General features: G+C 69.9%; 57 protein-coding genes, 1 tRNA gene and 1 pseudogene (2 of these 59 cut by a window edge). 31 read left to right on the forward strand and 28 right to left on the reverse strand.

Features of this window, described 5'->3' with window-relative positions; translation table 11 throughout:
- Together ACWD5F_RS28100 and ACWD5F_RS28105 are read right to left on the reverse strand one after the other, a co-directional pair.
- Positions 1 to 45, reverse strand: the start of a protein-coding gene (locus tag ACWD5F_RS28100) for an ABC transporter permease (protein WP_401727050.1). It extends 603 nt beyond the left edge of the window; only the first 45 of its 648 coding nucleotides appear in the window; it begins with the start codon at positions 43 to 45; its stop codon lies beyond the left edge, outside the window.
- Between the two features lie 21 nt (positions 46 to 66).
- A complete protein-coding gene (locus ACWD5F_RS28105) occupies positions 67 to 546 on the reverse strand; it encodes an Lrp/AsnC family transcriptional regulator (protein ID WP_451258424.1) in 480 nt (159 codons plus the stop codon).
- 126 nt (positions 547 to 672) lie between these two features.
- Here ACWD5F_RS28105 and hppD point away from each other — a divergent pair, with 126 nt between their 5' ends.
- Complete coding sequence (hppD, locus tag ACWD5F_RS28110) at positions 673 to 1818, forward strand: 4-hydroxyphenylpyruvate dioxygenase (RefSeq protein WP_450352968.1); 1146 nt, start codon at positions 673 to 675, stop codon at positions 1816 to 1818.
- Positions 1819 to 1867: 49 nt separating this feature from the next.
- Here hppD and ACWD5F_RS28115 read toward each other — a convergent pair whose 3' ends face one another.
- Positions 1868 to 3325, reverse strand: a complete 1458-nt coding sequence (locus ACWD5F_RS28115) for a tetratricopeptide repeat protein (RefSeq protein ID WP_451258426.1) — start codon at positions 3323 to 3325, stop codon at positions 1868 to 1870.
- A gap of 92 nt (positions 3326 to 3417) precedes the next feature.
- Between ACWD5F_RS28115 and ACWD5F_RS28120 the strand changes: the two genes are divergently transcribed.
- Positions 3418 to 4833: an FAD-binding oxidoreductase gene (locus ACWD5F_RS28120; protein WP_451258428.1), complete on the forward strand. Its 1416-nt coding sequence runs from the start codon at positions 3418 to 3420 to the stop codon at positions 4831 to 4833.
- 14 nt (positions 4834 to 4847) lie between these two features.
- Here the strand turns inward: ACWD5F_RS28120 and ACWD5F_RS28125 are convergent, their stop codons facing one another.
- Positions 4848 to 5261, reverse strand: a complete 414-nt coding sequence (locus ACWD5F_RS28125; RefSeq protein ID WP_401727042.1) for an SsgA family sporulation/cell division regulator — start codon at positions 5259 to 5261, stop codon at positions 4848 to 4850.
- A gap of 242 nt (positions 5262 to 5503) precedes the next feature.
- Here ACWD5F_RS28125 and ACWD5F_RS28130 point away from each other — a divergent pair, with 242 nt between their 5' ends.
- Positions 5504 to 7036 (forward strand): RDD family protein, encoded by a 1533-nt coding sequence (locus ACWD5F_RS28130; protein WP_451258430.1) that lies wholly within the window; start codon positions 5504 to 5506, stop codon positions 7034 to 7036.
- Positions 7037 to 7125: 89 nt separating this feature from the next.
- A complete protein-coding gene (locus ACWD5F_RS28135) occupies positions 7126 to 7812 on the forward strand; it encodes an RDD family protein (RefSeq protein WP_401727039.1) in 687 nt (228 codons plus the stop codon).
- Between the two features lie 106 nt (positions 7813 to 7918).
- Here the strand turns inward: ACWD5F_RS28135 and ACWD5F_RS28140 are convergent, their stop codons facing one another.
- Positions 7919 to 8221: a hypothetical protein gene (locus ACWD5F_RS28140; RefSeq protein WP_451258432.1), complete on the reverse strand. Its 303-nt coding sequence runs from the start codon at positions 8219 to 8221 to the stop codon at positions 7919 to 7921.
- 356 nt (positions 8222 to 8577) lie between these two features.
- Between ACWD5F_RS28140 and ACWD5F_RS28145 the strand changes: the two genes are divergently transcribed.
- Entirely contained in the window at positions 8578 to 10905 is a 2328-nt protein-coding gene (locus tag ACWD5F_RS28145) for an immune inhibitor A domain-containing protein (RefSeq protein ID WP_401727035.1), read from the forward strand.
- A 133-nt stretch (positions 10906 to 11038) separates the two neighbouring features.
- The gene (locus ACWD5F_RS28150) at positions 11039 to 11380 is read left to right on the forward strand and encodes a hypothetical protein (RefSeq protein ID WP_451258435.1); all 342 of its coding nucleotides are present in this window, start codon (positions 11039 to 11041) and stop codon (positions 11378 to 11380) included.
- Positions 11381 to 11815: 435 nt separating this feature from the next.
- Here the strand turns inward: ACWD5F_RS28150 and ACWD5F_RS28155 are convergent, their stop codons facing one another.
- Both ACWD5F_RS28155 and ACWD5F_RS28160 read right to left on the reverse strand, forming a co-directional pair.
- Positions 11816 to 12406, reverse strand: coding sequence for a nicotinamidase (locus tag ACWD5F_RS28155; RefSeq protein ID WP_451258437.1), 591 nt, complete (start codon positions 12404 to 12406; stop codon positions 11816 to 11818).
- Positions 12407 to 12498: 92 nt separating this feature from the next.
- Positions 12499 to 13845: a nicotinate phosphoribosyltransferase gene (locus tag ACWD5F_RS28160; RefSeq protein WP_451258439.1), complete on the reverse strand. Its 1347-nt coding sequence runs from the start codon at positions 13843 to 13845 to the stop codon at positions 12499 to 12501.
- Between the two features lie 57 nt (positions 13846 to 13902).
- On the opposite strand from ACWD5F_RS28160, the gene clpS reads away from it, so the two are divergent.
- The 7 genes from clpS (at position 13903) to ACWD5F_RS28195 (ending at position 18502) form a co-directional block, all read left to right on the forward strand.
- On the forward strand, positions 13903 to 14220 hold the full coding sequence (clpS, locus tag ACWD5F_RS28165) for an ATP-dependent Clp protease adapter ClpS (protein WP_124000467.1): 318 nt from the start codon (positions 13903 to 13905) through the stop codon (positions 14218 to 14220).
- A 31-nt stretch (positions 14221 to 14251) separates the two neighbouring features.
- A complete protein-coding gene (locus ACWD5F_RS28170) occupies positions 14252 to 14857 on the forward strand; it encodes a DUF2017 domain-containing protein (protein WP_401727028.1) in 606 nt (201 codons plus the stop codon).
- 206 nt (positions 14858 to 15063) lie between these two features.
- Positions 15064 to 16506 carry an amino acid permease gene (locus ACWD5F_RS28175; protein ID WP_451258441.1) on the forward strand — a complete coding sequence of 481 codons (1443 nt, stop codon included), beginning with the start codon at positions 15064 to 15066 and terminating at the stop codon, positions 16504 to 16506.
- A 74-nt stretch (positions 16507 to 16580) separates the two neighbouring features.
- Positions 16581 to 17003 (forward strand): Mov34/MPN/PAD-1 family protein, encoded by a 423-nt coding sequence (locus ACWD5F_RS28180; protein WP_401727026.1) that lies wholly within the window; start codon positions 16581 to 16583, stop codon positions 17001 to 17003.
- A 79-nt stretch (positions 17004 to 17082) separates the two neighbouring features.
- Positions 17083 to 17178: a putative leader peptide gene (locus tag ACWD5F_RS28185; RefSeq protein WP_019065921.1), complete on the forward strand. Its 96-nt coding sequence runs from the start codon at positions 17083 to 17085 to the stop codon at positions 17176 to 17178.
- Between the two features lie 88 nt (positions 17179 to 17266).
- The gene (locus ACWD5F_RS28190; RefSeq protein ID WP_124000284.1) at positions 17267 to 17545 is read left to right on the forward strand and encodes a MoaD/ThiS family protein; all 279 of its coding nucleotides are present in this window, start codon (positions 17267 to 17269) and stop codon (positions 17543 to 17545) included.
- Between the two features lie 6 nt (positions 17546 to 17551).
- Positions 17552 to 18502 (forward strand): PLP-dependent cysteine synthase family protein, encoded by a 951-nt coding sequence (locus ACWD5F_RS28195; protein WP_451258444.1) that lies wholly within the window; start codon positions 17552 to 17554, stop codon positions 18500 to 18502.
- Between the two features lie 16 nt (positions 18503 to 18518).
- On the opposite strand, the gene ACWD5F_RS28200 is transcribed toward ACWD5F_RS28195, so the two are convergent.
- Together ACWD5F_RS28200 and ACWD5F_RS28205 are read right to left on the reverse strand one after the other, a co-directional pair.
- Entirely contained in the window at positions 18519 to 19427 is a 909-nt protein-coding gene (locus ACWD5F_RS28200; protein WP_451258446.1) for a hypothetical protein, read from the reverse strand.
- An 89-nt stretch (positions 19428 to 19516) separates the two neighbouring features.
- Positions 19517 to 19942, reverse strand: a complete 426-nt coding sequence (locus ACWD5F_RS28205; RefSeq protein ID WP_451258448.1) for a type II toxin-antitoxin system PemK/MazF family toxin — start codon at positions 19940 to 19942, stop codon at positions 19517 to 19519.
- 214 nt (positions 19943 to 20156) lie between these two features.
- On the opposite strand from ACWD5F_RS28205, the gene ACWD5F_RS28210 reads away from it, so the two are divergent.
- Positions 20157 to 20909, forward strand: a complete 753-nt coding sequence (locus tag ACWD5F_RS28210; RefSeq protein ID WP_451258450.1) for an MBL fold metallo-hydrolase — start codon at positions 20157 to 20159, stop codon at positions 20907 to 20909.
- Between the two features lie 63 nt (positions 20910 to 20972).
- Here ACWD5F_RS28210 and ACWD5F_RS28215 read toward each other — a convergent pair whose 3' ends face one another.
- The 5 genes from ACWD5F_RS28215 to ACWD5F_RS28235 all read right to left on the reverse strand — a co-directional run bounded on the left by ACWD5F_RS28215 (position 20973) and on the right by ACWD5F_RS28235 (position 27732).
- Positions 20973 to 22277 carry a glycosyltransferase gene (locus ACWD5F_RS28215; protein WP_451258451.1) on the reverse strand — a complete coding sequence of 435 codons (1305 nt, stop codon included), beginning with the start codon at positions 22275 to 22277 and terminating at the stop codon, positions 20973 to 20975.
- Positions 22274 to 24397 carry a peptidase domain-containing ABC transporter gene (locus tag ACWD5F_RS28220; RefSeq protein WP_451258452.1) on the reverse strand — a complete coding sequence of 708 codons (2124 nt, stop codon included), beginning with the start codon at positions 24395 to 24397 and terminating at the stop codon, positions 22274 to 22276. Before ACWD5F_RS28220 ends, ACWD5F_RS28215 begins: the two co-directional genes overlap by 4 nt.
- A 62-nt stretch (positions 24398 to 24459) precedes the next feature.
- Positions 24460 to 24654: a hypothetical protein gene (locus tag ACWD5F_RS28225; RefSeq protein ID WP_124000278.1), complete on the reverse strand. Its 195-nt coding sequence runs from the start codon at positions 24652 to 24654 to the stop codon at positions 24460 to 24462.
- Positions 24655 to 24891: 237 nt separating this feature from the next.
- Positions 24892 to 26157: a PTS transporter subunit EIIC gene (locus ACWD5F_RS28230; RefSeq protein WP_124000277.1), complete on the reverse strand. Its 1266-nt coding sequence runs from the start codon at positions 26155 to 26157 to the stop codon at positions 24892 to 24894.
- A gap of 273 nt (positions 26158 to 26430) precedes the next feature.
- On the reverse strand, positions 26431 to 27732 hold the full coding sequence (locus ACWD5F_RS28235; RefSeq protein ID WP_451258454.1) for a PTS transporter subunit EIIC: 1302 nt from the start codon (positions 27730 to 27732) through the stop codon (positions 26431 to 26433).
- Positions 27733 to 27859: 127 nt separating this feature from the next.
- On the opposite strand from ACWD5F_RS28235, the gene ACWD5F_RS28240 reads away from it, so the two are divergent.
- The 4 genes from ACWD5F_RS28240 to rdgB all read left to right on the forward strand — a co-directional run bounded on the left by ACWD5F_RS28240 (position 27860) and on the right by rdgB (position 30156).
- Complete coding sequence (locus ACWD5F_RS28240) at positions 27860 to 28093, forward strand: glucose PTS transporter subunit EIIB (RefSeq protein ID WP_124000275.1); 234 nt, start codon at positions 27860 to 27862, stop codon at positions 28091 to 28093.
- Between the two features lie 76 nt (positions 28094 to 28169).
- On the forward strand, positions 28170 to 28907 hold the full coding sequence (gene rph / locus ACWD5F_RS28245) for a ribonuclease PH (RefSeq protein ID WP_402350015.1): 738 nt from the start codon (positions 28170 to 28172) through the stop codon (positions 28905 to 28907).
- Between the two features lie 216 nt (positions 28908 to 29123).
- Complete coding sequence (locus ACWD5F_RS28250; RefSeq protein ID WP_450351506.1) at positions 29124 to 29522, forward strand: hypothetical protein; 399 nt, start codon at positions 29124 to 29126, stop codon at positions 29520 to 29522.
- Positions 29523 to 29553: 31 nt separating this feature from the next.
- On the forward strand, positions 29554 to 30156 hold the full coding sequence (gene rdgB / locus ACWD5F_RS28255; protein ID WP_451258457.1) for an RdgB/HAM1 family non-canonical purine NTP pyrophosphatase: 603 nt from the start codon (positions 29554 to 29556) through the stop codon (positions 30154 to 30156).
- Between the two features lie 53 nt (positions 30157 to 30209).
- Here rdgB and ACWD5F_RS28260 read toward each other — a convergent pair.
- From ACWD5F_RS28260 to bcp, 4 genes and pseudogenes are all read right to left on the reverse strand, one after another.
- Positions 30210 to 30293, reverse strand: a tRNA-Leu gene (locus ACWD5F_RS28260).
- A pseudogene (locus ACWD5F_RS28265) lies at positions 30293 to 30854 on the reverse strand (HNH endonuclease signature motif containing protein). Before ACWD5F_RS28265 ends, ACWD5F_RS28260 begins: the two are co-directional and overlap by 1 nt.
- Positions 30851 to 31465 (reverse strand): HNH endonuclease signature motif containing protein, encoded by a 615-nt coding sequence (locus ACWD5F_RS28270; protein WP_451258459.1) that lies wholly within the window; start codon positions 31463 to 31465, stop codon positions 30851 to 30853. The pseudogene ACWD5F_RS28265 and the gene ACWD5F_RS28270 overlap by 4 nt, the downstream one beginning before the upstream one ends.
- Before the next feature lie 125 nt (positions 31466 to 31590).
- The gene (gene bcp, locus ACWD5F_RS28275) at positions 31591 to 32058 is read right to left on the reverse strand and encodes a thioredoxin-dependent thiol peroxidase (RefSeq protein ID WP_451258461.1); all 468 of its coding nucleotides are present in this window, start codon (positions 32056 to 32058) and stop codon (positions 31591 to 31593) included.
- Between the two features lie 106 nt (positions 32059 to 32164).
- On the opposite strand from bcp, the gene ACWD5F_RS28280 reads away from it, so the two are divergent.
- The 3 genes from ACWD5F_RS28280 (at position 32165) to ACWD5F_RS28290 (ending at position 33406) form a co-directional block, all read left to right on the forward strand.
- Positions 32165 to 32494, forward strand: a complete 330-nt coding sequence (locus tag ACWD5F_RS28280; RefSeq protein ID WP_401726997.1) for a DUF3618 domain-containing protein — start codon at positions 32165 to 32167, stop codon at positions 32492 to 32494.
- A 43-nt stretch (positions 32495 to 32537) separates the two neighbouring features.
- Positions 32538 to 32909, forward strand: a complete 372-nt coding sequence (locus ACWD5F_RS28285; RefSeq protein ID WP_451258463.1) for a GroES family chaperonin — start codon at positions 32538 to 32540, stop codon at positions 32907 to 32909.
- 176 nt (positions 32910 to 33085) lie between these two features.
- Positions 33086 to 33406 carry a DMT family transporter gene (locus tag ACWD5F_RS28290; protein ID WP_401726993.1) on the forward strand — a complete coding sequence of 107 codons (321 nt, stop codon included), beginning with the start codon at positions 33086 to 33088 and terminating at the stop codon, positions 33404 to 33406.
- 10 nt (positions 33407 to 33416) lie between these two features.
- Here the strand turns inward: ACWD5F_RS28290 and ACWD5F_RS28295 are convergent, their stop codons facing one another.
- Positions 33417 to 35828, reverse strand: a complete 2412-nt coding sequence (locus tag ACWD5F_RS28295) for a transglycosylase domain-containing protein (RefSeq protein ID WP_451258465.1) — start codon at positions 35826 to 35828, stop codon at positions 33417 to 33419.
- 383 nt (positions 35829 to 36211) lie between these two features.
- Here ACWD5F_RS28295 and ACWD5F_RS28300 point away from each other — a divergent pair, with 383 nt between their 5' ends.
- The 4 genes from ACWD5F_RS28300 to ACWD5F_RS28315 are packed head-to-tail and all read left to right on the forward strand — an operon-like array spanning position 36212 to position 39870.
- Positions 36212 to 37018 carry an ABC transporter permease gene (locus tag ACWD5F_RS28300; protein ID WP_451258467.1) on the forward strand — a complete coding sequence of 269 codons (807 nt, stop codon included), beginning with the start codon at positions 36212 to 36214 and terminating at the stop codon, positions 37016 to 37018.
- Between the two features lie 37 nt (positions 37019 to 37055).
- Positions 37056 to 37832 (forward strand): ABC transporter permease, encoded by a 777-nt coding sequence (locus tag ACWD5F_RS28305; RefSeq protein WP_451258914.1) that lies wholly within the window; start codon positions 37056 to 37058, stop codon positions 37830 to 37832.
- A 10-nt stretch (positions 37833 to 37842) separates the two neighbouring features.
- On the forward strand, positions 37843 to 38940 hold the full coding sequence (locus tag ACWD5F_RS28310) for an ABC transporter ATP-binding protein (RefSeq protein WP_451258469.1): 1098 nt from the start codon (positions 37843 to 37845) through the stop codon (positions 38938 to 38940).
- A 33-nt stretch (positions 38941 to 38973) separates the two neighbouring features.
- Entirely contained in the window at positions 38974 to 39870 is an 897-nt protein-coding gene (locus tag ACWD5F_RS28315) for a DUF1707 SHOCT-like domain-containing protein (RefSeq protein ID WP_451258471.1), read from the forward strand.
- A 19-nt stretch (positions 39871 to 39889) separates the two neighbouring features.
- On the opposite strand, the gene ACWD5F_RS28320 is transcribed toward ACWD5F_RS28315, so the two are convergent.
- Positions 39890 to 41254, reverse strand: coding sequence for an SGNH/GDSL hydrolase family protein (locus tag ACWD5F_RS28320; protein ID WP_451258473.1), 1365 nt, complete (start codon positions 41252 to 41254; stop codon positions 39890 to 39892).
- Positions 41255 to 41393: 139 nt separating this feature from the next.
- Here ACWD5F_RS28320 and ACWD5F_RS28325 point away from each other — a divergent pair, with 139 nt between their 5' ends.
- Both ACWD5F_RS28325 and ACWD5F_RS28330 read left to right on the forward strand, forming a co-directional pair.
- Positions 41394 to 42806 carry a DUF445 domain-containing protein gene (locus tag ACWD5F_RS28325; protein WP_451258475.1) on the forward strand — a complete coding sequence of 471 codons (1413 nt, stop codon included), beginning with the start codon at positions 41394 to 41396 and terminating at the stop codon, positions 42804 to 42806.
- 77 nt (positions 42807 to 42883) lie between these two features.
- Positions 42884 to 44440 (forward strand): MFS transporter, encoded by a 1557-nt coding sequence (locus ACWD5F_RS28330; protein ID WP_451258477.1) that lies wholly within the window; start codon positions 42884 to 42886, stop codon positions 44438 to 44440.
- Here ACWD5F_RS28330 and ACWD5F_RS28335 read toward each other — a convergent pair.
- The 3 genes from ACWD5F_RS28335 to ACWD5F_RS28345 form a co-directional block, all read right to left on the reverse strand.
- Positions 44418 to 45959, reverse strand: coding sequence for an alginate lyase family protein (locus ACWD5F_RS28335; RefSeq protein WP_451258479.1), 1542 nt, complete (start codon positions 45957 to 45959; stop codon positions 44418 to 44420). The genes ACWD5F_RS28330 and ACWD5F_RS28335 overlap by 23 nt on opposite strands.
- A 98-nt stretch (positions 45960 to 46057) precedes the next feature.
- Positions 46058 to 46360, reverse strand: a complete 303-nt coding sequence (locus ACWD5F_RS28340) for a hypothetical protein (protein ID WP_450351492.1) — start codon at positions 46358 to 46360, stop codon at positions 46058 to 46060.
- Between the two features lie 181 nt (positions 46361 to 46541).
- Entirely contained in the window at positions 46542 to 47342 is an 801-nt protein-coding gene (locus ACWD5F_RS28345; RefSeq protein WP_451258481.1) for an alpha/beta fold hydrolase, read from the reverse strand.
- A gap of 61 nt (positions 47343 to 47403) precedes the next feature.
- Here ACWD5F_RS28345 and ACWD5F_RS28350 point away from each other — a divergent pair, with 61 nt between their 5' ends.
- On the forward strand, positions 47404 to 47865 hold the full coding sequence (locus ACWD5F_RS28350) for a MarR family winged helix-turn-helix transcriptional regulator (RefSeq protein ID WP_451258483.1): 462 nt from the start codon (positions 47404 to 47406) through the stop codon (positions 47863 to 47865).
- Positions 47866 to 47891: 26 nt separating this feature from the next.
- Positions 47892 to 48284, forward strand: a complete 393-nt coding sequence (locus ACWD5F_RS28355) for a hypothetical protein (RefSeq protein ID WP_451258485.1) — start codon at positions 47892 to 47894, stop codon at positions 48282 to 48284.
- Here ACWD5F_RS28355 and ACWD5F_RS28360 read toward each other — a convergent pair.
- From ACWD5F_RS28360 to ACWD5F_RS28370, 3 genes are all read right to left on the reverse strand, one after another.
- Positions 48266 to 48673, reverse strand: a complete 408-nt coding sequence (locus ACWD5F_RS28360; RefSeq protein WP_451258487.1) for a Scr1 family TA system antitoxin-like transcriptional regulator — start codon at positions 48671 to 48673, stop codon at positions 48266 to 48268. The genes ACWD5F_RS28355 and ACWD5F_RS28360 overlap by 19 nt on opposite strands.
- Positions 48674 to 48699: 26 nt before the next feature.
- Complete coding sequence (locus ACWD5F_RS28365) at positions 48700 to 49083, reverse strand: very short patch repair endonuclease (RefSeq protein WP_451258916.1); 384 nt, start codon at positions 49081 to 49083, stop codon at positions 48700 to 48702.
- A 115-nt stretch (positions 49084 to 49198) separates the two neighbouring features.
- Positions 49199 to 50218: an SEC-C domain-containing protein gene (locus ACWD5F_RS28370; RefSeq protein ID WP_451258489.1), complete on the reverse strand. Its 1020-nt coding sequence runs from the start codon at positions 50216 to 50218 to the stop codon at positions 49199 to 49201.
- A gap of 83 nt (positions 50219 to 50301) precedes the next feature.
- Between ACWD5F_RS28370 and ACWD5F_RS28375 the strand changes: the two genes are divergently transcribed.
- Positions 50302 to 50610: a DUF1905 domain-containing protein gene (locus tag ACWD5F_RS28375; RefSeq protein ID WP_451258491.1), complete on the forward strand. Its 309-nt coding sequence runs from the start codon at positions 50302 to 50304 to the stop codon at positions 50608 to 50610.
- A 41-nt stretch (positions 50611 to 50651) separates the two neighbouring features.
- Here ACWD5F_RS28375 and ACWD5F_RS28380 read toward each other — a convergent pair whose 3' ends face one another.
- The gene (locus ACWD5F_RS28380; RefSeq protein WP_451258493.1) at positions 50652 to 52124 is read right to left on the reverse strand and encodes a beta-1,6-galactanase; all 1473 of its coding nucleotides are present in this window, start codon (positions 52122 to 52124) and stop codon (positions 50652 to 50654) included.
- 289 nt (positions 52125 to 52413) lie between these two features.
- Between ACWD5F_RS28380 and ACWD5F_RS28385 the strand changes: the two genes are divergently transcribed.
- On the forward strand, positions 52414 to 53211 hold the full coding sequence (locus tag ACWD5F_RS28385; protein WP_451258495.1) for a class E sortase: 798 nt from the start codon (positions 52414 to 52416) through the stop codon (positions 53209 to 53211).
- A 21-nt stretch (positions 53212 to 53232) separates the two neighbouring features.
- Here ACWD5F_RS28385 and ACWD5F_RS28390 read toward each other — a convergent pair whose 3' ends face one another.
- Positions 53233 to 54098, reverse strand: partial view of an MFS transporter gene (locus tag ACWD5F_RS28390; RefSeq protein WP_451258497.1) — the 3' portion only. Its footprint extends 583 nt past the window's final position; the window shows 866 of its 1449 coding nt (coding positions 584-1449); its start codon lies beyond the right edge, outside the window — the gene reads right to left on this strand; it ends in the stop codon at positions 53233 to 53235.

A 54098-nucleotide genomic window follows, 5' to 3' on the forward strand; every position in this document is an offset into this window, starting at 1 on the left:
GAGCAACTGCTGATGGCGGTTGCCCAGGTACTCCCAGAAGTTCACGCGCTCATCCCATGGTCGCCGTCAGATCCCTTCCTGGTCCTCCGCCGCCTGCTCCACCAGCGGGATGATCCGCAGCGGAACAGGGTTCTCCATGACGATCGCGGTGGAGGCCCGGACGATCCCATCGAAACCCACGACCAGGTCGATCACCCGCTGGAGATCGGCGTTGGAGCGGGCCACCAGGCGGCACAGCATGTCCCCGCCGCCGGTGGTGGTGTGCAGTTCGAGGACCTCCGGCACGGTCGTCAAGTGCGCCCGGACGTCGGCCCCTTGGCCCTGCCGGATCTGTAGCGTCGCGAAGGCGGTCACCGGGTAGCCGAGCGCCGCCGGATCGACCTGGGGCCCGAACCCGCGGATGACGCCATTCGACTGAAGCCGGTCGAGCCGCGCCTGCGCGGTCCCACGGGCCACCCCGAGGCGCCGGGACATCTCCAGCACCCCGATCCGCGGCTCCCGCGCCAGCAGCACGATGATCCGCCCGTCCAGCTCGTCGATGGCCACGGCAACCTCCCGAAGTGGTGGTCATCCTGTACAGAAATCAGAGATCCACCGGTCTGCCACTGCACAGAATGCCCAGTGAATACGAGAACTATTGCGCACCTTGCAGGGCGGGGTCACGCTTCCCCCATGACGCAGACCACACACCACACTCCCGACACCGCCCGGCAGGCCGACCCCTTCCCGGTCAAGGGAATGGACGCGGTCGTCTTCGCGGTGGGCAACGCCAAGCAGGCGGCGCACTACTACTCCACGGCCTTCGGCATGCGCCTGGTCGCCTACTCCGGGCCGGAGAACGGCAGCCGCGAGACCGCGAGCTACGTCCTGGAGAACGGCTCCGCCCGCTTCGTGTTCACCTCCGTCATCAAGCCCGCCACCACCTGGGGCCACTTCCTGGCCGAGCACGTGGCCGAGCACGGCGACGGCGTCGTCGACCTCGCCATCGAGGTCCCGGACGTGCGCGCCGCGCACGCCTACGCCGTCGAGCACGGCGCCCGCTCGCTGGCCGAGCCGTACGAGGTCAAGGACGAGCACGGCACCGTCGTACTCGCCGCGATCGCCACCTACGGCACCACCCGCCACACGCTCGTCGAGCGCACCGGCTACGACGGCCCCTACCTGCCCGGCTTCACCCCCGCGAGCCCGATCGTCGAGCCGCCCGCCCAGCGCACCTTCCAGGCGATCGACCACTGCGTCGGCAACGTCGAGCTCGGCCGCATGAACGAGTGGGTCGGCTTCTACAACAAGGTCATGGGCTTCACGAACATGAAGGAGTTCGTGGGCGACGACATCGCCACCGAGTACAGCGCGCTGATGTCCAAGGTGGTCGCCGACGGCACGCTCAAGGTCAAGTTCCCGATCAACGAGCCCGCCATCGCCAAGAAGAAGTCCCAGATCGACGAGTACCTGGAGTTCTACGGCGGCGCGGGCGTCCAGCACATCGCGCTCAACACGAACGACATCGTGCGCACGGTACGGACCATGCGCGCGGCCGGCGTCCAGTTCCTCGACACCCCGGACTCGTACTACGACACCCTCGGCGAGTGGGCCGGCGAGACCCGCGTCCCGGTCGAGACCCTGCGCGAGCTGAAGATCCTCGTGGACCGTGACGAGGACGGCTATCTGCTGCAGATCTTCACCAAGCCGGTCCAGGACCGGCCGACCGTCTTCTTCGAGATGATCGAGCGGCACGGCTCGATGGGCTTCGGCAAGGGCAACTTCAAGGCCCTGTTCGAGGCGATCGAGCGCGAGCAGGAGCGCCGCGGCAACCTCTGAGGCCACCCTCCAGGTGCGGTCCGGCGCCCTTCCCCTCCCGGCGCCGGACTCACCGCCTCGGCCGCTTGGCGTCCATCACCGGCACGTCCTCGTCCGGCGGCTCCCCGAGCGCCGCCAGCGCGGCCTGCGCGAGCGGCACGCCCAGCGGCGAGAAGTACGGGTTGATCCGCAGCGCGTCCTGAAGATGCCGCCGCGCGGGCGCGAACTGCTCCAACTCCCGCTCGATCATGCCCCGGTGATAGGCGTACAGCGCACTGCGTACGCCACCGCCGTGCACCTTGTCCGTCGCCGTGCCCGCGTACCGCAGCGCCTCCTTGTCCTTGCCGTCCCGGTGCAGCGCCCACCCCAGCGCGTCCGCGACGGCGATCCCCGGCTGCCGTCGCCACTCGGCCCGCAACCGCCGTACCGCCGCCGCCGGATCCCCGTGGTCCGCCTCGAAGACGCCGAGCACCAACTCGTCGTCCACGCCCCCCGCTTGTTCCTCCCGCACCCGGGCCCGCAGCAGGTCGTACTGCACGCGCGCGGCCTGCCCGAGCCCCAGCGACTCGTACAACTCGCCCAGTTCCAGGGCGTACTGCGGGCTCGGCTGGCGGGCCAGCGCCACCCGGTACGCGTTCAGCGCCTCCGTGGTGCGGCCCAGCGCCGCCAGCGTCCGGCCCTGTCCGGCCTGCGCGGCCCGCTGGTCGGGGTCGACCCGGACCGCCTCCTGGAAGTGCCGCAGCGCGTCCGTCAAGTCCCCGCGCTCCCAGGCCAGTTGCCCGGCCCGCTCCAGCCACGCGGCCCGCTCGGCCGGTGCCGTCGACCGCGCCGCCGCGTCGGAGAGGGCGGCCGCCGCGTCCTCGCGCCAGCCCTGGTCCCGGTAGACCCCGGCGGCCCGCGCCATCACGGCCGGCCCCGTCCGCAGCTCCAGCAGCGCGTCGAGCGTCCGCCGGGTCGCCTTGTGGTCACCGAGCCCGGTGTACGCGTCGAGCAGCAGCGGATACGTCGTCCAGCGCCCGGCATCCACCTTCAGCGCGGCCTCGCCCCAGCTCCGCGCCGCCCGGAAGTCCCGGCGCGCGTTGGCCAGCGCAGCCATCCCGTCCAGCGCCGCGGCCTTTACGTCGTTTCCCTTCGTCCGCACCCTCAGCGAGGTGCGCAGCGCCTGCTCGGCCCGCGGATAGTTCGTCGCGTCGGCCGTCCGCCGCCCCTGCTCCACGTACGCGGCCCCGAGCACCGCCCACGACCGCGCGTCCCGGGGATGCGCCCGCAGAAAGGTCTCGCGTTCGCCGATCAGCGCCGCCAGATCGGGCAGCGCGGCCGGCACCCCGGCGGTGACCGCGGTCAGCGCCTGCGCGCCCGGCGCCGGAGCCGGCGGCCGGACGACCGTCGCCCGCTCGAACGGCCACAGCATCAGCACCCCGCCCAGCGCGGCACACCCCGCGACGGCGCCCGCCACCAGCCACCCGGTGACCCGCGAACGCCGGGCCCGCTTCCGTTCCGTGGCGGCCCTGTCCCTCGCGTTCGTCATGGCGCTCACTGTGCGCCAGTACGACGACCACACCTCGGCATCCCGCGACTGCCGCAGGTGGGGTTCACACCGATGGCCGCCGGTGCGAGGCTGTGATCATGAGTCGTATCGAAGCGCGTCGCGACGAGGACACGGTGGCGACCGGTGGCCTCCTGGACCGGCTGCTGAGCGGGCTGCCCGCCGAGGCCGTCCTGACCGACCCCGACATCACGGCCTCCTACGCCAACGACATGGCGAGCTTCTGCCCGGCCGGCGTCCCGGCGGTCGTCGTCCTGCCCCGCACGGTCGAACAGGTCCAGCACGTCATGCGCGTGGCCACCGAACTGCGCGTCCCGGTCGTCCCGCAGGGCGCCCGCACCGGCCTGTCCGGCGCGGCCAACGCCTCCGAGGGCTGCGTCGTCCTGTCGCTCCTCAAGATGGACCGCATCCTGGAGATCAACCCGATCGACCGCACCGCCGTCGTCGAGCCGGGCGTCATCAACGCCACCCTCTCCCGCGCGGTCGGCGAACACGGCCTCTACTACCCGCCGGACCCCTCCAGCTGGGAGATGTGCACGATCGGCGGCAACATCGGCACCGCGTCGGGCGGGCTGTGCTGCGTGAAGTACGGGGTCACCGCCGAGTACGTCCTCGGCCTCGACGTCGTCCTCGCCGACGGCCGCCTCATGTCCACCGGGCGCCGCACCGCCAAGGGCGTCGCCGGGTACGACCTCACCCGCCTCTTCGTCGGCTCCGAGGGCTCGCTCGGCATCGTCGTACGGGCGATCCTGGCGCTGCGCCCGCAGCCGCCCCAGCAGCTGGTGCTCGCCGCCGAGTTCGCGTCCGCGGCCGAGGCCTGCGACGCGGTGTGCCGGATCATGGCCGGCGGTCACGTGCCCTCGCTGCTGGAACTCATGGACCGTACGACGGTGAAGGCCGTCAACGACCTCGCGCACATGGGACTTCCGGAGACCACCGAGGCGCTGCTCCTCGCGGCCTTCGACACCCCGGACCCGGCCGCCGACCTCGCCGCCGTCGGCGCGCTGTGCGAGGCGGCCGGTGCCACCCAGGTGGTGCCCGCCGACGACGCCGCCGAGTCCGAACTGCTGCTCCAGGCCCGGCGGCTCTCGCTGACCGCGCTCGAAGCGGTCAAGGGCACGACGATGATCGACGACGTGTGCGTGCCCCGCTCCCGGCTCGGCGACATGCTCGAAGGGATCGAGCGGGTCGCCGAGAAGTACCGGCTGACCATCGGGGTCTGCGCGCACGCCGGCGACGGCAACACCCACCCCACCGTCTGCTTCGACGCCCAGGACCCCGACGAGTCCCGGCGCGCCCGCGAGTCCTTCGACGAGATCATGGCGCTCGGCCTGGAGCTCGGCGGCACGATCACCGGCGAGCACGGCGTGGGCGTCCTGAAGAAGGAGTGGCTGGCGCGCGAACTCGGCCCGGTCGGACTGGAGATGCAGCGGGCGGTCAAGCAGACCTTCGACCCGCTGGGCATCCTCAATCCGGGCAAGCTGTTCTGACGTCGACAGCGGGCTCACTGGGCGAGCAGCTGGTCGAGCGCGTCGTCGATCCCCAGCTGCTCGCCCTCAGTCCCCGGGGGCACCACCCGCAGCGTCCGCTCCAGCCAGGCCGAGACCTGGGCCGACGGTGCTTCGAGCAGGGCGTCCCCGTCGGGTGAACTGAGCGCCATCAGGACGACGCTGCGCCCCTCCGACTTCGTCGGCCACACCCGCACGTCCCCGTGCCCGCACGGCCGGAACACCCCCTCCACCAGGAGCTCGCGGGAGAACGTCCAGTGCACGGGGTGCTCGGAGTTGATGTGGAAGGTGACGTGGACGGCGTAGGGATCGTCGGTCCGGTAGCCCAGCCGGGCCGGCACCGGGATGCTGCGCTCCGGCGACAGGATGAGTTTCAGCTCCAACTCGCGTTCCACCACTGTGTAGTGCATGGCGTGCGGTTCCTCTCTCGGTCAGGTGTACGGGGCTCCGCGGACGGGCCCGTACGAATGGAGAGGCGGTGGGCGCGCAACCATTACGCGGGTTCGGAGAATTTTTTTCCGGAACGGTGAAGCGGGTGCACACCCTTGCCCGGAAAGGGGCGGGTCCTGCGGGAGGGGCAGTGGTGGCCACGCCGGTCTGATAGATGTGGAGCCCCCCATATTGACCCCCGAGCAGATACGGGACGACGGACATGAGCGCCCCAACCCCGGCACCCGGTGACGACAGGCCCCGCGAGGGGTATTACCCGGACCCGTCCATCCCTGGATACGTCCGGTACTGGAACGGTGCCTCCTGGGTACCGGGCACCAGCCGACCGGCCCCGTCGGACGGCGCTCCGCTCGCCGCGCCGGACGGTTCCGGTGCCGGCCCCGCGCCGGTCGAGGAGACGGGCCCGCACTTCTTCGACGAGGACCCCGCGCCCCAGGTGTCCCAGCACGGCAGCCGTCCCGAACCGGCGTCCGCCTGGGGCGCCGACCGCTCCCGCCAGGCCGGCTTCGGCGGCGAGCAGGACCGGCGCGTGTCGTGGGGGTCCCCGCAGGGTCCCGACCCCCGCGTGGCCTCGGCCGGCCGGCCGGGCGGTCCGGCGGGCGCGCTGCCGGGTGGTCCGTCGGGCGCCCCGACCGCCCACACCGACGGGACGGCGACCGTCCCTCCCGCGGACAGCTCGTCCGACATCCCGTCCGACGGCACCTTCGTCTTCCGCCGCCCGAAGGCGGGTGCGGACAACGCGTCCGGTGCGGGCAACGCCTCCGTCCCCGGTCCCGGCGGTCCCGTCAGGGACGACGGCACCATGACCTTCCGCACGATGACCCCGCGCGCGGGACAGCAGAGCGGGGCGCAAGGAGGGGCGCAGAGCGGGAGCACGGGGGCGCCCTCCGGCCCCGGTTTCGGCGCGGGCAAGGCGGCCGCCGATCGCGCGGCGGCGGCACAGGCGGGAGCAGGGGGCGCCGGGGTGCAGGGACCGGCAGTCGCGCCCACCGCCCTCTCCGGTCCTCAACAGGCCGCCGCCCCCGGCGTGCCCGCGCAGTCCGGCGGTCCCCAGCCCGTGCAGCAACCGGCGGCGGCCGGACAGGCCTCCGCCGCCCCCGTGTCCGCAGCCCCCATGTCCAGTGGCTCCGGCGGAGGACAGCCCTCGTGGGCGCAGCAGGTGCACCGGCTCGCGGGCGGTGAGGAGCAGCCCGTCGCGCCCTGGAAGCCGCCCGTCGAGGACGTGTTCCAGGCCGCCGCCCGGCGTCAGTCCGAGGCCCGCCCCGCACCGCTCGGCAAGCGCCTGATCGCCCGGCTGCTGGACACCGTCGTCCTGGCGGGCGTCACCGCCGTGGCCGCCGTACCGCTCGGCACCAAGGCGATCGACCACGTCGACGAGAAGATCGACGCGGCGAAGCTCTCCGGCGAGACCGTCACCGTCTGGTTCCTCGACGGCACGACCTCGGTCTACCTGGGCATCGTCCTGGCCGTCCTGCTCGTCTTCGGTGTCCTCTACGAGGCGCTGCCCACCGCCAAGTGGGGCCGCACCCTGGGCAAGAAGCTGCTGGGTCTGGAGGTGCGTGACATCGAGGGCCACCAGTCGCCGACCTTCGGCGGAGCCGTCCGCCGCTGGCTCGTCTACTGCGTGCCCGGCCTGCTCCTGATCGGTGTCGTGGGCGTCGCGTGGTGCCTGTTCGACCGCCCGTGGCGCCAGTGCTGGCACGACAAGGCGGCCCATACGTTCGTGGCGGGATGACCGTCTACCGCATCCGTACCAGGTGATCCGGTACTCCGGACGGCCGCTCGTCGGATGCGGGACGGCGGGGTTCGCGGTGCACTCGGGCCATGACCACCGAACCGCCTCCCGGTTCCGGCCAGCAGCCGCCGGACGACGACCCGTTCCGGAAGCAGCCACCGCAGCAGCCCCCGCCCGGCCCGCCCGGCCAGGGCCCGGGCTCGCCGTACGACCCGCCCCCGGGCGGCGGTCAGCCGCCGCCCTACGGCGGGGGTCCCTACGGCGGTGCCCCCGCCGGTGGGGGCGATCCCTACGGCGGCGGCTCCTACCCCAACGATCCGCTCTCCGGCATGCCTCCGCTCGCCGACAGCGGCAAGCGCACGCTGGCCCGGATCATCGACCTGATCCTCGTCGGCATCGTCGTCTGGCTGGTCACCTGGCCGCTGGGCGTGCACGAGTACGACGTGAGCGGCGACAACATGTCGTACGGCAAGTCGTTCGCGCAGTCCCTGGTCGCCGCCGTCCTCTACATCGGCTACGACACCGCCATGATCAGCAGGACCGGCCAGACGCTCGGCAAGAAGTGGCTGAACATGCGGGTGGCCAACCTCGACAACGGCTCCACACCCTCCGTGCAGTCCACGCTGGCCCGCTCGGCGGTGCTGTGGATCCCCTTCGCGTTCTGCTGCGCCTGCATCTGGACCGCGATCAGCGGCGGTTGGAGCTTCTTCGACCGGCCCTACAAGCAGGGTCTGCACGACAAGGCCGCCAAGACGGTGGTGGTCAGCACCAACTGAACCCGCGCCGACGGGAGTCGGCGCCACCGGCACATGCGACAGGCGGCGCCGGCCGAGTCGGAGAACGACTCGGCCGGCGCCGCCTGTCGTGCGCGTGCGTCGGAGCTCAGGCAGCGTTGGAGGAGCGCGTGGCCGCGGCCGGCACGGGCTCTTCCGTCTGGTGCGCGAGAGGCGCGGTCGGTGCGGCGGGCGCGGCCGAGACGGCCGGAGCCGGCTGGGACCGCGCGACGATCCGCGACCGGGGCAGCGGTACGGTCATGGCGACCAGGAGCCCGAGCGCGAGCGCCGCGAAGGCGATGACCGCGATCCCCACGCCCGAACTCGTCTGTGACAGCAGCAGCATGGCGAGCGTCGAGAAGATCACGGTGAACGAACCGTAGGCGAGCTGTGCGGCAGTCGGACGAGGCATGGCAATCGTGTCCTCGGAAGTGGGGGTCCACGGGGGTGTCGGCCTGGTTTTCCGCCGTGTTCAAGGCGAACCGCCAACCGACTCTAATCGCGTGCATGCCCGACTGGAACGAACAGTAAGCGTGACCTAACCAACAGTGCCGGTGCACAGGGGGCGCACGGAGTCATGCCGTCCACCCTGTGGACGGACCCGCGCGCCTGTTGAGCGCGCAACCACTCGCCCGTTCACACGTTCGTAATGCGCGCGCCCACCGTGCATAGAGCACTTGTTATGTTCAAGTCAAGGCCTGTCTTTTCTTACCAGTCTCTAGTCAAATTGCGTCACTTGAATACAGCCCTTCATCACAAGGAACTCAAGTGACCTATAGACACTGGACGTTCAGAGCGGCCGCGGTCGGTGTCGCGCTCGCGGCGGCCACCGCCACGTTCTCGACGTTCGCCGTGGCGCAGGCCGACTCGGCCGCGACCACCGCAGTTGACCGGCACGATCCGCAGCCGGTGAAGGCCAAGGAGCACGACCTCGACGGCCCCCTGACGAAGACTCAGGAGGCCCAGCACAAAGAGGCGTTGGACCAGGTCATATCCGGAGCCGCGTCCGTGAAGGACCGGAACGGCTCGAAGGTCGTCAAGCTCAAGGGCCAGGACAAGTACGTCGAACTCGGCCGTGAGAAGACGGACAAGATCTTCACCATCCTGGTCGAGTTCGGCGACCAGATCGACAGCCGTTACGGCGGCACGGTCGGTCCGCTGCACAACGAGATAGCCAAGCCGGACCGCAAGCAGGACAACAGCACGGCCTGGCAGGCGGACTACAACCAGGCGCACTTCCAGGACCTCTACTTCGGTACCGGCAAGAAGACCGAGTCGCTGAAGAAGTACTACGAGAAGCAGTCCTCGGGCCGCTACTCGGTCGACGGCGAGGTCACCGACTGGGTCAAGGTCCCCTACAACGAGGCCCGTTACGGCTCCAACAGCGCGTCCACCGGCGCCTGGTACGCGGTCCAGGACGGCGTCAACGCCTGGGTCGCCGACCGCGAGGCCGCGGGTGACACGGCCGCCGAGATCAGGGCGGAGCTGGCCCAGTACGACCTGTGGGACCGCTACGACTACGACGGCGACGGCAACTTCAACGAGCCCGACGGCTACATCGACCACTTCCAGATCGTGCACGCCGGCGAGGACGAGTCCGCCGGCGGCGGCGCGCAGGGCGAGGACGCGATCTGGGCGCACCGCTGGTACGCGTTCGGCACCGACGCCGGCTCCACCGGGCCCGACACCAACAAGCTCGGCGGCACCCAGATCGGCGACACCGGCATCTGGGTCGGCGACTACACCATCCAGCCGGAGAACGGCGGACTCGGTGTCTTCGCCCACGAGTACGGCCACGACCTCGGCCTGCCCGACGAGTACGACACCGCGGGCGGCGAGAACTCCACGGGCTTCTGGACGTTGATGTCCTCCGGCTCCTGGCTCGGCACCGGCAAGGACTCCATCGGTGACCTGCCCGGCGACATGAACGCCTGGGACAAGCTCCAACTGGGCTGGCTGGACTACGACGTGGCCAAGGCCGGCAAGAAGTCGACGCACAAGCTGGGCGTCGCGGAGTACAACACCAAGAACCCGCAGGCGCTGGTGGTCGAGTTGCCCCAGAAGGAGGTCACCACCGAGGTGGTCGCCCCGGCCGAGGGCGCGACCCAGTGGTGGAGCGGCAGCGGTGACGACCTGCGCAACACCCTCACCCGCACGGTCGACCTGACCGGCAAGGCCTCGGCCGCGCTGACCCTCGACGGCTGGTGGGACATCGAGCAGGACTACGACTACCTCTACACCGAGGTCTCCACCGACGGCGGCGCCAGCTACACCCCGATCGACGGAACTCTCGCCGACGGCACGGCCGTTCCGCGCGACGGCAGCGGCAAGCCCGCCCTCACCGGCACGGTGGACGCGTACCAGAAGCTGACCTTCCCGCTGAACGCGTACGCCGGCCAGAAGATCACCCTGCGCTTCCGCTACGCGACCGACGGCGGGGTGGCCCAGAAGGGCTTCGCGGCCGACGAGATCAAGGTGACCGCGGACGGCGCGACCGTCTTCTCCGACAACGCCGAGACCGCGGACGCCGGTTGGACGTCCAACGGGTTCACGCGCATCGGCGCCTCGATCACCGACGACTACGCGCAGTACTACATCGCCGAGAACCGGCAGTACGTGTCGTACGACAAGGTCCTCAAGGTCGGTCCGTACAACTTCGGTTCGGCGCTGCGCCCGTCGTGGGTGGAGCACTACGCGTACCAGAACGGCCTGTTGATCTGGAAGTGGGACACCTCCCAGGCGGACGACAACACCAGCGCCCACCCGGGCGAGGGTCTGATCCTCCCGATCGACTCGCACCCGAAGCCGCTGAAGTGGTCCGACGGCACGCTGATGCGCAACCGCGTGCAGGCCTACGACTCGCCGTTCAGCTGGTACCCGACCGACTCGATCACGCTGCACAAGGCGGACGTGGCGACCAAGATCAAGTCGCAGTTCGGTGTCCCGCTCTTCGACGACGGACGCTCGACGTACTACGACGCGTCGAACCCGCTGGCCGGTGTCAAGGTCACTGACACCAACACCTCGATAAGGATCATCGACGAGCCCTTCAGTGGCTCGACGATCAAGGTGAAGGTCGGTCCCTCGACCAAGTAATCGGCGTTTATGCAGGTCAGACACGTATCGGCGGTGACCCCCTGGCGGGTCGCCGCCGATCGTGTTTAGGTGCGTGCTGTGCCCTGCTTATTGACACAGACATCGACACCGACCCGTACGGGGGTATGACCGCATGGCCGCAGGAGGTTTCTGCAAGCTGCCCACCGGCAGCGTCGTGGTGGCGCTGAACCTGCCCAGCCCCACCACCGACGGCACGGGGGTACGGGTCCTGGTGCATGCCCGGAACCGGGCACGCGCCCTGACCCGGCTGCGCAATCTGGGCATGCGGGCGGTCTACCTGCGCGGCAACGGGTCGCCGCCCACCCCCGACGAGATCACCGCGGTCCTCCACCACCCCGACGGCCTCATATGGCGCACGGCCCCTGACAACGGTGTCCCGGTCGGCCCGGACCTGGTCCAGGAGCTGTGGCACCCGATCAGAGCCCTGCTGAGAAGACCGACGGCACCAGCGTAGGCCTGCGGCGGCTCAGCGGAGGGGCATCTTCCGGCCGGGCGGGCCCTGGCCCGGCGCCCGCGCGAACCCGGCTGCCCCCTGTCTGCCGCCCGCACGAACCCGGCCGCGCTCGGCCCGCGACCATCTCCGGCTGCGGCTGCGGCTCCTGCCCGCCGGCCCGGGCCGGCGACCGGTCAGCCCTGGGCGGCGACAGGCCCGCTCGGGCAGTCGCGGCTTCGTCCGGACCGTCGTGGCCCGGGGCGGCGCCCGGCCTACTCGGGTCCCCGGGGCGGCGCCCGGCCTACTCGGGTCCCCGGGGCGGCGCCCGGCCCACTCGGGTCCCCGGGGCGGCGCCCGGCCCACTCGGGTCCCCGGGGCGGCGCCCGGCCCACTCGGGCCCCCGGGGCGGCGCCCGGCCCACTCGGGCCCCCGGGGCTCCGCCCGGACCGTCGCGCGCTACGCCACGACCGGCTTGCCCGACAGTTCCACGCCGGCCTCGCGCATCTCGTTCAGCGCGCGGTCGGTGCTCTCCTCGGCGACGCCCGCGGTCAGCTCCAGCAGGACCCGGGTGCGGAAGCCCTCGCGGACCGCGTCCAGGGCGGTGGCCCGCACGCAGTGGTCGGTCGCGATGCCCACCACGTCGACCTCGCTCACCTGCCGGGCCCGCAGCCAGTCGCCCAGCTTCACGCCGTTCTCGTCGGCGCCCTCGAAGCCGCTGTACGCGGCCGCGTAGGCGCCCTTGTCGAAGACGGCGTCGATCGCGCCGGAGGCGACGGCCGGCGCGAAGTTCGGATGGAAGCCCACCCCCTCGGTGCCCGCGACGCAGTGCGCGGGCCAGGAGTGGGCGTAGTCGGGGTTGTCGGCGAAGTGGCCGCCGGGCGCGATGTGGTGGTCGCGGGTGGCCACCACGTGCTGGTAGCCGGAGCCGGCCGCCTGCCCGATCAGCTCGGTGACCGCGGCGGCCACATCGCCACCCCCGGCCACCGCGAGACTGCCTCCCTCGCAGAAGTCGTTCTGTACGTCGACGACGATCAAGGCGCGGCGCATGGTGGGTGTCCTTCGACTGTGAGTGAAGTTCGAGCCTAGAGACTTCGGGCCCCCAGCGGGAGGGCGTGCCCCGCATTGAGACCTGGCAGCCCCTAACTACCCGAGCGCCCCTGTACATACTCCGTGGGAATGACCGGTTCCCCGCGCGACAGCTGGGTCGCCGACAGCGGCAGCCCGGCCCGCGCGCTCGCGTGCCGGTCGCGGACGACGTCCAGCGGCTCGCGGGCCACCACGTCACCGCCCTTGACCAGTTCGACGAGCAGCTGCCGGTCCACCAGCTCGGCCGGCACGGCGCCGGTACCGACGACCTCGGCCTCCGCGACCCCGTCCTCGTCGAGGCGCCGCGCGGCCCACTTGCGCCCGCCGACGGACGTCTTGCCGCCGGCCGCCTTCTTCGCCACCGCCACCAGCGGCGCCTTCAGGTCGGCGGACTCGGCGCGGGCGACCAGCTTGTAGACCATCGAGCAGGTCGGATGCCCCGACCCGGTCACCAGCTGCGTACCGACGCCGTACGCGTCCACCGGAGCCGCCGCCAGCGAGGCGATGGCGTACTCGTCCAGGTCGGAGGTGACGATGATCCGGGTGTTCGTCGCGCCCAGCTCGTCCAGCTGCTGCCGCACCCGGTGCGCGACCAGCAGCAGGTCGCCGGAGTCGATGCGGACCGCGCCCAGCTCGGGCCCGGCGACCTCGACGGCCGTCCGGACGGCGGCGGCCACGTCGTAGGTGTCCACGAGCAGCGTGGTGTCCCGGCCCAGCGAGTCGACCTGGGCCTGGAAGGCGTCCCGCTCGTTGTCGTGCAGCAGCGTGAAGGCGTGGGCGGAGGTGCCCACGGTCGGGATGTTGTAGCGGAAGCCGGCCGCGAGGTCGGAGGTGGAGGCGAAGCCGCCGACGTAGGCGGCACGCGAGGCGGCGACGGCCGCCAGCTCGTGGGTGCGGCGGGCGCCCATCTCGACCAGCGGGCGCTCGCCCGCGGCCGAGGACATCCGCGAGGCCGCCGCGGCGATCGCGGAGTCGTGGTTGAGGATCGACAGGATCACGGTCTCCAGGAGCACGCACTCGGCGAAGGAGCCCTCGACCCGCATGATCGGCGAGCCGGGGAAGTACACCTCGCCCTCCGGGTAGCCCCAGATGTCACCGGAGAAGCGGTAGGTCGCCAGCCACTCCAAGGTCGCCTCGTCGACGATGGACCGCTCCCGCAGGTAGCCCAGGACGTCCGCGTCGAAGCGGAAGTTCTCGACCGCGTCGAGGACCCGTCCGGTGCCCGCCAGGACGCCGTAGCGCCGTCCGTCGGGCAGTCGCCGGGTGAAGACCTCGAACACGCTCCGCCGCTCGGCGGTGCCCGCTTTCAGGGCCGCTTGCAGCATCGTCAGCTCGTACTGGTCCGTGAAGAGCGCCGTAGAGGGAACGTCCACCGGCAGCCCAAGGTCCGCTGTGTTCATGGCAAGGGATGGTACTCCCTTCTCGTCGGTGTGACGATTTGTGGGATGCGTGGCAGCATGGCCCCTGTGACGTCACCCGCACCCCTGGAGATCGAACGCACCGAGTCGGCGGAGGAGACCTTCGCCGTACCCGAGCCCGACGTCCCCTGGGTCACGATCGTCCACAACGACCCGGTCAACCTCATGAGCTATGTGACCTACGTCTTCCAGGCGTACTTCGGTTACAGCAAGCACAAGGCCACCAAGCTCATGCTCGACGTGCACCACAAGGGCCGGGCGGTCGTCTCCAGCGGCAGCCGCGAGGAGATGGAACGGGACGTGCAGGCCATGCACGGCTACGGCCTGTGGGCCACCCTCCAGCAGGACCGGAAGTAGCGACCCAGCAGCGGAAGTAGCGACGCCCTTCATGCCCGGACACTTCGAACCGCTCCCCGGCGGCGGCGCGGCCGTCGCCCTCGACGACGTCGAGATCTCCATCATCCGGTCGCTGGCCGTCCAGCTGCTGGAACTCATCGGCCCAGGCCCCGGCGAGGACGCCTCCGACGACCCGCTGGCCGAACTCTTCGCCGAGGGCCCCAGCGAGCCGCCCAAGGACCCGGTGCTGCGGCGCCTGTTCCCGGACGCCTACAGCGACCCCGAGCAGGTCCCGGACTCGCCGGGGCAGGCCGAGGAGAACCGCGCGTACTCCTCCGAGTTCCGCCGCTACACCGAGAACGACCTGCGGGCCGGCAAGCGCGAGAGCGCCCTCGCGGTGGTGCGCACGCTGGACGGGCTGACCCCGGCCGGCGACGGCGGCGCGATCCTCAGGCTCTCCGCCGAGGACTCCCGGCAGTGGCTCGGCGCCCTGAACGACCTGCGCCTGGCGATCGGCTCCCGCCTGGAGATCACCGACGAGGACGACACCGACGACCTCTACCGGCTGCCGGACGAGGACCCGCGCAAGCCGATGGTGATGGCGTACCTGTGGCTCGGCGGGCTCCAGGAGACGCTCGTGTCCACCCTGATGCCGTGACCGGTGAGCGTTTCCTGTTCGCTCAGAAGACGCTCAAATCCGGATAACGATCACGTCACCGCGGCGGCCGGTTATGCCGACGCCGACCGCGTTTTGTCCGCTTCTTCCTGTGGTGTGCGCCACAAAAACCCCAGCTGATCACCGGTGCGGCCGTGATAGATCTTCACGACTGCACACGGGGGACTCGGCGAAAGGCACACCACCACATGACCTCCGCTCAGGTCGACACGGACAACATCCCCGAGGAGGGGAAGGCCCCCGAGGAGGGGTACGAGCGCGGGCTCGGCAGCCGGCAGGTCCAGATGATCGCCATCGGCGGCGCCATCGGGGTCGGGCTGTTCCTGGGCGCCGGCGCGAACATCGCCAAGGCCGGTCCCAGCCTCATCGTGATGTACGCCCTCGCGGGCGTGATCATCTTCTTCATCATGCGGGCCCTCGGCGAACTGCTCCTGTACCGCCCGGTCTCGGGCTCCTTCGCGGAGTACTCCCGCGAGTTCCTCGGCCCGTTCTTCGGCTACTTCACCGGCTGGACGTACTGGCTGATGTGGGTGGTCACCGGCATGGCCGAGCTGACCGCCGCCGCGATCTACGTCAACTACTGGTTCCCGGCGGTCCCGCAGTGGGTGACGGCCCTGGTCTTCCTGGTGGTCCTCTTCGGGGTCAACCTGATCTCCGTGAAGGTCTTCGGGGAGCTCGAGTTCTGGTTCTCGATGGTCAAGGTCACCGCCCTGATCGGCATGATCGTGATCGGCCTCGGCGTCCTCACCTTCGGCTTCAGCTCCGCCGGTGACACCGCAGCCGTCGCCAACCTCTGGCAGTTCGACGGCTTCTTCCCCAAGGGCGTCGGCTCGTCCCTGATGACCCTCCAGGGCGTCATGTTCGCCTACCTCGCGGTCGAGCTGGTCGGCGTGACGGCGGGGGAGTCGGAGAACCCGGAGAAGACGCTCCCCAAGGCGATCAACACCCTTCCCTGGCGCATCGCCCTCTTCTACGTCGGCGCGCTCAGCGTCATCCTCTGCGTCGTGAAGTGGACCGAGTTCGCCCCCGGCGTCTCGCCCTTCGTCGAGGCCTTCGCGAAGATCGGCATCCCGGCCGGCGCCGGCATCGTCAACTTCGTCGTCCTCACCGCGGCCCTGTCCTCCTGCAACTCCGGCATGTACTCGACCGGCCGGATGCTGCGCAACCTGGCCGCCAACGGCGAGGCCCCCAAGGTCTTCCAGCGCCTGTCCGGCACCAAGGCCCCGGCCTTCGGCATCACCGTCTCCGTCCTGTGCATGGGCATCGGCGTCGTCCTGAACTACGTCGTCCCGGAGAAGGCCTTCGGCTACGTCACCTCGGTGGCCACCGCGGCCGGCATCTGGACCTGGCTGATGATTTTGATCAGCCACGTCCTGTACCGCCGCGCGGTCGACGCGGGCCGCCTGCCCGCCTCGCCCTTCCCGGCCCCGGGCGGCTCGAAGTGCAGCTGGATCGCCATCGCCTTCCTCCTCTTCGTGACCTGCCTGATCGCGTACGACGACGACTCCCGCGTCTGCCTGTACGTGATGGCCGGCTGGGCGGCGGTGCTCGGCATCGGCTGGTCGGTCCTCAAGTCCCGCAACCCGGAGATCGCGGCGCGCCGGGAACCGGAGTTCGAGAAGATCGGCTGATCGACCCGTCCGGCATATGGGCCCGTCCGTACCACCCATTGGTACGAACGGGCCCTCTGCTTATCCTGACGAACATGCTGACCATCACCCAGGCCCTCGTCGACCAGATCGTCGCGCACGCGCGCAAGGACCACCCCGACGAGGCGTGCGGCGTCGTCGCGGGCCCGGAGCGTTCGGACCGCCCCGAGCGCTTCATCCCGATGCTGAACGCGGCCATGTCGCCCACGTTCTACGAGTTCGACTCCGGCGACCTGCTCAAGCTCTACCGCGAGATGGACGACCGCGACGAGGAGCCGGTGGTCGTCTACCACTCCCACACCGCGACCGAGGCCTACCCCTCGCGCACCGACATCTCCTACGCGAACGAGCCCGGAGCCCACTACGTCCTGGTGTCCACCGCCGACACGGACGGCCTCGGCGACTTCCAGTTCCGCTCGTACCGCATCGTCGAAGGGGAGGTCACGGAGGAGGAGGTCAGGGTGGTGGAGTCGTACTGATCTCGAACGGTGGATGAAATCCGTCCGTGATGTGAGATCACACTCCGGCGTCCCGACCGGGAATCGATACGATGACCCCATGGTTCTTCTCGACGTGAGCGACAAGGCGCCGGGCACGCTGCTCGTGGCGCGGCTGCACGTCGACCTGTGCAGGCTGAACAGCGCCATCTGTTGACCACCGCGCTGTCGCCGCAGGCCGTCCGCCGCGGCGCTGTGCCGCGCTCTCCCCGAGACCAGACCCTTTCCGACAGGAGCCCTTCGCCATGGCCATCGAGGTCCGCATCCCCACCATCCTCCGCCCGTACACCGACGGCCAGAAGGCCGTGCAGGGCAACGGGGACACCCTCGCCGAGCTCTTCACCGACCTCGAGACCCGGCACGCGGGCATCCAGGCCCGCATCGTGGACGGCGGCGAACTGCGCCGCTTCGTCAACGTCTACCTGAACGACGAGGACGTCCGCTTCCTCGAGGGCATCAACACCAAGGTCGCCGACGGCGACAACGTGACGATCCTGCCGGCCGTGGCCGGCGGTATGGCCTGATCCTCGATGCGCTACGACTCCCCGCTGGCCGCGGTGGGCAACACCCCTCTGGTGCGCCTGCCGCGGCTGTCGCCGTCCGCCGAGGTCCGCATCTGGGCCAAGCTGGAGGACCGCAACCCGACCGGCTCGGTCAAGGACCGCCCGGCCCTGCACATGGTCGAACAGGCGGAGAAGGACGGCCGCCTGACCCCCGGCTGCACGATCCTGGAGCCGACCAGCGGCAACACCGGCATCTCGCTCGCGATGGCCGCCAAGCTCAAGGGCTACCGCATGGTCTGCGTGATGCCCGAGAACACCTCGCAGGAGCGCCGGGACCTGCTCGGCATGTGGGGCGCCGAGATCATCCCCAGCCCGGCCGCCGGCGGCTCCAACACCGCCGTACGCGTGGCCAAGGAGCTCGCCGCCGAGCACCCCGACTGGGTGATGCTCTACCAGTACGGCAACCCGGACAACGCCGGTGCGCACTACGCGACCACCGGCCCGGAGATCCTCGCCGACCTCCCGTCGATCACCCACTTCGTCGCGGGCCTGGGCACCACGGGCACGCTCATGGGCGTCGGCCGCTACCTCCGCGAGCACAAGCCGGACGTCAAGATCGTCGCCGCCGAGCCGCGCTACGACGACCTCGTCTACGGCCTCCGCAACCTCGACGAGGGCTTCGTCCCGGAGCTCTACGACGCGTCCGTCCTCACGACCCGCTTCTCCGTCGGCTCCGCCGACGCGGTCACCCGCACCCGCGAACTCCTCCAGCAGGAGGGCATCTTCGCCGGCGTCTCCACCGGCGCGGCCCTCCACGCCGCGATCGGCGTGGGCAAGAAGGCCGTTGCGGCAGGAGAGACGGCCGACATCGCGTTCGTGGTGGCGGACGGCGGCTGGAAGTACCTGTCGACGGGTGTGTACACGGCCGCGACCACGGAGGAAGCGATCGCGACCCTCCAAGGTCAGCTCTGGGCCTGACGCGAACGCCCCGGGCTCACTCCCCGGGGCCGTCGACGAACTCCGGTGCCGGCCGGGACCAGTCGGTCATGATCCTTTCGTCGATGCGGTCGAGCACCGCGAAGCCGAAGAGCGCGACCGCCATCCGCACCTGGCCCGGGTCGTACGGCTCCGACACCGGGCGGGTCGCCGGATCCAGCTCCGCGTAGCGCTCCCGCGCCACCCGGAGCACCGCTTTCCCCTTGCCGGTGACGGTGGGCAGGTGACGCGGCACGGCCGGGCCGTCGGGGAAGACCTTCCGCAGAGCCATCGCCCCGATGAGGAACGCCAGCCCGGCCCGGACCCAGGCCTGGTCGAGCAGCAGCACGGTCACGGCAGGCACCGAGACCGCCGCGGCGATCGCCGACCACCGGCCCCAGCGCAGCGGCAGACCGGGAACCATCTCGAACTGCGCCCGGGTCCAGCCCTCGCCGAGCAGCCGTGCCTCCGCCGACTTCACCAGGTGGTAGGAGTTCGGCGCCTGCACCTCCCACAGGTACTCGCCCTTGCCCTGGCCGGGGGAGAAGGCGGGGTTGCGCACATGCAACGGCCGCGCCGCGTCCCACAGTTCACGCTCGAACTCGTCGGCGTCCGAGGGCGGTGCGTCACGGGACTCCCAGCGCCCCTGCCCGGGTGTGTCCTGCGGCATCCGGTGCAGCCGCCCCGCAGCCACCAGCCTGGCCAGCGCCCCCGTACGTGCCCCCCATTGCCCCTCGCCGTTCAGCACACCGAGGGCCAGCGGGCCGAGCCGTTCCACGTCCTGCGGTCCGACGACGGCGCCGCCGCGGTCCTCGGCCAGGAAGGCCGCCAGACGGGCATCGGCGGCGGCACCGCGCACCTTGTCGTCGAGCAGCCACGCCGTGACCGCGATCACGAAGCAACCCGCGAGTATGAGCCAGTCCGTCATACGGGTCAGTATCCCCGCGCATCGGGATCCGACCCCTGCGCGCACCACCCCAATTGCCATGGATTCAGGGGAGGTTGCGCAGTACCCGCCTACCGGGCGAGGTGCCGTACCTGGTCCCACAGGGCCGGGTCCGCGACCCCCACCCGCCGCCGGAAATCGGCCACCGGCACGGACCGCAGCTCGTCGGTCTCCAGATAGCTCGCCCGCCCCTGCGCGTCCCCCACCGACCCCGGGGGCAGCGCGATCACCCCGCCCCGCTCGTCGTGGTACTTGCTGGTGATCTTCGCGACCCTCGCCGTCCGCCCGCGCACGGAGAGCACCAGACACGGCCGGTCCTTCGCGGCCCCCGGCTGGTCCTCGTAGGGGACGTTCGCCCACCAGATCTCGGCGGGCCGCGGCCGGTCCCCGCGCACTTTCCGCGCGGGCCGCCGCCCTCGCCCCCACCCGTCCACCAGCGTGGCGACCAGCGCCAGCAACATCACCGCCGCCAGCGCGAGCCACCACGTCGTGTTCATGCGGACGACGGTACCGGCGCGCAATCCAAGCCGCGCGCCCTCTTCCCAACCTCACGCGCCCCGCTTCCAGCCGAACCGGTGACACCACAGGTGAGTTCCCCCACAACAGCCCTTGGCGGAGGAGCGACCGGCCCTTTTGCGCCTTACGCTCGACGGACCGCACGACCCCCGTCACCCAACTCCAGAAGTTCCCGCCAGCGGAGGTTTCTGCTTTATGAAGCTCACCGTCGTCGGCTGCTCGGGGTCGTTCCCGTCCGCGGAATCGGCCTGCTCGAGCTACCTCGTAGAGGCCGACGGCTTCCGGCTGCTCCTCGACATGGGCAACGGCGCCCTGGGCGAGCTGCAGCGCCACTGCGGTCTCTACGACCTCGACGCGATCTTCCTCAGCCATCTGCACGCCGACCACTGCATCGACATGTGCGCGTACTTCGTCGCGCGCTACTACCGCCACGACGGCGGCCGTTGCGACCCCATCCCGGTCTACGGCCCCGAAGGCACCGAGCACCGCCTCACCACGGCCTACGCCGACACCCCCACCGCCTCCTCCATGAGCGAGGTCTTCGACTTCCACACCGTCAAGCCGTCCACGTTCGAGATCGGCCCGTTCACCGTGCACACCGAACGCGTGGCCCATCCCGTGGAGGCGTACGGCATCCGGGTCGAGCACGGGGGCAAGTCCCTGACGTACTCCGGCGACACCGGCATCAGCCCGGCCCTGGACGAACTCGCCCGGGACACCGACCTGTTCCTGTGCGAGGCCGCGTTCACGTACGGCAAGGAGAACATCCCCGACCTGCACCTCAACGGCCGCGAGGCGGGCGAGACGGCGACCCGGGCCGGCGCCCGCCGCCTGGTCCTCACCCACATCCCCCCGTGGACCGACCCGCAGGCCAACCTCACCGACGCCCGCGCGGTCTACACCGGGCCGGTGGAACTGGCGGCGCCGAGGGTGTCGTACGAGATCTGAGGCCGGACCCTCCCCGCGCGGCTCCCGGAACCGATGGTTCCGGGAGCCGCGCGGGGTTGTGTGTCAGGTGGTCCGGTCCGGCGGCTCGGCCAGCAGCCGGGTGAGCAGGTCGAGGTCCTCGGTCACGTTCTGGCCGGCGCCGCGCTCCACCGCCTTTCGGTAGGCGGGCAGGACCGTCTCGTACCGCCCGGCGGCGAGGGCGAGCGTCGACTGGAGCTCGAAGACGCGGGCCATGAGGTGGCGGTTGGCCGGCTCCTCGTCGGCCTGTACGGAGCCGAGCTCGTCGACCAGGGCGGAGATCCGGCCGATGAGCCGGCTCGACTCCACGAGCGTGCGGTAGTACGTCGCCTCCACGGTTCGTCCCGCCTCCGTGAGCAGGGCCGTGTACGTGCCGAGCGCTCCGGCCTCGCCGAGCCCGAGGGCCAGCTCGCACAGCAGACTCCAGGAGTCGACGATCCGCTCGGTCCGGTAGCCGGGCGGGCCGACGGGAACGGTGTCGCCCGCGTGCGCGGCCAACAGCGCGAAGGCCGCGCGCAGTTCGTCCTCGGACGTGGACCGACCGTCGAGTCCGTCCCGGACCTGGTAGTACACCCACTTCGGATTGTCCGGCTCCTCGGCGCGGGCCAGCTGGTTCAGCCTGCCGTACAGTTCGCGCTTGCCTCTCTTCCCGATCACCTCCGGCAGATACCCGGAGTGGTCGAAGCGGACGTCGACCTGCACGCTTGCCGGGGCATGGCCGTCCGGGTCGTACGGGTGCTCGTGGACCCGGCCCCGGAAACGGAACGGACCGTCCGCAGGCAGGACGCGCTGCGTGTTGGTGTACACCGGGCCGCCGACATCGGCGATCACGGGGGACACGACGAAATCGGAACCGGCGAGCAGGTAACCCAGCACCGACAGCACCCTCCGGAGCCGGCCCGCGTGCGACGGTGCCAGGACCTCGTCGGCGTCCACGTGGCACAGCCAGCCGTCGGTGACCTCGCCGAAGGCGAGATTGCGCTGCCGGGAGAAGTCGTCGGCCCAGGGTGCGGAGCGGATCCGTACGTCGCCGCGCGTGCGCAGCGCCTGCTCGCCGGTGCCGTCGGTGGAGCCGGAGTCGATCAGCAGGCAGTGGTCGACATCGTGGGCGAGCGCGCTCAGACACCCGGCGACGCGCTCCTCCTCGTTCGCGGTGAGGACCACGGCGGTCACCGGGCGAGGTGGGTGCGAAGCGTACCCGGCCGCCAGTTCCACGGGGTTCGAGGAGGGCAGCGCGGTGTCCGCGAGGTCCAGCGACACGGAGGTGACCAGAGCCAGGTCGGACGCGAGACCCGACTCGGGGATGCAGCCGGGCACATGGACCAGATCGAGCAGTTCGGAGAATCTCATCGCGGGTGTGGGCTTTCCGGGCAGAGGTCGGTGGAGCGGGCGAGGGTGTGCTCCCGGTCGAACGTGATGTCCTGGATGTGTCCGTGCGAGACCACGACCTTGGTTCCCTTGACGGCGCGGAGCGCGTCCCAGATCCGGGTGACGGTGTCTCGGTCGATGCCGCTGAACGTCTCGTCGAAGAGGTACACACGGGGGGCGTGCAGGACGGCTCGGGCTATCGACAGGCGCTGGATCTGGCCGCGCGAGAGCCCCGCGCCGGTTTCCCGCACCGGCTCGTCCAGCCCCTCGGGAAGGCTGTCGACGACGTCCAGGAAGCACGCGACGCGGCACGCCTCGAGGATGTCGGCTCTGCTGTGCGCGACGCCCAGGGTCAGGTTCTCGCGCAATGAGGCGGTGAGCAGCACCGGGTTCTCCGGGACGTACAGGACGTGGCGTGGCAGCTCGGCCGACGGGACACAGCTGATCTCGGCGCCCCCGAGGGTGATGCTGCCCCGGTAGCCGGGGTGAACGCCCGTGAGCAGGGCGAGAAGGGTGCTTTTGCCCGAGCCGTTCGCCCCTCGCAGCAGCATGCTCGTGCCGTACGGGATGTCGAGATCGAGTCCGGTGACCGTGTCGTGCGGGGCGCCGGGATGGCGGAACCGCAGGGACCTGATCGCGATGTCGGCGGGTTCGAGCGGGGTCAGGGCCTCCTCGGCCGGCAGCGTGAGCCGGGTGTCGTCCCGCTGCAGGACCACGTCCCGGTACCGGCCCAGAGCGGCGGCGGTGCGCTGCACGGTGACCTGGAGGGACGCGACGGAGTCCATGGCGCCGAGGAAGTAGCCGGCCATGGTCAGGAATCCGAAGACCTGACCGACGGTGAGCGAGCCGGAGAGCATCCGGCTGAGCCCGGCCCAGGCCGCGACCACCGTGAAGACGGTCTGAGTGGCCGTCTTGATCACGGAGTTGAGGTTCTCCAGGCGGCCGAGCCGGGTCTCCGAATCCGTACGGCGCCGCAGCGCCCCGCGCATGCGGTCGAAGGCGTAGTCGTGCTTTCCGTAACCCGTCAACTCCGTATGTCCGCGCAGGGAGTTGAGGGTCTCGGATTTCAGCGTCGCGTCCCGCTGGAGGGCCTCTGCCGCGGCATTCCTGATGTGCGGATAGAGGAACACCGAGCTGAGTACGTTGACCGCGGCGGGCGGGATCAGCAGGAGGAAGAGCGTGGGTTCGGTGAGAAGCAGATAGCCGCCGACCGAGAGGACGACACAGATGTCCACGGCCGCCCGTACGGAAGCCGCTGTCACCAGCCCCTGGATCTCCTGCACGTCGTCGATCCTGCTGACCAGGTCGCCGCCTCTGCGGCTCTTGAAATACCCGGCCGGCAGCCGCAGGAGTTTACGGAGATAGCGTTCCGACAACTGCCGTTGAAGTGACTGGCTCAATGCCACGATCGCGCGGCCCCGCAGATACTGGACACCCGTCGCCACCAGGGCGAGCCCGATGAACTCGGCCGACATGGCCGCCAGCGCCCGCCGGGAACCGTCCCGCATCACCCGGTCCATGGCCAGCTGGACGAACAGGCTGTTCAGCAGTGCCACCAAGGCCACGACGACGGTGGCGACCATGATGAGGGAGAGCCGTCCGCGGTGGGCGCGGGCCGTCTGCCACACCAGGCTCTGCGTACGGGATGCCCGGAACCGGGCGCCCAGCGGCAGCCGTGCCGTCGGCCGGTCGGTGACCAGCGCCTCGCCGTGGAACACCCCCGCGAGAACCTCGGGCGCCATCCGCATCGGACGCTGAAGCAGGGGATCGCCGATGATGAACAGACCCTTGTCGGTGGCCTCATGGACGACCACGAAATGCCGGTCACCGTCCTCGTCGAGCAGGACGATCGCCGGCCCTGCGAGGCGTACGGCCGTCCGCAGCTGATCGGTGTCCAGTCTGAGGAGTTCGCTGTCGACGCCGTAATCCCGCAGGACCTCCCGGAGCCGGAGCAGGTTGGAGCCCCGCTCACCCAGCCCCGCGGACTCGCGCAGGATCGCCGCGTCGACCACGGTCCCGTGTCGCATGAGCACGGCGCGTGCGCACGCCGGGCCGCAGTCGGTGTCCCCCGACTGATGGGTGTGGTGCCTCTGCCACTTCACCGAAGAACTCCTGGCGAGAAAAAGAGTGCGCCCGCCTCCGAAAAGGCGGGCGCCTATCCGTACTACAGCTTGTCGCAGCCCAGCGACTTCCAGAGCTTGTAGTAGTCGCCGTAGCTGCACGAGAGCGGATTTCCGATCTGCGCGAAAATCCACTCGCACTGGGCGCGGCTCGGCTTCTTGCCCTCACCGGAGGCGGTGGCCGCCTCCTCGTCGGTGAGCGCCGCGAAATTCAGGTCACGCAGAGCCTGAAGACTCATCTTTTCCCCACTCGTTGTCGGTCAGGGCCCTTGTCGGGCCAGGTCAGACCATAAGCAGGAGTTTCCGGGGCGATCAAGGAGGGGCTATCCGTGACCATGGTCACTGGATCCTCCGGGCCGGGAAATCCATCTGACAAGGAAGGGGGTTTTCAATCGGCTTCATCGAGTGGACATGAAGAATTCCCCGGTCCGCTCGGCGGCCGGGGAATTCGGTTTCGATCGGGTTTTGCTGAAGCCTTACTTTGCCTCGGCCTTCAGTATTTCCGCCAGTTCCTCGTCCGACTCGCGGCCCGGGGTCGGGAGGTTGAACTTGATGATGGCGAAACGGAAGACGACGTAGTAGACGACACCGAAGCAGAGGCCCACCAGCATCAGCCCCCACGGGTTGCTGGCGATGCCCAGGTTCAGACTCCAGTCGACCACGCCGGCCGAGAAGCCGAAGCCGTCCTTCATGCCCAGCGACCACGTCAGCGCCATGGAGACACCGGTGAGGACCGCGTGGATGGCGTACAGGACCGGCGCGATGAACATGAACGTGAACTCGATCGGCTCCGTGACGCCGGTGACGAAGGACGTCAGGGCGAGCGAGAGCATCATGCCGCCGACCACCTTGCGGCGCTCCGGACGGGCGCAGTGCACCATCGCGAGGCAGGCGGCCGGCAGGCCGAACATCATGATCGGGAAGAAGCCGGTCATGAACTGGCCCGCGGTCGGGTCGCCGGCCAGGAAGCGCGCGATGTCACCGCTCTTGCCGTGGTAGTCGCCCGCCTGCAGCCAGGGGAACGAGTTCAGCAGGTGGTGCATGCCGATCGGGATCAGCGCACGGTTGGCGACACCGAAGATGCCGGCGCCCACCGCGCCGGAACCGACCAGCCACTCACCGAAGTTGTGCAGCCCGGTACCGAGAACCGGCCAGATGTAGCCGAAGACTATGCCGATGACCAGGCCGGCGAGAGCCGACAGGATCGGGACCAGTCGGCGGCCGCCGAAGAAGCCGGCCCAGTCCGGCAGCTTGGTGCGGTGGAACCGCTGGTAGAGCAGCGCGACGGCGAGGCCCATCACCACGCCACCGAGGACCTTGGCGTCCGCCGGGGCGTCCACCATGACGACCTTGCCGTCGACGGCGGTCGCCACCTTGGGCAGGTTCTTGTCGGTGAACGTGGCCAGCACGTTCTTGAAGACCAGGTAGCCGACGACCGCGGCGAGCGCCGTCGAGCCGTCCGACTTCTTGGCGAAGCCGATGGCGATGCCCACGGCGAACAGCAGCGGCATGTTGTCGAGGATCGCGTTGCCGCCCGCCGCCATGAACCCCGCGATCTTCGTGAGGAACGTGGGGAAGGACGGGCGTCCGAGCATGTCGGTGTTGCCGAGGCGCACCAGGAGGGCGGCGGCGGGCAGGACGGCCACCGGCAGCATCAGGCTGCGGCCGATGCGCTGCAGTACAGCCATCACGCCGGCGCCCTTCTTCTTCTCGGCCGCGGGAGCGGCGCTGGCCGTGGTCACAACTTCCTCCTGGGGGGGGGCACCCCCGGCCGGAGACCGGGGGAGGGCAGGGCGCCGCCCGGGAACAAGGGAAGAGGGGGCACCGGCGTCGACAGGTCTACACCACTCAGTGGTGTAGACCTGTTGTAACACGGTGAAGGCAGGATAAGGAACCCGCCGTTCCTGCGACCGATCCACTACGCGCAGTGCCCGTCCCCGGACGTGCGAAGGCCCTCGAACCGCAGGTCCGAGGGCCCAACCGCCGTATGGAATCAGCCCGTTGCCAGTGCGCCCTCAGGCCTTCGTGACGTCCTCGCGCTCGTCCTCCGGTTCCCTGCCCGGGGTCTTCAGGTCGAATCTCGTGATCGCGAAACGGAAGATCACGTAGTAGACGACGGCGAAGCACAGACCGATCGGGATGATCGCCCAGGGTCTGGTCGCGAGGTTCCAGTTGATGACGTAGTCGATGAGACCGGCCGAGAAGCTGAAGCCGTCGTGCACCCCGAGCCCCCACGTCACCGCCATCGACACACCGGTCAACACCGCGTGCACCGCGTACAGCACGGGCGCGATGAACAGGAACGAGTACTCGATCGGCTCGGTGATGCCGGTGACGAACGACGTCAGCGCGACCGACAGCATCAGGCCGCCGACCTCCTTGCGGCGGCTCGGCTTCGCGCAGTGCGTGATCGCCAGTGCCGCGGCCGGCAGGGCGAACATCATGATCGGGAAGAAGCCCGAGGTGAACTGGCCCGCGTTCGGGTCGCCCGCCAGGAACATGTTGATGTCGCCGTGCACCACCGAACCGTCCGGCTTGGTGAAGCTGCCGAACTGGAACCAGATGGGCACGTTCAGGAACTGGTGCAGCCCGATCACCAGCAGCGCGCGGTTGGCGAGACCGAACACGCCCGCACCCCAGGCGCCCGCGTCGCTCAGCCAGTCGCTGAAGTTCTCCAGACCGTCACCGATCGGCGGCCACACCCACAGACACAGCGCCGCGAACACGATCGCGACGAACGCCATGATGATCGGCACCAGCCGGCGGCCGTTGAAGAAGCCCAGCCAGTCCACCAGCTTCGTGCGGTGGAAACGCTGCCAGAAGTAGGCCGACAGCAGGCCCATCACGATGCCGCCGAAGACCCCGGGGTTCTGGTAGGTGAACGCCACCACCGAGTGGTCCACCGTCGCCTGGCAGCCGATCCCGATGACCGCCTTCGCACCCTGCGGACAGTCCTCCGGGAACTGGCGCAGCACGTTGAAGTAGACGAGGAACCCCGCCAGCGCCGCCAGCGCGGTCGAACCGTCGGACTTCTTCGCCATGCCGATGGCCACGCCCACACAGAAGAGCAGGGGGAGCCCGAGCGTGCCGTCCAGCAGCGCGCCGCCCGCCCCGGCCATCACCTTGGAGACGTTCGTCCAGCCCAGCCCGTCGTCCCCGAACACATCAGGCTGGCCAAGGCGGTTGAGGATGCCCGCGGCCGGCAGCACGGCGATCGGGAGCTGCAGACTGCGGCCCATCTTCTGCAGGCCCTGGAACGTCGACTGCCACCGCCGACGGGCCGGCGTGATCTCGGAGGAGGCGGAGGAGGCACTCATCAGTTGGCGACCGCCTGTCAGGTGGTGTAGACCAGTTCTCGACGATTGACTTGCTGTAACGCCATCTTTCGGTACGTACGGCGCAATCGCTCAAAAAGTTGGGCCAACTGTGCGTGAGGAGACCGAAATGGCCACCAAGGCAGAGAAGATCGTCGCCGGGCTCGGCGGCATCGAGAACATCGAAGAGATCGAGGGCTGCATCACCCGCCTCCGCACCGAGGTCATCGACCCGGACAAGGTCGACGAAGCCGCCCTCAAGGCCGCCGGCGCCCACGGCGTCGTCCGCATGGGCACCGCCGTACAGGTCGTCATCGGCACCGACGCCGACCCCATCGCCGCGGACATCGAAGACATGATGTGACCTGACGTCACGCCGAGCGGGGCTCCTTTCCCGGTCGGGAGGAGCCCCTTCCAGCTGTGCCGATAGGCTCCTCGCCATGTCTCGAATCGACGGCCGCACGCCCGAACAGCTCCGCCCGGTCACCATCGAACGCGGCTGGAGCAAGCACGCCGAGGGCTCCGTCCTCGTCTCCTTCGGCGACACGAAGGTCTTCTGCACGGCCTCCGTCACCGAAGGCGTCCCCCGCTGGCGCAAGGGCAGCGGCGAGGGCTGGGTCACCGCGGAGTACTCCATGCTGCCCCGCGCCACCAACACCCGCGGCGACCGCGAATCCGTACGCGGCAAGATCGGCGGCCGCACCCACGAGATCAGCCGCCTCATCGGCCGCTCCCTGCGCGCGGTCATCGACTACAAGGCGCTCGGCGAGAACACCATCGTCCTGGACTGCGACGTCCTCCAGGCCGACGGCGGCACCCGTACGGCGGCCATCACCGGCGCGTACGTGGCCCTCGCGGACGCCGTGGCCTGGGCCCAGGGCAAGAAACTCATCAAGGCCGGCCGCCAGCCGCTCACCGGAACGGTCTCCGCGGTCTCGGTCGGCATCGTGGGCGGAGTCCCGTTGCTCGACCTCCGCTACGAGGAGGACGTGAAGGCCGAGACCGACATGAACGTCGTCTGCACCGGAGACGGCCGCTTCGTCGAGATCCAGGGCACCGCCGAGGCCGAACCCTTCGCGCGCGACGAGCTCAACGCCCTCCTCGACCTCGCCGTCGCCGGCTGCACGGAACTCGCTGTCCTCCAGCGCAAGGCGCTTGATACGGTCCTCGAAAAGTAAAGGGCGCACCAAGAAAGAGCGGCGGGCGGGGCAACCCGGCCGCCCGCACCGGCGTCCCTACCCATGCGGGCGCACGGCACATCACCGTGCGCCCGACCAGTACACGAGGGCCTTCCGGGCCTGCACACGGGGGCCCTTCGGGGCCTGCACACGAGGGCCCTTCAGGGTCTGCATACGGGGGCCCTTCGGGCCAGAAAAAGGGGAGGGAACACAGCCATGGCCGCAAGCCGCCGTCGCCGTTTCGTCGTCACCGCCGCCGCAGTGGCGGCCATCGGATTGACGACCGCGGTGACCACGGGCTGCGACGCCGTCGACAAGGCCCTGGACTGCGTCCAGACCGCCGACGCGATCGCCGACAGCGTCACCTCCCTCCAGCAGGCGGTGGAGAACGCCTCCAACGACCCGACCCAGATCGACGAGTCCCTCGCCTCCATCGACAAGGACCTCGACAAGATCGGTGACAAGACCGACAACACCGACGTCAACAAGGCCGTCGAGGACCTCGGGGACGCCGTCGACAACGTCCGTACGGCGATCAAGAACGGCGACAACACGCCGGACGTCAGCCCGGTCACGGACGCGGCGGGCGAACTGACGAAGGTCTGCACGTCGTAAGGGACCCGCGTCTGGCGGAATACTGTCCGGCATGACCCGCCTGATCCTCGCCACGCGCAACGCCGGAAAGATCGTCGAACTGAGGGCGATCCTCGCCGCGGCCGACCTGCCCCACGAGCTGGTCGGCGCGGACGCGTATCCCGAGATTCCCGACGTCAAGGAAACCGGCGTGACCTTCGCCGAGAACGCCCTCCTGAAGGCCCACGCCCTGGCCCGGGCCACGGGACTCCCGGCCGTCGCCGACGACTCCGGCCTCTGCGTCGACGTCCTCAACGGCGCCCCGGGCATCTTCTCCGCCCGCTGGTCCGGCCACCACGGAGCCGACGAGGCGAACCTCAACCTCCTGCTGGCCCAACTGTCGGACATCGCCGCCGAACACCGCGGGGCCCACTTCGCCTGCGCGGCGGCGCTGGCGCTGCCGGACGGCACGGAACGGGTGGTCGAGGGCCAACTGAGGGGCGTACTCCGCCACACCCCTGCCGGCAAGAACGGCTTCGGCTACGACCCGATCCTGCAGCCGGAGGGCGACACGCGAACGTGCGCGGAGTTGACCGCGGAGGAGAAGAACGCGATCAGCCATCGGGGGAAGGCGTTTCGGGGGTTGGTGCCGGTGGTGCGGGAGTTGTTGGGCTGAGCGGTTTACGAAGACGGCCTGCGATCGATCCTTCGGTTCGCAGGCCGTTCATGTGCGGCGGAAGGGATTCGAACCCTCAAGCCCGATCAAGGGCCACAGATCCTAAGTCTGCTGTGTCGCCATTGCACCACCGCCGCTAGTCGTCTGCCATCGTACCGGGAGTTGCTTGCCGCGCTCTTCCTCCCCTGCACCAGGTACTCGTGACCGCGTGGCAGTTGGGACACAGCAGCCGCAGGTTCTCGCGCCGGTCGTCGCTCCAGTCCCCGTTGATGTGATCGATCTCCAGAGTCATGGGCTTGCCGCGCCACTCGGGGCCGACCCCACAACGGGCCCGGTCTGCCTCGTCGGTGGGCCTGGCCCAGGAAGTGCGAGGTCGAAATCCCGTGCTCGGCAATCCAGTTGCGCACCTTGGTGCGTTGCGTGCCGTTGCCCGGACGATCCAGCCGGCGCAGTACTTCGGCGAGTGAGGCCGACTCGGCGACCGCCGCTCGCAGTTCGCTCTCCGTGGGCCGGGAACGTCTGCCACATGGCCGGAAGTGCGAGATGTCGACGCCGAAGTGGGCGAATCGACCCTCAAGGTAACGGCGGAGGTGTCCGTATGGCCGGGTACCGAAGTACGCGATGACCTCGTCGATGTCGGCGCACCGGCGGGCTGCTTCGGTCAGGCGCTCGCGGGTGTACTGCGTGCCGCTGGTCATGACGCCCCCTCTCCGGCCTTCCGCTTGCCGCGTCCTCGGTAACTGTCGGTCGTCGAGTGGCAGTTGGGGCACAGGAGCCTCAGGTTCCCGATCCGGTTGTTCCGCCAGTCGCCGTCGATGTGATCGACCTCAAGAGGGAGCGGCTCGCCCAACCACACCGGCTCGATTCCGCACAGGGCGCAGCGCTCGGGCACGTCCCGCTCACGCATCGCCCGCTTGAGACGGCTGCTCGGTACGCGCGTTGCGTGTGCCGACGTGTCCTCGACGAGGATCTCTTCGGCCGTTCGGCGGCGCTGGTTGTACCGCTGCCGTTCCGTGCGGGCCACCGTTGTGAAGTGCGAGGTGTCGAGACCGTACGCCTTGATCCGCCGGGAGATGTTCGTGTGGTGCCCGCCGACCGGCTCGAGCCCCAGTTGCCGTAGCACCTCGTTGACGCTCGTCGAGCGAGCTACCACCGGCTCCAGGACCTCCCGTGTCCACTTGCCCCCCTCGCGCTCGAAGTGCGACACGTCCACTCCTAGCCTCTTCATCCGCTCGTGGATGTAGCGCCTCCTCCAGCCGCTCCTTCGGATATGCGCTGATCCCCATCGATCCCCTCCGTCCCCGACCACACGTTCGTGGCCTCGTACGGAGTAACGAACCGTTTATCGGACAGTCACGCCCGGAACGTAAAGCGGCCCGCACCAGGTCGCCCCGGTGCAGGCCGTTTGCTTAAAACGCTGGTGGGAGGGCGTGGTCAGATGCCCAGGTCCTTGATGATCTTTGCTACGTGGCCTGTCGCTCGGACGTTGTACAGGGCCCGTTCGACCTTGCCCTCCTCGTCCACCACGATCGTGGAGCGGATGACGCCCATGTAGGTCTTGCCGTAGTTCTTCTTCTCGCCGTACGCGCCGTAGGCCTCGGTGACCGTCTTCTCCGGGTCGGCCAGGAGCGTGATCTTCAAGGATTCCTTGTCGCGGAACTTGGCCAGTTTCTCCGGCTTGTCGGGGGAGACGCCGAGGACGTCGTAGCCCGCGCCGGTCAGCAGCTCCAGGTTGTCCGTGAAGTCGCAGGCCTGCTTGGTGCAGCCGGGCGTCAGGGCGGCGGGGTAGAAGTAGACGATGACTTTGCGGCCCTTGTGGTCCGCGAGGGACACCTCGGTGCCGTCGGCGTCCTGGAGGGTGAAGTCGGGGGCCACGTCCCCGGGCTGGAGTCGCTCACTCATCGGGCCAGCGTAACCGGGGGTCCTGACAGTGCGGCGGCGGGCGGAGCTGACAGACTGTCCAGAACAACGGCACAAACACGCATCAGCTGACTTCGGAGGGCCAACCGTGGCGGACACGTCGGACACCAGAACCCCGGCGCAGATCGAGGCGGACATCAAACGCCGCCGCGACGTGCTGGCCGAGACGCTCGACGAGATCGGGGTGCGGGTGCATCCGAAGACGATCGTCGGGGACGCCAAGGCCAAGGTGGCGTCCACCATCGATCACACCGTCGGCCGCGCCTACGTCGGCGTCAACCGGGCCGTCAGCGACGTGAAGGCGCAGTTCGTCGACGAGGAGGGCGCGCCCCGCCTCGAGCGTGTCGTGCCGGTCGCCCTCGTGGTGGTCGGCGTCGTGGGGCTGCTGGCCTTCGGCGCCCGTCGGCGCAAGCGCTGACCCGGCGGCGTACGGACCCGGCGCGGGCAGGTAGGTTCAGGGCGTGAGCGCCAAAAGAGACGAGACCGGACGAGACGAGCAGCGCACCCACGACGACAAGCTGCCGATCCGGATGCTGCACGACCGGGTTCTGGTGCGGCAGGAGGCCGGTGAGGGCGAGCGGCGTTCCGGTGGCGGGATCCTGATCCCGGCCACGGCGGCCGTGGGCCGTCGGCTGGCGTGGGCCGAGGTCGTCGCGGTGGGGCAGAACGTCCGGACCGTGGAGCCCGGTGACCGAGTGCTGTACGACCCGGAGGACCGCGCCGAGGTCGAGGTGCGGGGCACTGCGTACGTGCTCATGCGGGAGCGTGATCTGCACGCCGTCGCGGCGGACCGGTTCGAGGGGTCCGAGGACTCCACGGGGCTCTACCTGTAGATCTACGGTTCTCAGGGGCTGGTGACCATCGTCACCGGCCCCTTTTGCCGTGCGTTTGCTATGTTCGAAAGGAACCCGACGAGACGCGCCGTACCGGGAGCCGCAGAGCAGTTCGCCGAGCAGCTTGCAAAGACGACGCACCCCCGTTCAGCACGTACGTCTCGGAGGTGCCTGTCATGGCCTGGGTTCTGCTTGTCGTCGCCGGTCTGCTCGAAGTGGGCTGGTCGATCGGGATGAAGTACACCGACGGTTTCACCCGGCTGGTGCCGAGTCTGTTCACCGGCGCCGGGATCGTCGCCAGCATGCTGCTGCTCTCGTACGCCGCCCGTTCCCTGCCCATCGGTACCGCCTACGGCGTGTGGGTGGGGATCGGGGCGGCCGGCGCGGCGGTGATCGGGATGGTGGCGCTGGGGGAGCCGGCCACCGCCGCCCGGATCTTCTTCGTCTGTCTCCTGCTGGTCGCCGTGGTCGGGCTGAAGGCGACCTCCGGGCACTGAGCGGACGCGGCTACTGCTGGCGTCTGGCCGTGTTCTGCGGGCCCGCCGTCGTGCCGACGCTGTTGCCGCCGGTGTCCGTGCCCGTCGTGCCGCCGGTGTCGCCGCCCGTGGTGCCCCCGGTGTCGGTGCCGGCCGTGGTGTCGCCGGTCGTGCCGCCGTCCGTCGTGCCGCCGTCGGTCGTGGTGCCGCCGTCGGTGGTCGTGCCGCCCGTGGTGGTGTCGCCGGTGGTTCCGCCGGTCGTGGTGGTGCCGCCGTCGGTCGTGGTGCCCCCGCCGGTGGTCGTGCCGCCGTCGGTCTGGCCCTGGTCGCCCTGGCCGCCGTCGGTGGTGCCGCCGTTGTCCTGGTCGCCGGTGTCGGGGGGCGTGGCCTCCTGGGACGGCGGGGCGGTCTGTTCGGCGCCGTCCTGGAGCTGGAGGTCGAAGTCGGTGACCTTGTCGCCCTTCTGGGCCGCCTTGGTGAACTGCGCCCAGATCTGGGCCGGCGGGCCGCCGCCGTTGACGCGCTGCAGGCCCATCGCGCCGTAGAGCGGCTTGTGCTTGGCGGTGACCGGGTCCTGGCCCATCACGGAGACCACGGTCGCGAGCTCGGGCGTGTAGCCGGCGAACCAGGCGGCCGTGTCGTTCTCCGCGGTGCCGGTCTTGCCGGCGGCGGGGCGGTCGGCGCCCTGCGCGACGGTCGCCGTGCCGCTCTCGACGACGCTCTGGAGAATCGACGTCGTGGTGTCGGCCGCCTCGCGGCTGACGGCCTGGTGGGCCTGCTCCTTGGGCAGCTCCACCATGTCCTGGCCGTCCTTGGTGATCGAGTCGATCATCGTGTACGTGCCGCGCCGGCCGTGGTTGGCGAGGGTCGCGTAGGCCTCCGCCATGTCGAGGACGCTGGCGGTGGCGGTGCCGAGCGCGATCGACGGATACGCGTTGAGGTCCTGGGTGTTGGAGGGGATGCCGAGGTCGACCGCGGTCTGCTTCACCTTTTCGGGACCGACGTCGACGGCCATCTGCGCGTACACCGCGTTGACGGACTTGTTGGTGGCGGTGCGCACGGTGATGTCGCCGTAGGAGTACTGGTCCTCGTTCTCGGGCGCGTAGGTGCCGCCGGTCCAGCCTTCCACGGGGCGCTTGTTGGTGCCGTCGTAGTAGGTGTTGGGCGTGATCATCTCGCCGTCCTGCGTCTCGGAGTGGTTCTCCACGGCCGAGGTGAACACGAAGGGCTTGAAGGTGGAGCCGACCTGGAAGTCGCCGCGGGTCGCGCCGTTCGTGTACTGCTTGACGTAGTCGATGCCGCCGTACATCGCGACGACCTTGCCGGTCTTGGGGTCGACGGAGGCGCCGCCCGCGCGGACGTAGTTGTCGACCTTGCGGCCCTTCTTGTCCAGCTTGGACATCACCTGGTCGTCGACGGCCTTCACGAAGGCGTCCTGCTTGCTCTTGTCCAGGGTGGTCTTGATGCGGTAGCCGCCGGCCTCCAGCTCGTCGGCGGTGACGATCTTGTTCTTGATGAGGTAGCTCTTGACCGCCTCGACGATGTAACCGCGCTGCCCGGACAGTCCGGTGGAGACCGTCTGCTCCTTCGGCATCGGGAACTTCAGCCCGGCCCGCTTCGCCTCGGTCAGCCAGCCCTTCTTGACCATGCCGTCCAGGACGTAGTTCCAACGGGCCACGGCCGCCGACTTGTTCTCGGGGTGGGCGACGACGTCGTACTCGCTGGGCGCGTTGACCAGTGCGGCGAGGTAGGCGGCGTGGGCCGGGTCGAGGTCGGTGGCGTCCTGGCCGTAGTAGGCCTGGGCGGCGGCCTGGATGCCGTAGGCGTTGCGGCCGAAGTAGCTGGTGTTGAGGTAGCCCTCCAGGATCTGGTCCTTGGACTCCGTGCGGTCCAGCTTGATCGAGATGAAGAACTCCTTCACCTTGCGGGTGACGGTCTGTTCCTGGCCCAGGTAATAGTTCTTGACGTACTGCTGGGTGATCGTCGAGCCGGACTGGCGGCCCTTGCCGGTCGCGGTGTTCCAGCCGGCCCGCAGCATCGCCTTGGGGTCGACGGCGGACTCGGTGTAGAAGTCGCGGTCCTCGGCGGCCAGTACGGCGTGCTGGGCGTCCTTGGAGACCTGCGCGAGCGACACGTTCTCCCGGTTGACCTCGCCGTCCCGGGCGAGCTGCGAGCCGTCGGCGTACAGGAAGACGTTGGACTGCTTGGTGGCGAGCGCGTTGGCCGGCGGGATCTTGACCAGGGAGTAGCCGAGGAAGAACAGGCCGACGAGCAGCAGGACGCCGAGCACGAAGGTGCCGAGCACCATGCGCCAGGTGGGGATGATCCGCCGCCAGCCGGTGCGCTTGGGCCGCTTCATCTTCTTCTTCCCACCCGTCGGTTCGGCCGCCAGCGGCTCTCTCGGTGCCCAGCCCTCGGTCGGCTGCTGCGGCTCGTCGCTCATGTTGTGCACGGACTCCAATTTCGCGTCATACGTTCCGGTACGACCTTGTACGCGTTCTGCGCCCCCTCTTGAAGACTCTCGCACCATGCGTTCCGTTGCAGATCGCGGCACGCGTCCTGCCCCGAAAATGCGTGGCGTACGTCACCACCTGCGGGCTAGGGTCTGGCTTTCGGATCAGGTCGGCTGTGAGGTGCGGTTCTCCTCGGCCGAGTTGAGCGGGGTCTGGTGCGTGCAGCTGCAAGGCGGAGGAGGGAGTCGACGCGGAGCGTCGGCGACCGACGACAACGCGGCAGATGTGCGTGCCAGGGCCCGCGACGCCGAGCTGATCCGAAAGCCAGGCCCTGAGCTCCTGCGCTTCGGTGTCTTGCGGGCCTGGGAGGTCGTTGAAGGTGGGCTCGGGACGGTTGTACGCGGCCGTCGCGGCGGGAGGTCTGAAGCGGTACTCGACGTACCGGGCGGCCACCGCGGCGGGGGTGTTCACCAACACCGTGTTCGGGCTGATCCTCGTGTACACGTATCTGGCGCTGTGGGACGAGCGGCCGCATCTGGGCGGGTACGACCAGGCGCAGGCCGTCACCTACGTGTGGCTCGGGCAGGCGCTGCTCGCGGCGCTGGCGATCGGGGGCGGCGGGGTCGAGAACGAGCTGATGGAACGGATCCGCACCGGGGACATCGCGACCGACCTGTACCGGCCCGCGGATCTCCAGCTGTGGTGGCTGGCGGCCGACGTGGGGCGCGCCCTGTTCCAGTTGCTCGGCCGGGGCGTGATCCCGTTCGCCTTCGGCGCACTGGTGTTTCCGGTGGCGCTGCCGGGCTCCTGGGTGACCTGGGCCGCGTTCCTGGTGACCGTCGTGCTGGGCATGGTGGTCGGTTTCGGCATCCGGTACCTGGTCGCGCTGCTCACGTTCTGGCTGCTGGAGGGCACGGGCGTGACGCACCTGGCGATGCTCGTCGGGTTCTTCTGCTCGGGGATGGTGCTGCCGCTGAACGTGTTCCCGGGCGCGCTCGGCGAGGTCGTACGGATGCTGCCCTGGTCGGCGCTGCTGCAGAAACCGGCCGACGTGCTGCTGGGGGAGGCGGACCCGTGGTCGACCTTCGCCTTCCAGGGGGCGTGGGCGGTGGTGCTGCTGGCGGCCGGGCGGCTCCTCCAGTCGGTGGCGACGCGGAGGGTGGTCGTTCAGGGTGGCTGACACGAGCGCGGTGGTCGACGGGCTGCGCACCTATCGCATGATCGCGGCGATGTGGATCCGCTCCACGATGGCGTACCGCGCGTCCTTCGTGATGACGACGTTCGCCAGCTTCGCGGTCACCGGGCTGGACTTCGTGGCGATCCTGCTGATGTTCTCGCGGGTCGACGTGCTCGGCGGCTGGCCGCTGGCCGAAGTGGCCTTCCTGTACGGCCTGTCGTCCGTCGCGTTCGGTCTCGCGGATCTGGCGATCGGCTCGATGGAGCGGCTGGGTCAGCGAGTTCGGGACGGCACGCTGGACACGCTGCTCGTGCGCCCCGCGCCGGTGCTCGCGCAGGTGGCCGCCGACCGCTTCGGGCTGCGCCGCCTGGGGCGGGTCACGCAGGGGGCGTTGGTGCTCGGGTACGCCCTGCTGAGCGTCGACATCGGCTGGACGCCGGTGAAGGTGGCGCTGATGCCGGTGATCGTGCTGAGCGGCGCGGGGATCTTCTGCGCGGTGTTCGTGGCGGGCGCGGCCTTCCAGTTCGTGGCGCAGGACGGGTCGGAGGTGATGAACGCGTTCACGTACGGCGGCACGACGCTGTTGCAGTACCCGCCCACCGTCTTCGGCCAGGAGCTGGTGCGCGGGGTGACGTTCGTGCTGCCGCTGGCCTTCGTCAACTGGGTGCCCGCGGCCTATGTGTTGGGGCGCCCGCTGCCCCTGGGGCTGCCGCAGTGGGCGGCGTTCGTGTCGCCGTTGGTGGCGGCCGCCTGCTGCGCGCTCTCGGGAGTCGCCTGGCGGGCGGGTCTCAGGTCCTATCGGAGTACGGGGAGTTAGCGAGCAGACGATGGACCCTCAAGCGACGGACCCTCAAGCGACGAACCCTCAGACAAGGGACCCTCGGACAGGGGACCCTCGGACAGGGGACCCCTTCATCGAACTCGACCGGGTCGAGAAGGTCTTCGACGTCCGCCGGAAGACCGGTTTCCTCAAGCGGGAGCGCCGGCAGGTCCGGGCCGTCGACGGCATCTCCTTCACCGTCGCGCGCGGCGAGATGGTCGGCTACATCGGCCCGAACGGCGCCGGGAAGTCGACGACCATCAAGATGCTGACCGGCATCCTCACGCCGAGCGGCGGCCGGCTGCGGGTGGCCGGCATCGACCCCTCCCGTGAGCGCACGCGCCTGGCGCACCGGATCGGCGTGGTGTTCGGGCAGCGTACGACGCTGTGGTGGGACCTGCCGCTGATCGACTCGTACAAGCTGATGCACCGCATGTACCGCATCCCGGACGCGCGTTACCGCGAGAACCTCGACCGTTGTGTCGAACTCCTGGAGCTGGCCGACCTGTTGGACGTGCCCGTGCGTCAGCTGTCGCTGGGGCAGCGGATGCGGGGGGACATCGCGGCGGCGCTGCTGCACGATCCGGAGGTGCTGTACCTCGACGAGCCGACGATCGGTCTGGACGTCATGTCCAAGGCCAAGGTGCGGGGTTTTCTGCGGGAGTTGAACACCGAGCGGGGCACGACGGTCCTGCTGACCACGCACGACCTCCAGGACATCGAGCAGCTCTGCTCGCGGGTGATGGTCATCGACCACGGGCGCATGATGTACGACGGTCCGCTGGCCGGGCTGCACGAGGTGGGGGAGAGCGAGCGGACGCTGGTGGTGGACCTGGAGCGGGAGCTGCCGCCGATCGAGGTCCCGGACGCGCGGGTGGTGAAGGTGGAGGGGCCGCGCCAGTGGCTGGCGTTCCCGGCGTCGGGCTCCGCGGCGCCGCTGGTCGCGCGGATCGCGGCGGAGTATCCGCTGGTGGACCTGTCGGTGCGCGAGCCGGACATCGAGGTGGTCATCGCCAAGATGCTGCATTCCTTGGGGGATGCCCGCGAATCCGCGCCCGGACCGGCCGATTCCCCGCCGGAACAGGCCGAGGAAGCGGTCTCGTAGCCCTCGCCGGAGCGACCTCGTAGGCTGCTGTACATGACCGACGACGCAGTCCCGGAGCTTCGCGCCTCCGACGCCGACCGTGAGCGAGTCTCGGAGATCCTGCGGGACGCCCTCGCGGAGGGCCGCCTCGACATGGAGGAGTTCGAGGAGCGGCTGGAGGCCACGTACAAGGCGCGGACGTACGGCGAACTGACGCCGATCACCCGCGATCTGCCGGCCCCCGGTGTCGTCCCGCCGCCGGTGAACATGGTCAAGGGGCCGGTGGGCGACGGGAGTTGGGCCGGCCGGATCGTCGGCGGCGAGGGTTCGTCGACCTGGGCCGTCGCCGTGATGTCCGGCTTCCAGCGCAAGGGACGCTGGACCGTGCCCAAGCGGTTCAACTCCTTCTGTTTCTGGGGCGGCGGTGACATCGACCTGCGCGAGGCGAACTTCGCGGACCGCGAGGTCGTGATCAACTGCGTCGCGATCATGGGCGGGGTGAACGTGACCGTGCCGCCCGGCGTCGAGGTCGTCGTGCGCGGCATCGGGATCATGGGCGCCTTCGACAGCCGCGAGGACGGCGTGCCCGGCGACCCGGGGGCGCCGCGCGTGATCGTCACCGGCTTCGCCTTCTGGGGCGGCGTCGACGTCGAGCGCAAACTGACCCGCGAGGAGCGGCGCCGCCTGAAGGAGGAGCGCCGCAGGGAGAAGCTGGAGCGCAAGGCCTCCGGCCGAGAGCTGCCGGAATCCGCCCACGACGACCTGGACCTGGACGACCCGGACGACCGGTACGACGACCACCAGCGCATCCTCGGCCACCATCACCGCATGCTCGACGGCCGCCACCGCGACCCCCGCCGCGAACGCCAGGAGGAACGCCGCGAGCAGCAGGAGGAACGCCGCCGGGAGCGCCGCGAGGAGCGGGACCGGCGACGGTTCGGGGACTACTGACACCGCCTCCGGCCAGGTGTCACAGCTCCGCCGGCGCCGAGCCCTTCAGGTCGTCCAGGTCGAAGGCCGCCGCCATCCGCGCGTACCCCTTGTCGCTGGGGTGGAGGTGGTCGCCGGAGTCGTAGTCGGAGCGCAGCCGGCGCGGGTCGTACGGGTCGCGCAGGGCGCGGTCGAAGTCGACCACGGCGTCGAACACGCGCCCCGAGCGGATCTCCGCGTTGACCTGCTGCCGTACGGCGTCCCGGTCCCCGGAGTAGCCGCGGTGCCCCCGGAAGGGCATCAGGGTGGCGCCGACGACCTTGATGCCGCGGGCGTGGGCCTCCCGGACCAGGGTGCGCAGGCCCTCGACGATCCGGTCCGGGTCGGCGAGCTGCGGGTTGCGCAGGATGTCGTTGACGCCGAGGTCGATGATCACGACCTTGACGTTGGTACGGGAGAGCACGTCACGGGCGTAGCGGTCGAGGCCGCTCGGGTTGTCGGCGGGGCGGCCGAGGCCGCCGGTGAGGATCCGGTTGCCGCTGATGCCCTGGTTGATCACGCTGTAGCGGGGCACGTCCTGGCCGGACCCGACGGCCGTACGCAGCCGCTGCGAGAGGACGTCCGTCCAGCGGCGGTTGGTGTCGTTGGTGGAGGTGATGCCGTCGGTGAGCGAGTCCCCGAAGGCGACCACGGTGCCGTCCGACTCGTTGCTCAGCACGTCCAGCGCGGTCAGATAGCGCCAGAACCCCGTCTGCTCGGTGTACGCGGCACCGGTGACGTCCTCGGTGAGGTCGCCGTCGGCGACGTAGGAGATCTGGCGGGCGTGCGGGTGGTATGTGACCGGGCCGGACGCGGTGGGCGAGTACGTGGTGACCAGGACGTCGCCGCCCTGCGGGATTACGATGCGGACCGCGTCGCTCAGCACCTGGCCGCCGGCCGGGATGACGACGGTGGTCGCGCCGCCGAAGGTCAGCCGCACCATCGACTGCGCGCCGGCGGCCGCGCCGCGGCTCCCGGCGGCGACGGCGATCGACGCGTTGGTGAGGGTCAGCGCCGACTGCCCGTAGAGGTTGGACAGCGTGACGCGGGCGCTGGTGCCGCCCACGCTCGCGTGCACGACGTTGCGCACCGAACGCCCGGCCAGACCGACGGTCTCGGTGCCGGGTTCGGCGCCGGCCGGGGACGCGGACCAGGAGCCGACCCAGGTGCCGGTGGAGGCGGGGGCGGCGGAGTTGTGCGGGGTGCGTCCCTGGGCGAGCGCGCTGCGGCCCGCGTGGCCGTCGGCGGTGGCGGCACCGGCGTAGATGGCGGCCGAGATCCCCACGATCAGGGCGACGATCGCCGCCAGCAGGGCGCGGTGCTTTGTGGGGGACACCCCCACACCCCCGGCGTTGGTCCTGGCCATGCGGTGCGTGTCTCCTCAGGTGTGATGAGGGGTAGTCGACCAGGGCCCCCACTGGGCCGCCGGAGTTCGTCACGAATTCCCCCTCCCGACAGACGGCGGGAACTCCTGTTCCGTTCCGGGAGTCGGTCAGGAAGGGACAATGTGTGCAAGGGATCACGAACGGGTGGAGCGAATGGAACGTACGAATCCGGATGAAGCGGGATCAAGCGACGTCGCCATGAAGCATGCCCGGTCCGCCCCGGCGGATAACCGCGCCGATCCGGCCACGCCCGCCCCGGCCGCCCGCACCATGACGACGTTCAGCCCCGCCGACGAGGAGAAGCGGCGCGGGGTGCGCCGGATGAAACTCACCGCGACCGGGCTGCTGCTGTTCGTGGCCGTCGTCTACGTCCTCGCCAAGTGGGCCTCCCACGAGGGCGCCGGGGTCTGGGCCGACTACGTCGCCGCGGCGGCCGAGGCCGGCATGGTCGGCGCGATGGCGGACTGGTTCGCGGTCACCGCGCTCTTCCGCCACCCGCTCGGCCTGCCCATCCCGCACACCGCGATCATCCCGACCAAGAAGGACCAACTCGGCATCTCCCTGGGCGAGTTCGTCGGGGAGAACTTCCTCTCCCAGGACGTCGTACGACAGCGGCTGCGCGCCGTCGGCATCGGCAGCCGGCTCGGCGTCTGGCTGGCCGACCCCGACCACGCGGACCGCGTGACGGCGGAACTCTCGGCCGCCCTGCGCGGCGCCCTCACCGTCCTGCGCGACTCCGACGTCCAGGCGATCGTCGGCGAGGCGATCACCCGCCGGGCCGACGCCCAGGAGATCGCCCCCGGCATCGGCAAGATGCTGGAGAAGATCGTCGCCGACGGCGGCCACAAGCGGGTCGTCGACCTGATCGTCACCCGCGCGCACGACTGGCTGATCCTGCACGACGAGCAGGTCATGGACGCCGTCCAGGGCGGGGCGCCCGGCTGGACCCCGCGGTTCGTCGACAAGAAGGTCGGCGAGCGCGTCTACAAGGAGCTGCTGCGCTTCGTCACCGAGATGCGGGACATGCCCTCCCACCCCGCGCGCGGCGCCCTCGACCGCTTCCTCACCGACTTCGCCTCCGACCTCCAGTCCGACACCGAGACCCGCGCGCGGATCGAACGGCTCAAGGGCGAGGTGCTGGGCCGCGGCGAGGTCCAGGACCTGATCGCCTCGGCCTGGACCTCCGTACGCTCGATGATCGTCTCGGCGGCCGAGGACGAGCGCAGCGAGCTGCGGCTGCGCGTACGGGCCTCGCTGCTCTCGCTGGGCGCGCGGATGGCCGTGGACGCCAAGCTCCAGGCCAAGGTCGACGGCTGGGTGGAGGGCGCGGCGGTGTACGTCGTCACCACCTACCGGGGTGAGATCACCTCCCTGATCACGGACACCGTGGCGAGCTGGGACGCCGAGCACACGACGAAGAAGATCGAGGCACACATCGGCCGTGACCTGCAGTTCATCCGGATCAATGGCACGGTGGTGGGGTCGCTGGTGGGCTTGCTGATCTATGCGGTGTCGCGAGGGCTGGGGGCGTAGAGCGGGCTGGTGGGGGCACTCGGCGAACGTTCCGACGGAGGTTCCGCCGGATGGTTCGCTCGATGAGGAGGGAGCCCATGGCCACCGCTCAGGCCGAAGACGGCCGCATCGTGACCACCAGCATTCCCGCCCGCCTCGACCGGCTGCCCTGGTCGCGCTGGCACTGGACGATCGTCATCGGCCTCGGCACGGTGTGGATCCTCGACGGCCTGGAGGTCACGGTCGTCGGCAACATCGCAGGACGCCTGTCCGAGCCCGGCAGCGGACTGCCGATCACCTCCGGCGAGGTCACCGGTATCGCCGCCGCGCTGTACGTGGCCGGTGCCTGCTCCGGCGCCCTCTTCTGGGGCCGCCTGACCGACCGCTACGGCCGCAAAAAACTGTTCATGATCACCCTGATCGTGTATCTGGCGGCCACCGCCCTGACGGCGATCTCCTTCCAGACCTGGTGGTTCTTCGCCTTCCGCTTCCTGACCGGCTTCGGCATCGGCGGCGAGTACGCGGCGATCAACTCCGCCATCGACGAACTGATCCCCGCCTACCACCGCGGGCGCGTCGACCTCATCATCAACGGCAGCTTCTGGGTGGGCGCGGTCTTCGGCTCCCTGCTCTCGATCGTCGCGCTGAACACCGCGATCCTGCCGGCCGACGTGGGCTGGCGCCTGACCTTCGCGCTCGGCGCCGTCCTCGCCCTGGTGATCCTTCTCGTACGACGACACGTGCCCGAGAGCCCACGGTGGCTGCTGATCCACGGCAAGGAGGACGAGGCGGAACGCATCGTCTCCTCGATCGAGGAGCGGATCGAGGCGGAGCAGGGCGAACAACTCCCCGCCCCCGAGGGCGAGATCACCATCCACCAGCGCAAGAGCATCAGCTTCCTGGAGATCGGCCGCACCCTCTTCTCCGACTACCGCAAACGCTCGGTGCTCGGCTTCTCCCTCTTCATCGGCCAGGCGTTCCTCTACAACGCGATCACCTTCGGCTTCGGCGCGATCCTGACGAAGTTCTACGACGTCCCGACCGGGAACACCGGCTACTACTTCGCGGTGATCGCGGTCGGCAACTTCTTCGGCCCCCTGCTGCTGGGCAAGCTCTTCGACACCGTCGGCCGCCGGACGATGATCTCGTCGACGTACCTCCTCTCCGGCCTCCTCCTCTTCGGCACGGCCTGGCTCTTCGACCGCGGCTCGCTCAACGCGACGACCCTGACGGCGTGTTGGTGCGCGGTCCTGTTCTTCGCCTCCGCCGGCGCCTCCAGCGCCTACCTCACGGTCTCCGAGATCTTCCCGATGGAGACCCGCGCCATGTCCATCGCCTTCTTCTACGCCATCGGCACCGCCGCCGGCGGCATCACCGGCCCCCTCGTCTTCGCCGACCTCACCGACTCCGGCGTCGTCGGCGACACGACCCTCGCCTTCCAGATCGGCGCGGGGCTGATGTGCGCGGCGGGGATCGTCGCGGCGTTCCTCGCGGTGAACGCGGAGCGGAGGTCGCTGGAGGACATCGCCACGCCGTTGACCGCGGTGGTGGCGAAGGCGGGTGCGGCGGTGAAGGGGGCGGGGAAGCCCGGGAGTTCGGGCGGTTCCGGTGAGTCCGGGCCTCCGGGTACGCCTATTGGTGGGCGTCCCGCCTGACCCGGTCCCGACGGCGCATCAGAAGCAGGCCTCCGGCGACGGTCGTGAGGCCTGCGGCCGCTGCCCATCCGATGACGTCACCCGAGCCGGTGGTGGCGAGGTCGCCGGTGGAGTTCGGGGAGGCGGAGGGGGCGGCGGCGGACTGGGGGCGGGGGCCGGAGCCGGTACGGGAGTTGGCGCCCGTGTCCGTGCCGGCGCCGGACGCGGTGGCCGTCGGTGCGGGCGTCGATGTGGGCGTCCCGATCGGGGCGGGACCGGCGCCCGCGGTCACCTTGTCCCGCGTGAACGCCAGCGTGCCGAAGCCGAGTTGGTCGTACCCGCCGCTGTTGGGCCCGTAGTCGCCGCCGCCACCCTCGGGGGCGGACCTGGCGGCGATCTGCGTGAGGTAGGTGGCCGAGAGCCCGCGCCGCTTGGTGTAGTGGTTGGCGATCATCGCCCAGATGGGCCGGGTCATGGCCGGGTCGACGCCGGCCGCGGCGCTCGCGGTCTCGCTGCCCGACCACCCCGCGACGGCACCCTTCCGTCGGGTGTTGGGCGTGTACGGCACCTGCCCGCCCATGCTCCACTTCGCCACGTACTGGGCGCCCTTGAGGAACCGGCTGTCGTCGTACCCGTACAGGTCGATCCCCTGATTCCACGCCATCTCGCAGACGGTGCCCATGAGCCCGACACCGAGCAGGGCGTGCCCCTGATCGCGCCCGGCCTCCAACCACTCACCCAGCCCGTCCTCGTGCAGCACGGGAATGGCGTTGCGGACGGATCCGAGCCCCGCACCATGCTTGAAGTAATCGACGGCGCGGGCGACTTGAGCCTTGTCGTCGCAGAAGATCCCGGTGGCGAGGACGCAGGCGACGGCCGTGAGATCCCAGTTGGTCCAGTAGTTGGTGACGACGGCGTCGTTGTGCTTGACCAGGAAGCTGTCGCTGAGCGGCGCGAAGAACTTGCTGAGCATCTCCTGGAACCGGCCCAGCTCGAAGTCGCCGTGATCCCGGACGAGTTCGGCGGCGTTCGCGAACTGGTACCCGTACAGCCCGGCGGCCAGGAACCGGTCGGCCGACCCCTGCACCGAAGTCAGCTTGGACGACCAGGAGTTGAGGATCGCGACGGCGGTGTCGGCGTGGGCGCTGTCGCCGCCGACGTGGTAGCGCAGGGCGTTCTGGTAGGCGGCGTGGACGTCGTTGTAGAGGGTCGCGTAGTTCTGCGGCGTACCGCTGCCCCGGTAGACCGTGGCCTGCGGGTTCGCCGCCCACCCGCTCTGCGCATGCCGGTTGGCGGTGAGCTTGGCGTACCCGGCGGCGTAAGGGGCCTTGCCTGCCTCCACCTTCGCGGCCATACGGGCCAGGTCGGCGCGGGTGTGAAGGAGACCGGGGTGGGCGTAGCCGCCGGCGGCGCTTGCGGGGGCGGCGGTTGTGGTGGTGAGGGTGGCGGCAACGGCTGCGGTGCCGGTGGCCTTGAGGAGGGTACGGCGGGTGAGGGCGGAGGCGAGGGCGCGGTGGCTGGGGTGTTGTGTGGGGTGCATGCGCCGGAGACGTACGGGGGCGGGGACCGATAACGAAAACTGGCGCCTGGGTCTCCGCCGACGCCGCGGAGTCCTGCGTCTCGTTGCGCGTGGGGGCGCTACCCCCGGCGGTCGGCCACCGCCCACGAGGCCAGTGCCACGGCACCGGCGACGCCGAAGACGGCGGGCCAGGCGCCCACCTTCTTGGCCAGCGGATGCGACGCGGCGAAGGCGGCGACGTAGGCACCGGTCAGCGCCCCGGCTGCCTTCCCGCCGGCCTGCCGCCGCCACTGCTGTGCGGCCGCGGCCCCGGCGACGGCCAGTACGGCCCCACCGAGCTCCCGCTTCCGCGTCCAGCGAGCCACGCCGTACCCACCGACAAGCCCGCCCGCGGCGACCACCGCGCTGGGAACCTTGGCCATGCGTGCCTCCTGAGCCGTGCGACCTGAGCCTTGTGACTGCTGTGGCCCGAGGCTAACCCGCGCGGGCCAGGGGTGTGAGGGCGGGGCGAGGTCAAGGGGGTCGAGGGGCGAGGGCGAGGGGTCCAGGGGCGAGGGGCGAGGGCGAGGGGGCGTCCAGGAGGCCGGCCTGCGGCCCGCGCCCTCAAGCTGTCCGATCGAGGTGCTCGTCGATGAGCCGGAACGTGACCTCAGGCTGTTCGAGCTGCGGCAGATGACCGGCCTTGGGCACGAGCTCGAACCGCCCGTCCCCGAAGGCGGACGCGTACGCGGCGCCGTAGGCGGCGGTGAAAAGCCCGTCACTCTCGCCCCACACCACCAACGCGGGCTGCCGCACCCGACCGAGCCGGCGCAACAACTTCGGGTCGTGCATGTTGGGTTCACCGGCGAGGACCCGCATGGTCGCCATGTTGGCCTGGCGGGCGGCGAGTTGCTCGGCAGGAACGGTGGCCGGATCGACGTAGAAGCGATCGGGATCGTGCCAGGACAACTCGGCGGCGGCGCGCGGATCGAGGGAGAAGAAGTCGACGATCGGTTCGCCTTCGACGTACACCCCGGCGGAGTTGATGAGCACGACACCGCCGACGCGCTCCTGCTCGACGTCTCGTACGGCCATCTCGGCGGCGATCCATCCCCCGAGGGACGAGCCGACGACGAGGACGTCCTTCAGATCGAGGTCCTGGAGGAGGTGGAGGTAGGCGAGGGCGAGATCGTCGATGCCGGTGAGCCAGTCGGGACGGGGATTGCCGTTCCAGCCGGGGTGTACGGGGGTGAGAACGCGGGCGCCGCCCTCGGCGAGGTGCTGGGCGATACCGGCGACGGTGAAGGGGCCTCCGCCGCCGTGCAGGACGAGAACGGGGCGGCCGTCGGCTGGGCCGGTTTCGGTGACGGTGAGGGGCAGGTCGGGGTACACGGAGTACGCCTGGGAGATGTTCTCGGAGGTCATGCACTCACTCTAACTAAACATCCTTATATAAGGAAGCTTAGTCTTGAGGTAAACTTCCCCCATGCCGGATGACCTGCCTCTTCACCACCCATCGCAACTCCAACTGCTCGGCCGAGCGGTCAAGCAGGCCCAGTATCGCCAACACCGCGCCCTGGACAGCGCGTTGGCGGCCGTCGGCACGACCCTGGCCCAATGGGACGCGCTACGGGCGATCGCCCGCACGCCGGGTTCCTCGGCGCGCGAACTGTCCGCCGAGACCTTCCAGACGGAACAGTCCTTCGGCACGCTGGCGACGCGTCTCGCCGCGCAGGCGTTGATCGAACGGCGGCCGGGGCGGGGTCGTCGTATCGAACACCATCTGACTCCGGCGGGGGAGCGGGTGTTGAAGGCGGGGCAGGCGGTGGCGGACGAGGTGTTGGGGGAGTGTTTCGCGGGGTTGGGGGAGGGGGATCGGGAGGCGTTGCTGGCGCTGCTGGAACGGTTGAACGAGATGGCTTCCGAGGCCGGGGGGCCGGCGAAGTGAGCTACAGCCTCGGCATCTACAGCTTCGTGAACGGCGAGGTGACCCGACCGGACATGGACGCGATCCGCGCACTCCTTGCGCCGTACGTCGCCGAGCCGGAGAAGACCGGCGGGGACGACACCGAGTTCTGGATCCGAGCGAAGGACGGCAGCGAGGTCGAGATCTTCGTCGCCGACTGGGACATCGGGGTGCATCGTCCGCAGGTCGGTGACGTCTGGAAGGTCATCATCGAACTGGCGGACCGGGTTGGCGCGCTTCTCCTCCCCGACGGAACCTTCCTGTGCCGCGAGGAAATGCGGGGGCATCTTCCGGAGGGCATGGAGGGTGACTCGGTCTTCGTCCCGGCGATCACGCTTGAGGCCTTCGAGAGGGTTGCAGGGCCTTTCAACTATCCGCTGATTCAGGCATCGCCCCAGTAAGCCAACGCCTTGCGGACGAGCCGCTTGGCGGCATCGCCGTAGGACGCGACACCGCTGAGGGCGGCGCAGGCCTTTTCGCGGAGGGCGAGTTCAGCAGGATCGGTGATGTCAACGCCTCTGGAGACAAGCTCGTAGTGAGCCCAACTGCCGTCGTACATATTGAAGCCCGGCATGGGAACGACGCCGACCTCGGCGGCGGCAGGGAGGATGCCGAGGGTGAGCGAGGGGAGGTCGATCTCGCGGAGCAGCCGCTCCAGTTGCCCCCGCATCACTTCCGAGCCGCCGATGTTCGTGTACAGCCCCTGCTCGCCGAGGGTGACGTCGTAGTGGTGCTCGCCGTCGTAGAGCACCTGCTGCCGCTCCATCCGCTCGGCGACTCCCGCCGGCACGTCGTCCGAAATCCTGAGGAAGTCGACTACCTGTCTGTACGCCGCCGCTCCACAGTGGCCGACACCCGCGCGGCCACTGAGTCAGGGTCCTCGTGCTCCCAGAAACGCAGCACTGTCCACCCCTGCGCGACCAGGTGCGCGGTCGTCTCCCGGTCGCGAGCGATGTTCCGGTCCAACTTCTGGCGCCACCACTCCGCATTGGCCTTCGGCTGTGTCGCGTGCACCGGGCACCCGTGCCAGAAACACCCGTCGATCAAAACGGCCACCTTCGCCCGAGTGAACGCCACGTCGAGCCGGCGCCGAGCCATGCCGGGCACCGGGTACTCCACCCGGTAACGCAGCCCGGCCGCGTGCAGCAGTCGTCGTACGGCCAGCTCGGCCCCTGTGTCCTTGCTCGCCTGCCTGCTCATACGAGCTGAGACGTCGGGAGAGGACGGCGTCACGCTGTTCACTGTCTTCGAACCTCACGAATGCACGTCGTCACGAATCATGACTGCCGGGCAAGTGGTCAGGTGAGGCGCCGAGTCACGCTCCCAGGGCCCCGTGACACTCCCCATACCCCCGCCCCGACCCACACCAACAAACAGCCCCCCGCTGCGGCGGCCAAGCCACAGCCCGCCCCCGCGCAGCCAGCGTCGTCGCATACTGCGGCAGCAGGTCCGCGTCTGCCGGGGACGAGCCCTCCGACGCCGCGAAGGCCTCGTACGACGGGACTGTGCCCGTCACGATCCCGAGGTTCGGAGTCCCGGAAGCCGCCAGTTCCCGAAGTGACGCCTCTATCGTCGCCAAGTGCGCCTCGTGGGACGGGTATTCGGTGGACAGGGTCGGGTAGTCCGACACCAGTTCCGCCAGTTCCGTCGTCGGCCAGTGCAGGACCGCCACCGGGAACGGGCGGGAGAGGGCCTCGCGGTAGGTGCCCAGTTCCGCGCGCAGGCGGGAGATCTCGGCCTCCAGTTCCGCGGGGTTGTCCGAGCCCAGGGACCAGACGCGCTTGGGGTCGTGGAGTTCGTCCAGGGAGACGGGGGAGGAGTGCAGGGTGTCGGCCAGCATGTCCCACTCGTCGTGGGCCACGCCCAGCATGCGGCGCACGCGGTGGCGGCCGAAGAGCAGCGGGTGGGTGGAGTACGGGGGTTCCTGGACGTCCGCCAGGAGGAGACCCGCGCCCTCCGAGAACGTCTCCTGGGCCGCCTCCAGCTCGTCGTGCGACTCCAGGGCCTCGGCCACGATCACCCAGGGGGCCGGGTCGCGCGGGGCCGCCGCGCGGACGCCGTCGATGATCGCGCGGGCCTCGGCCTCATGGCCGTACTCCCACAGGTTCGAGGCCTTGAGGGCCCGTACCAGGTGGGGGTCGTCCAGAGTGTCGTTCGAGGACAGCAGACGGTCGTAGAGCGCGGTCGCGGCGGGGCGGTCGCCGGACAGTTCCAGGTGGGCCGCGGCCTGCAGGAGCAGGGCCTCGGCGTCCTCGGGATACCGGCCGGCGGTCCGCTCCAGGCGTGCCGCTTCGGCGGTGTGGTCGACGTTCTCGGCAGGCGTGTCGGGGCGCATGGGGGACACCGTACTGCCGACGGGTGACAAAGGAGAGATATCCGCAGGCCAGCACCGATGGAGAAGGGGAGGAGACTGGGGGCATGCGACTTGTGTTCTCCGGGCCGGTGATCGAGTGGCGTGGGCCCGCTCCGTACTACTTTGTCCCGGTACCGGACGAGGAATGCGCCGACATCCGTGAGGTGGCCGCCATGGCCACGTACGGGTGGGGGGTGATTCCGGTGGAGGCGCGGATCGGGGAGGTCGACTTCGGTACCTCGCTCTTTCCCCGGGAAGGCGGCTATCTGCTGCCCTTGAAGAACGCCGTGCGGGTGCCGCAGGGCATCTCCGCCGGGGACGAGGTCACCGTGGAGATGAACATCCGACTGGACGGTCATCCCCACGGTCTCTGAGCGGTCTCCGGCCCAGACGTCAGCCGGACGTCAGCCAGACGTCAGATCGTCACCCCGTCGATCTGCAACGTCTGCACCGCCTTCGCCGCGAACGGCACCGCCACCGTCTTCCCGCTCACGTACGTGTCCGAGTACGCCTTGTACTGGTCCCCGCCCGTCGTCACCGTGTTCCAGCGCGGCACCAGGCCGCCCGAACCGCCGGTCACCGTCGTGAAGTTGGAGAGGTTGAAGGTGAGGGTCTGGGCGGTGGTCGCGGTGTTGAGGGCGACGATGACCAGACGCTTGGCGGTCGCGTCGTAGGCGGCGGTGGCGTAGCTGACGCCCGTGTCGAGGATCCGCATGCCGGGGCGCAGATGGCGGCTGAACTGGGCCATCACGTAGTACTTCGTCGTCACCGCGCCCGCCGCCAGCGTGTCCGCGTCGTACGCGATCATCGCCCAGTTCGAGGACGGGTCCATGACCTGCCAGTACACCCAGGCGGTGGGGTGGAGCCAGCGGAAGTCGTAGAGGAGGTTGAAGGCCATGGTGTAGCCGGTGCCGTCGTTGTCGCCGGTCTCCGAGTTCCACAGGGCCTTGCCGGCCGTCGTCACGACGTCCGTGTAGAGCAGGTCCCGGCGCCCGCCCGAGCCTTGGTACCCGTGGACGTTGACCCGGTTCACATACCCCTTCGTCGTGGAGCTGAAGGAGTTCCAGGTGGTGCGGGCGAGGTCGTAGCTCGTCTCGTCGGAGGCGGAGATCTTCGTGGCGGTGAGGCCGCGGGTGTTCAACTCGCTGCGCAGATACGGCAGTACGGCCGACTGGACCGTCGCGTCCATGTGACAGCCCTCCTGCGTGCCGGTCGCCGTCCACCAGGAGGACGAGGGTTCGTTGAAGGCGTCGACCGTCGCGAAGTTCACGCCCCAGTTGTTCTTGGCGTAGAGGGCCACCGCGGCGAGGTGGGAGGCGTGCTGGCGGTAGTTCCAGGTCTGGAGGTTGTTGCCGCCGCCGGCCGCGCCGGACGGGTTGTGGTTGGAACACATCCACCACATGGGGGAGTTGGCGAACAGCTCGCTGGTCGCGCCGCGCGCCGTCGCCTTCACCAGCATCGCGCGCTGGTTCGCGTCCGCCGTCCAGTCCCAGGCCGAGGAGGTGGGGTCCTCGTTGTTCCAGTCCTGCCAGAAGCCCTCGATCTGCTTGAACCCGGGGATGTTCGGGGAGGCGACCATCGACTCGCCGTTCACCGAGTTCCAGCTGCACGCGCCCAGGTTGTACCGGGCGATGTTCAGGCCCAGGCCGGGGAGCGAAGTGCCGTTGTACGTCGTCGACTTGGTGGTGAAGAAGATGTCGGCGAAGTCGTCCCGCGCGCCGAAGACATTGGCCCACCAGGCCAGGGAGGTGCCCCAGCCCTCCCAAGTCCCCCACGACGTACCGGGGGTGACGGCGACGGTCGCGTCCGCGTGCGCGGTGCCGGTCGCCAGGGCACTGCCCAGGAGGCCGCCGCCGGCTGCGGCCAGCAGGGTTCTGCGTCGGATCATGGCTGCTTCTCCGCTTCGCTCGACGGGCTCGGTCGACCGGTCCCTGGACCACGGGTCCTTGAACCTCCGGGTCCTGAAACGGCCTTGGGCCCGGCGTGGTGGCCTGTCCCGTTCATGCCACGTCGAAGCATCGGGTGTGCCGTGCGGGGTTGTCGAGGGTTGCGACAGCCCTTTCTAAAACCTATGTACGAAGTGTCGAACGGCCCTTGTGCCTGGTGACTTGGCCGGCCGGCGCCTATCGTGCGGGCGGCCCTCGTGCGGGCGGCCCGTCGAGGAGGTGCGAGTCCCGATGCGCGTTCCCGTGGTGCAGCACGGCAGCCGACGGCGGAGTGCGCGGCGCTGGCAGGTGTGGTGGGGCGGGGGTGAAGTCCTCGTCACCGTGGGGGTGGTGCTGCTCCTGCTCGTCGTCCACCAGCTGTGGTGGACCAACCGGGAGGCCCGGCGCGGGGCCGAGCGGAAGGTGGAGGCGCTGGAGCGGCAGTGGGGGAACGGGGGTGGGTCGGGTGACGGGGGCGGCTCCGGTGATACGTCCGTCGCGCCCACGTCGCCGAGCGACGGGACCGGTGCTGGTGCCGGCGACGCCGACGGCACTGATCGGCGTACCACCGACACCCGGCAATCCACGCCCAGTTGGTCCCAGGCCTACGCCATCCTCACGATCCCCCGCCTCGGCCTCCGCGTCCCCGTAGCCGAGGGCGTCGGCAAGCAGGACGTCCTCAACAAGGGGTACGTCGGCCACTACCCGGGCACCCAACAGCCCGGCCAGGCAGGCAACTTCGCCCTCGCCGGGCATCGCAACACCCACGGCGAGCCCTTCCGGTACATCAACCGGCTGCGGGCCAAGGACGTGGTGGAGGTGGAGACGGCCGGGGCGACCTACACGTACGTCGTGGACAAGACGCTGCCGCAGACCTCGGCGCGGGACTCCGGGGTCGTACGGGCCGTCCCGCGTTCCCTCGTGAAGCCCAAGTACGGGTACAGGCAGCCCGGTTACTACATCACCCTCACCACCTGCACGCCCGAGTACACGTCCCGGTATCGGCTGGTGGTGTGGGGGAAGCTGGTGTCGATGCGGCTGCGGGCGTGACGCCCTGACTCACCCGAACCGTCAGCCCCGCTCCCGCAGCGCCAGCACCGCCCCCACCGCGACGACCGACAGCACCGCCGAGACCACCATCGCCACATTCGTGCCGTGGCCCAGGCCGCCGCCCGAGGACGTGACGATCGCGATCGTCAGGGCGACGCCGGCGCAGGAGCCGATGTAGCGGAGGGTCTGCTGGGCGCCGGAGCCCATCGCGGCGCGGGCCGCCGGGACGGAGTCCACCGCCAGGAGGGGCAGCGCCGCGTTGAGGAGGCCGCTGCCGATGCCGCTGAGGATCAGCCCCGGGAGCAGGCGCTGCCAGGAGCCGGAGTCGATCGCGCCCAGCATGGTCAGGACGCCGGCCGCGTGCAGGGCGAAGCCGACGGCCAGTTGGGGGCGGGCCGGGACGCGGCCCGAGAGGCGCTTGGCCTGGAGGGCGACCGTGAAGGACAGGCCGGACCAGAGCAGGAGCAGCCACGCCGTGTCCATCCCGGACAGGCCGAGCGTCTGCTGGAACACGGTCGGCATGAAGCTGAACAGGCCGATCACCGCGAGCCCCGTGAACAGACCGCCCGCGGACGAGGCCAGGAAGGGCCGGTGGCGCAGCAGGGACAGGTCGATCATGGGGGTCGCCGTGCGGTGTTCCAGGCGGGTGAAGACGGCCAGCAGGGCCACGGCCGCGAGGAACAGCAGGCCCACCTGCGGACGCAGCCAGCCGTCCCGGCCCAGCGTGAGCGCGGCCACCAGCGCGACCAGCGCCAGTCCGAAGGTCAGGGCGCCCAGGATGTCCGGGCGGCCGCCCCGCGGTGACCGCGACTCCGTCAGCCGCCGGGTCGCCAGGCCCGCCACCAGCACCGCCGCCGCGCCCAGGACGACGTACGAGACCCGCCAGT

It is taken from the genome of Streptomyces sp. NPDC002499 (genome assembly GCF_053595415.1).

Coding starts and splice junctions, on each gene's coding strand:
- ACWD5F_RS28320 (WP_451258473.1), bottom strand. CDS start 41,254: ATGGCCAGGACCAACGCCGGGGGTGTGGGGGTGTCCCCCACAAAGCAC.
- ACWD5F_RS28310 (WP_451258469.1), top strand. CDS start 37,843: ATGGACCCTCAAGCGACGGACCCTCAAGCGACGAACCCTCAGACAAGG.
- ACWD5F_RS28190 (WP_124000284.1), top strand. CDS start 17,267: ATGGCCATCGAGGTCCGCATCCCCACCATCCTCCGCCCGTACACCGAC.
- ACWD5F_RS28370 (WP_451258489.1), bottom strand. CDS start 50,218: ATGCGCCCCGACACGCCTGCCGAGAACGTCGACCACACCGCCGAAGCG.
- ACWD5F_RS28175 (WP_451258441.1), top strand. CDS start 15,064: ATGACCTCCGCTCAGGTCGACACGGACAACATCCCCGAGGAGGGGAAG.
- ACWD5F_RS28240 (WP_124000275.1), top strand. CDS start 27,860: ATGGCCACCAAGGCAGAGAAGATCGTCGCCGGGCTCGGCGGCATCGAG.
- clpS (WP_124000467.1), top strand. CDS start 13,903: ATGGCCCCTGTGACGTCACCCGCACCCCTGGAGATCGAACGCACCGAG.
- ACWD5F_RS28305 (WP_451258914.1), top strand. CDS start 37,056: ATGATCGCGGCGATGTGGATCCGCTCCACGATGGCGTACCGCGCGTCC.
- ACWD5F_RS28335 (WP_451258479.1), bottom strand. CDS start 45,959: ATGCACCCCACACAACACCCCAGCCACCGCGCCCTCGCCTCCGCCCTC.
- ACWD5F_RS28365 (WP_451258916.1), bottom strand. CDS start 49,083: ATGAGCAGGCAGGCGAGCAAGGACACAGGGGCCGAGCTGGCCGTACGA.
- ACWD5F_RS28155 (WP_451258437.1), bottom strand. CDS start 12,406: ATGCGCCGCGCCTTGATCGTCGTCGACGTACAGAACGACTTCTGCGAG.
- ACWD5F_RS28150 (WP_451258435.1), top strand. CDS start 11,039: ATGGCCGCAGGAGGTTTCTGCAAGCTGCCCACCGGCAGCGTCGTGGTG.
- bcp (WP_451258461.1), bottom strand. CDS start 32,058: ATGAGTGAGCGACTCCAGCCCGGGGACGTGGCCCCCGACTTCACCCTC.
- ACWD5F_RS28250 (WP_450351506.1), top strand. CDS start 29,124: ATGGCCGCAAGCCGCCGTCGCCGTTTCGTCGTCACCGCCGCCGCAGTG.
- ACWD5F_RS28330 (WP_451258477.1), top strand. CDS start 42,884: ATGGCCACCGCTCAGGCCGAAGACGGCCGCATCGTGACCACCAGCATT.
- ACWD5F_RS28315 (WP_451258471.1), top strand. CDS start 38,974: ATGACCGACGACGCAGTCCCGGAGCTTCGCGCCTCCGACGCCGACCGT.
- ACWD5F_RS28215 (WP_451258451.1), bottom strand. CDS start 22,277: ATGAGATTCTCCGAACTGCTCGATCTGGTCCATGTGCCCGGCTGCATC.
- ACWD5F_RS28205 (WP_451258448.1), bottom strand. CDS start 19,942: ATGAACACGACGTGGTGGCTCGCGCTGGCGGCGGTGATGTTGCTGGCG.
- ACWD5F_RS28160 (WP_451258439.1), bottom strand. CDS start 13,845: ATGAACACAGCGGACCTTGGGCTGCCGGTGGACGTTCCCTCTACGGCG.
- ACWD5F_RS28290 (WP_401726993.1), top strand. CDS start 33,086: ATGGCCTGGGTTCTGCTTGTCGTCGCCGGTCTGCTCGAAGTGGGCTGG.
- ACWD5F_RS28385 (WP_451258495.1), top strand. CDS start 52,414: ATGCGCGTTCCCGTGGTGCAGCACGGCAGCCGACGGCGGAGTGCGCGG.
- ACWD5F_RS28135 (WP_401727039.1), top strand. CDS start 7,126: ATGACCACCGAACCGCCTCCCGGTTCCGGCCAGCAGCCGCCGGACGAC.
- ACWD5F_RS28350 (WP_451258483.1), top strand. CDS start 47,404: ATGCCGGATGACCTGCCTCTTCACCACCCATCGCAACTCCAACTGCTC.
- ACWD5F_RS28325 (WP_451258475.1), top strand. CDS start 41,394: ATGTGTGCAAGGGATCACGAACGGGTGGAGCGAATGGAACGTACGAAT.
- ACWD5F_RS28200 (WP_451258446.1), bottom strand. CDS start 19,427: ATGACGGACTGGCTCATACTCGCGGGTTGCTTCGTGATCGCGGTCACG.
- rdgB (WP_451258457.1), top strand. CDS start 29,554: ATGACCCGCCTGATCCTCGCCACGCGCAACGCCGGAAAGATCGTCGAA.
- ACWD5F_RS28125 (WP_401727042.1), bottom strand. CDS start 5,261: ATGCACTACACAGTGGTGGAACGCGAGTTGGAGCTGAAACTCATCCTG.
- ACWD5F_RS28345 (WP_451258481.1), bottom strand. CDS start 47,342: ATGACCTCCGAGAACATCTCCCAGGCGTACTCCGTGTACCCCGACCTG.
- ACWD5F_RS28295 (WP_451258465.1), bottom strand. CDS start 35,828: ATGAGCGACGAGCCGCAGCAGCCGACCGAGGGCTGGGCACCGAGAGAG.
- hppD (WP_450352968.1), top strand. CDS start 673: ATGACGCAGACCACACACCACACTCCCGACACCGCCCGGCAGGCCGAC.
- ACWD5F_RS28210 (WP_451258450.1), top strand. CDS start 20,157: ATGAAGCTCACCGTCGTCGGCTGCTCGGGGTCGTTCCCGTCCGCGGAA.
- ACWD5F_RS28195 (WP_451258444.1), top strand. CDS start 17,552: ATGCGCTACGACTCCCCGCTGGCCGCGGTGGGCAACACCCCTCTGGTG.
- ACWD5F_RS28180 (WP_401727026.1), top strand. CDS start 16,581: ATGCTGACCATCACCCAGGCCCTCGTCGACCAGATCGTCGCGCACGCG.
- ACWD5F_RS28185 (WP_019065921.1), top strand. CDS start 17,083: ATGGTTCTTCTCGACGTGAGCGACAAGGCGCCGGGCACGCTGCTCGTG.
- ACWD5F_RS28140 (WP_451258432.1), bottom strand. CDS start 8,221: ATGCCTCGTCCGACTGCCGCACAGCTCGCCTACGGTTCGTTCACCGTG.
- ACWD5F_RS28375 (WP_451258491.1), top strand. CDS start 50,302: ATGCGACTTGTGTTCTCCGGGCCGGTGATCGAGTGGCGTGGGCCCGCT.
- ACWD5F_RS28225 (WP_124000278.1), bottom strand. CDS start 24,654: ATGAGTCTTCAGGCTCTGCGTGACCTGAATTTCGCGGCGCTCACCGAC.
- ACWD5F_RS28380 (WP_451258493.1), bottom strand. CDS start 52,124: ATGATCCGACGCAGAACCCTGCTGGCCGCAGCCGGCGGCGGCCTCCTG.
- ACWD5F_RS28235 (WP_451258454.1), bottom strand. CDS start 27,732: ATGAGTGCCTCCTCCGCCTCCTCCGAGATCACGCCGGCCCGTCGGCGG.
- ACWD5F_RS28130 (WP_451258430.1), top strand. CDS start 5,504: ATGAGCGCCCCAACCCCGGCACCCGGTGACGACAGGCCCCGCGAGGGG.
- ACWD5F_RS28340 (WP_450351492.1), bottom strand. CDS start 46,360: ATGGCCAAGGTTCCCAGCGCGGTGGTCGCCGCGGGCGGGCTTGTCGGT.
- rph (WP_402350015.1), top strand. CDS start 28,170: ATGTCTCGAATCGACGGCCGCACGCCCGAACAGCTCCGCCCGGTCACC.
- ACWD5F_RS28170 (WP_401727028.1), top strand. CDS start 14,252: ATGCCCGGACACTTCGAACCGCTCCCCGGCGGCGGCGCGGCCGTCGCC.
- ACWD5F_RS28115 (WP_451258426.1), bottom strand. CDS start 3,325: ATGACGAACGCGAGGGACAGGGCCGCCACGGAACGGAAGCGGGCCCGG.